Raw genomic sequence first — 55148 nt, forward strand, 5'->3', positions numbered from 1 at the left:
ACTCGGAGCCCTCGGCGGCGAAGACGTGGTCCGTCTCGGCGGCGGAGTGGTCGTAGGAGGTGAAGTCCGACTCCTGGTACGTCGCGCCGCTCGCGTCGGTGTACGACACCTGGTGGCCCTGGTCGAACGAGGTCGACTCGGCCGACGCGTGGTCCTGCTCGTAGACGCCGAACTGCGAGTCGTAGTTGTTCTGGCTCGCGTCGACCTGGTGCAGCTGGTCCAGCGACTCGTGGTTCTCGCCCGCCTCGACGTGGCCGTATTCCGCGCCGGTGTCGCCGCCGTCGTACTCGCTCATGGTGGGTCCTCTCGGTATTGCGATGGGGGTGTTTGCGATTCGGTGTTCGGTGTCGCAGATGACGCTAAGGCGCCGTCGGGGGCGTCGAATCCTGGAAACGTGCCAGCCGTTCAACTGCCGTGGAAACGAGCGTATACCGTGCTCAGCGGCCTGGACTATCCTTCAAACGACAGTTGCGGGCCTGCCGGACACCCGACAGGACGCGCCCGCCATACTGCGTGCCGTGCGCAAACACTGCTGCGACGGAATGCGGGCCCAACTGGCGCTGGCCGAGTCCGAGGCCGGCGAGGACGACCCGGATGTGGTCGTCGTCCATGACGCGAGGTTCGACGAGTACGGGCTGCCTGTCCGCGACGGCGGCACGTCGATGGTCGTGATCGGGTACTGCCCGTGGTGCGGCGGGCGGCTGCCGGAATCGCGGCGGGACGCGTGGTTCGACGCGGTCGAGGTGCGCGGCCTCGACCCGTGGGAGGACGAGCTGCCCGAGGAGTTCCGCGACGACTCCTGGTGGACGGGCGGGGAAGCGGCGGGGACCGACCGGGAGTTCGTCGAGCCCGAGAAGGTGATCAGCCCCGCCTAGTACGAGGGGCGGACCAGCTCGACGACCGGGATCCTGCGGTCGACGCCGTTCTGGTGGTCGGTGAAGAACGGATACCGCTCGCAGATCCTGGTCCACAGCACGGGCCGGTCCTCGTCGGCGACGGGGAGGGCGGTGGCGGCGTACTCCTCGCCTTCCGCCTCGACGGTGACGGCCGGCTCGGCGACCAGGTTGCGGAACCAGTCCGGGTCGTTGACGGCGCCCGCGTTGGAGGCGATGACGTACATCTTGTCGTCGATCCGGATGAACATCATCGGGCTGGTGTGCGGCGCGCCGGACCTGCGGCCCGAGGTGGTGAGCAGCAGCAGCGGCCGGTCACCCAGCCGCCGGCCCGAGGCCCGGAACTCGGCGATGAGCTCGCGGTTGTACGCACGCTGGTCGACGGGCAGCTCGGTCATGCGACCAGCCTAAGCGGTGCCCGGCGGCGGCGCCCGCCAACCGCGGCCGGCGCCGCGACGTTGCCGCGCCGTGGCGCCCGGCAACCGCGGCCGCCGTGGCGCCCGCCGACCAAGGCGGGCGCCGGGGTCACGCGGGCTCCAGCAGCTTCGACTTCTGCACGATCGGCACCGACAGCGTCTTGTAGCCGACCTCCTCGAACAGGATCACGACCCGGTCCTGCTCGTAGGCCATCACGGTGCCGGTGCCCCACGCGGTGTGCCGGACCTCGCTGGAGACGGGGAACGGCCGGCCGGAGTCGACGACCGTGACCTCGTCCGCCGCCACCGCCACGGCGGGGCGCCGGAACAGCCGCCGGTACCACGGCACGCGCGGCACCACGGGATCCACGACGACGGTGCCGTTGGCGCAGTTGTCGCAGTGCCCGCAGGCGCGCTCGGCCTGCTCGCCGAAGTACGCGAGCAGCGCGTTGCCGCGGCAGTTGGCGCTCTCCGCATACTGGCGCATCATGTCGATCCGGGACCGCCGCAGCGTCTGGTGGCGTTCGAACTGCGCGAGCGCGAGCCGCGACGCCTCCGCCGGCGTGGGCGCGTAGCGGGGCGTGCCGAGCTTGTTGCCGGGCAGGACCTCGACCGCGCCGACCTGCTCGAGCAGGCTCAGCAGCGACGTCACCTTGCGCGCCGGCAGGCCGCTGCGGGTGGCGAGCGCGGTCCGGCTCACCGACCCTTCCCGCAGGGCGGCGGCGAGCTGGGTGAGCTCGTGGCCGTCGGGCGCGCCGGAGGCGAAGAACCGTTGCAGCGACACGTCCTCGGGCCGGAAGAACAGCACCGTGCGCGACGCCGCGCCGTCCCGGCCGGCGCGGCCGATCTCCTGCAGGTAGCTGTCGGGGGAGTCGGGCAGCGCCACGTGGTGCACCCAGCGGATGTTGGGCTTGTCGACGCCCATCCCGAAGGCGCTGGTCGCGACCATGACCGGGATCTTGTCGGCCATGAAGTCGGTGTACCGGCGGTTGCGTTCGCCGGCGGCGAGCCCGGCGTGGAACGCGACCGCCTCGACGCCGTGCTCGGTGAGCCGGGTCGCGTACTGCTCGGCGATCGCCCGCGTCGGCGCGTACACGATCCCGGGGTGCGGCTCCTTGCGGACCTGCGCGAGGAGCCGCTGCCAGCGCTGCTCGTCGCTGGTGCAGTGCACCGCCGACAGCTCCAGGTTGGCCCGGTCGAGGCCGGCGACGTGCGTGAACGGGTCCTGCAGCCCGAGCGTCTCGGTGATGTCCGCCCGTACGGGTGGCGACGCGGTCGCGGTCAGCGCCACGATCACCGGGCGGTGCCGCCCGTCGCCGAGCTCCCGGATGAGGTGGCCGAGCTGCAGGTAGTCGGGGCGGAAGTCGTAGCCCCACGCGGAGACGCAGTGCGCCTCGTCGACGGCGACCAGGCTCGGCCCCAGCGCCTTGACCTCCGCCAGGCGCGCCGGGTTGCCGAGCTGCTCCGGCGTGATGAACAGGAACCTGGCCGTCCCGGCCCGCAGCGCCTCGAGCGCGGCCTGCTGCTGGTTGGGCGTCTCGGCCGAGCTGATCCTGACCGCCTGCCCGGCGACCCGGCGGTTCAGTCCGGCGATCTGGTCCTGCTGCAACGCGAGGAGTGGTGAGATGACGACAGTGGGCCCGGGCAGCAGCATCGCCGGAACCTGGTAGATGGCTGATTTTCCGCCGCCAGTGGGTAACACCACGAGCGCGTCCCGCCGCTTGAGCAGGGCGCGCATCGGCGGAAGCTGTCCTGCGCGCAACTGGTCCCAGCCGAAGTGCTGGCGGGCGGCGCGGCGTAGGCGGGGTGCGAGCGGCACAAGATTCATCGCGGGCGACTGTACCGGTGTTCGAATGCATCGGCGCGCTGAGCGAGTTGTCGCGACACGCCGAATCTGAGCACTCTCACCGTCTCGCAACCAAAAGGCACCCGAAAGTGACGGTGCCAGCACCTTTCGTAGTCGAAAGTTCTTCGTGTCAGCAGGTGGACCGCCTGCACGGGGTTCACCACAGACACGAGGGGGAACCGATGACAGCGACCCTTGAGGGTGCCACGCTCAAGGTCCAGTTGGAAGGCCGCGAGCTCGAGGACCTGATCCGCGAGCACCTGCCACTCGTCGGGCATCTGGTGCGCCAGACGCTCGGACGCCTACCCGCCCACGTCAGCCGCGAGGACCTCGTCTCCGCGGGCATGGCGGCCCTGGCCGGCGCCGCGAAGGCGTTCGACCCGAGCAGGGGCATCCCGTTCGGCAGCTTCGCCACGACCCGAATCCGCGGCGCGATCCTCGACGAGCTGCGCGGACTGGACTGGGCGAGCCGATCCGTGCGGGCCAGGGCCAGGCAGGCGGACGCGATGCAACAGGAGCTGACCGCGGCGCTCGGACGCACCCCGACCAACCACGAGCTGGCGGAGGCGCTCGGCGTCAGCGTCGACGAGCTCCAGGCGATCGACGACGACGTGCAGCGGGCGGCGGTGCTGTCGCTGCAGGGCTTCGCGGCCGGCAGCGCCGAGGACATGGTGCCGGAGCGGGCCGCCGGCCCGGAGGACCTGATCCTGCACCGCGAGCGGATCGGCTACCTGCACAACGCCGTCGAGGCGCTGCCGGAGCGGCTCGGGAAGGTCGTGAAGGGGTACTTCTTCCAGGAGCGGCCCATGATGGAGATCGCCCACGACCTGGGCGTCACCGAGTCGCGGGTGTCGCAGCTGCGCGCCGAGGCGCTCATGCTGCTGCGCGACGGCCTCAACACGCACCTCGACCCGGATCTGGTCTCGATCAGCGACAAACCGACGGGCTGCGTCGCCCGCCGCCGCGAGGCGTACCACGACAAGATCGCCAATGCCGGCAACCTCAACAGCCGGCTGGCCCAGACCAACCACCACGGCATGCCGTTCGTCCAGTCGGGCCGGCACGCGTAAGGACGGCTGTACCCTCGGGCGGTGCTGATCCTGCTGCCACCGTCCGAGGGCAAGGCCGCCGCCCCGCGCCGCGGCGCGGCCCTGGATCTCGACCGGCTGTCGCTGCCCGCGCTGTCCGACGCCCGCACCACCGTGGTCGACGACCTGGTGAAGCTCAGCGGCGACCCGGCGCTCGCCCTCACCACGCTCGGGCTGACCCCGGGCCTGGCCGACGAGGCCGCCCGCAACGAGGCGCTGCGCACCGCGCCGACCCTCCCGGCCGCCGCGCTGTACACCGGCGTCCTCTACGACGCGCTCGGCCTCACGTCGCTCACCGGGCCCGCGCTGGCCCGGGCCCGCAAGCAGCTGCTCATCTTCTCCGGGCTGTGGGGCGCGGTCCGCCCGGCCGACCGGATCCCGTCGTACCGCTGCTCGATCGGCGTCCGCCTGCCGACCGCCGGGCCCCTCGCCGCCCACTGGCGCACGGCGCTGCCCCCGGTCCTCGACGAGCTCGCCGGCGACGCCCTCGTGCTGGACCTGCGCTCCTCCGCGTACGCCTCGACGTGGACCCCGCACAACGGCGTCACGGTCCGCGTCCTGCACGGCGGCAAGGTCGTCAGCCACTTCAACAAGGCCACCAAGGGCCGGATCGTCCGCGCGCTGGTGCTGGCGGGCGCCCGGCCGCGCACCCCGGCCGCCCTCGCGACGGCGCTGCGGGAGCTCGGGTACACCGTCGACGCCCGCACCCCGCGCGAGCTGGACGTCACGGTCGAAGCGCTGTGAGGTCGGGCTCGCCGTACCGGGCGACCATCGCGTCGAAGCACACCACCTTGTCCACGCCGAACCGCGCGACGTCACGCCGGTAGCCGTCGGCGGTCACGAACCTCGGCGGGCTGCTCTTCGTGTGGAACTTGTCCGCGTACATGACGAGCCGCTCCTCCTCGCTCACCGCGACGTAGTCGCCGGGCGGGATCGGCAGCGCCTGCCGGGCCACGTCGGCGCGGGTGATCCCGACCCCCGTGTGGCACGAGCAGAACCGGCACAGGGCCTCCGGCAGCCCTTCCTCGCGCAGCAGCTCGTGCCCGAGGACGCCGTGCCTGATGTACGGGTCGCCGCGCAGCCGGTAGACGCCGATGTCGTGCGCCAGACAACCGGCCTTGACCAGGGCGGGGTCCACGCCGGCCGCCCTCGGCAGCAGCTGCTCGGCGATGCGCCACACGGTCACGCAGTGCGCCCACACCAGGTCGAACGTGTCCCGGTCCGGCGCGTGCCGCTCGTGCAGCGCGCGGATCTCATCCTCGGAAGGCACCCACATACCGCCCGATGCCGCCATCCCGGTCACCCTCCGTTGTTGTCCGACCGCAGTACGGTCGATGACATGTACCCGTCGCCGTCGTTCCGGGCGTCCGACGCCGACCGTGAGGCCGTCGTGGCGCACCTGGGCACCTGCCTGTCCGAGGGCCGGCTCAGCCTGTCCGAGTTCGACGCGCTCACGCGCCACACGTACGCCGCCCGCACCTGGGGCGAGCTGCTGCGGATCGTCCGCGACCTGCCCCCGCTGCCGGCGCCCGCCCAGCCGAAGGCCGACCCGCAGCCGGTGGCGCCGGTGCTCGCCCTCGTCTTCGGCATCTTCTCGCTTCCCGCGGCCGCCTGCGGCCCGGTCGGTGTGATCGCCGGGATCGTCGCCGTCGTGCTCGGCGTCGTCGCCCTGCTCGGTGCCGGCGGCGCGGGCAACCGGCGCGGCCTCGCCATCGCCGGCGTCCTCTGCGGCACCTTCGGCATCCTGTTCTCCATCGCCATGGTCATCCTGTACGCCACGGTCGACTGACGGCGCCGGCTACGGGTCGGGGGTCGTCCAGCGTACGACGGCCTCGGTGCGGCTGCGGACGTGCAGCTTGGCGAAGACGTGGTTCAGGTGGTTCTTCACGGTCTTCTCGGTGAGCAGCAGCTGCCGGGCGATCGCCGCGTTGGACAGGCCCCGGCACAGCAGGCCCATCACGTCCTCCTCGCGGTCGGTGAGCCCGAACCGGGACCGGCCGTCGCGGCGCCGGTGCTGGTCGCGGCCCACCGAGGCGACCACGGACGCGGCCACCGACGCCGCCACCGGGGACAGCCAGCCGCGCCCCCGGGCGACCTCGTGCACGGCGCGCAGCAGCTCCGCGGGGCTGAACTCGCCGTGCACGAGGTAGCCGCGGGCGCCCTGGTGCAGCATCCCGCGGATCAGGTCGGGGTGGTCGTCGCTGGTCAGCACCAGCACGGCGGAGTGCTGGGCGAGGACGCCGATCACCGACAGCCCGTCGGCGACCGGCATCCGGTGGTCGAGCAGGGTGACGGCGGGGCGCAGCCGGCGGGCCGCGGCCAGCGCCTCGCGGCCGTTGGCGGCCTCACCGAGGACGCGCAGGCCGTCGTCGCCGTCGAGGATGCCGCGGACGGCGGCGCGCACGATCGGGTTGTCGTCGACGACCAGAATCCCGACCGGGACCCCGACGGGAAATGTCATGCGGCACCCAGCGGTACATGGACGGCGACGACGCTGCCGCGGCCCGGGGCGGAGTCGAGGTGCAGGCGGCCGCCCGCCATCCGGGCCCGCTCCGCCATGCCGACGATGCCGAAGTGGCTCGCGGACTGCAGCCGGGACAGGTCGTCGGGGACGGTGAACCCGACCCCGTCGTCGCTGATCTCCAGCAGCGCGCCCCGCCGGACCGGCGCCAGGCGGACGACGACGTGCCGCGCGGACGCGTGCCGGGCCACGTTGGCGAGGGCCTCCCGCAGGATCCGGATCAGCTCGTACGCCACCATGATCGGCGGCTGGACGGAGCCGAGCTCGGTCCGCACCGGGATGCCGGACGTGGCGCTCCACGCGGCGCACACCTCCGCCACGCTCGTGGTGAGATCCTGGTCGGGCACGTCGAAGCGCATCTCCCGCAGCAGCTCGCGGGCCTGCCGGGCGGCCGCGGTCGCGCCCGCGGCGACGGTGGTGGCGAGGTGCTCGGCGAGCGCCGGCTGCCGGCGCAGCGACGACGGCAGCGCCAGCGCCGCCAGGGACACCCCGCGCAGCGTCTTGGCCACCGAGTCGTGCAGCTCGCGGGCGAGCCGGGCCCGCTCCGACGCGGCCGCCGAGCGTTGCGCGGCCACCAGGAGGCTGGTCGACAGCTCCAGGTGGCGGGCCAGGGCGTTGGTCGCGACGACCGCGCCGAGCCCGGCGAGGGCGCCGGCCATCGGGAACGCGACGACGAACGCGGCGATCTCCGCCGGCGGGTCGCTGCGGCGCAGCACCTCGGCGGTGACCGCGAAGCTGAGCGCGGCGTGGCCGACCCACACCGGCAGCGCCCGCATGCCGAGCACCACCCCGGCGAGCCCGCCGGCGCCGGCGGCGTAACAGAAGTACGCGATGCCGCCGCGGCTCACCGCCAGGACCGTGAACACCAGGGCGAGGTCGGCGGCGACGACCACGACCGGCCGGGCGACCAGCCCCGGCCACCGGGCCAGGACGCCGAGCTGGGCGGCGGTGGCGACGGCGACGAGCGTGAGGACCGCGATCACCGGGCCCGGGTCGTCGACGAGCAGCAGCCCGGCGGCGGCCGCGCTCATCGTCGCCGCGGCCCGCGCGATGAGCACCGCCCGGGTCAACGCCGCAGCGGCGATCTCCCGGCCCGCCGATTGCATCACTGGACACCCGCCTGTGCTGGAAGCGATCGCGACAGCGAACGCTACCCGCCGTGCCGCGGCCGCCGAACCCCCGGCAAGGCGCCTAAGCCGGATTTCAGCCCATGTTGATCAGCCGATAAGTCAGGTGATCGTCACGACGTCGATGTCCGGCGCGGGCGTGTCGTCGTTGAAGAGCGTCAGCCGCAGCTCCCCGGCCGGCAGGTCGGCGGTGAACTGGAACGACCGCGGGACCGTCCACGCCGGGCCGGTCACCTGGAACGTGCGCGGCGCCGCCCCGTTCACCCGGACCTTCACCGCGCGCGGGCCGTCCACCTCGTACCCGACCGTGATCGTCCGCGACCCCGCCGCGGGCAGGACGGCACGGACCTCCAGCACGCAGGTGAAGCACAGGTAACGGACCCGGGCGCCACCGTGGCAGGTGCCGCACGCGGTGACGGCGGCGCCGCCGGTCAGCCGGTTGCCCGGGTCCTCGGCCTCCACGACGATCGGGGCGAAGCTCGCCGGTGCACTGCCGGGCACGGCCGCCGAACCCCGTACAGGAGGCGCTGAAACGACAGGCTTCCCGCCGTCGGTGTCCCGGTCCGGGGCGATCAGCGGCGGCACGAGCACCGTCGCCGCGGCCATCCCGGCCGCGACCACCGTCACACCCAGCCACTGCCGCCGGCTCAACTGCACTCCTTCACCCGTCCCGGACGGACCCTACGGCACATGTCTGGACAGACGGCGGCGCCGCCGTCCTCTGTCGTGGACGGCGGCGCCGGGTGCCCTGTGGGGGGTCAGGGCAGCAGGTAGTTCTCGTTCAGCACGTACGGGGCCGGCTGCTGGTCGTCGCGGCCGTCGTGGCCCCGCGGGTCGCACTGCCGGGCCGCCACGATGCACCCGTCGACCATCGCGGCCAGGGTCCGCTCGTCCCACGCGTTCATGAAGTCGTAGTGGAACGTGGGGCCGGCGCCGCTGGCGAAGCGCACCTTCGACATGTCACCGTTGACCGGCCAGGCCATCTTGAACTCCAGCTTCGGCACCGCGACCGGGTGGCTGTCGGGACAGACCCAGCCCGACGCGGTGTGACTGTCCACCGGGTACACGATGTGGCTCTGGTGGTCCGGCGAGTCCAGGTGCCGCCCGTCCCAGCAGCTCGGTGCCTGGTACCGGATGTTGAGCTTCACGTCCCGCGCCGACGAGCAGGTCAGCGGGATGTTCTTGTTCTTGTAGCTGTTGCCGCACTCGAAGCCTTCCTCGGTCGCGGCGAGGAACTTGTCGGCGTCGGTGTTCTTCGCGTTGCCGACCACGAACCGCAGCCCCTTCGGGAACGGCCGGACGCTGCGGTAGTCGGTCACGCCGGCCTTGTAGTAGATGACCTGCAGGCCTTCGGGGTTGACCGGGGTGTCGCCGTTGAACAGCGTCGGCATCCAGTACGCGGACAGGTCGCCCTTGGCCTTGCAGGTCGTCTGGCCCTTCGCCAGCGACTCGATGGTCGTGCCGGCGTTCGTGGTGGTGTTGCCCATAAACGTGTGCAGGTGCGAGGCTCCGGGCAGGCCCGGGAACACGATCGGGTCGTCGCCGAGGTTGGTCCGGCTGACCGAGCAGTTCGCCTGGAACTCGTGGAACCCGCCCTTGTTCGGCGGCACCTCGTGCGACGCCGTCACGTTCGTCACCGGGTTGGGCGCGTCGATCCAGCCGGTGCCACCAGTGCCCCCGTTGCCCCCGTTGCCCCCGGGGCTCACCGGGGGGCTGGTCGGGGGTGCCGTCGTCGGCGGGTTCACGGTCGCGGTGGCCGGGGCCGAGCCCGACCCGTACACCTGGAACTCCCACAGCGAGAAGCCGTATCCGCTGGACCGTTTGGTCCCGAACATCCGCACGTAGCGCGCGAGGCCGCTCACCGCGAGGCTCTGCACACCTCCGGTGCCGGTCGTCGTGGTGTACGCCGTGCGCCAGCTCGCCCCGTCGACGGACACCTGCACCTCGAACGCCGTCGCGTAGGCCCGCTCCCAGGTGAGCACCACCTTGCCGATGGCCACCGGAGCGCCGAGATCGACCTGGATCCACTGCGGGTCGCTGAACGCGCTGGACCACCGGGTCTTCGGATCACCGTCGAACGCGGCCTTCGCCGGATACCCCTGCCCCTCCAGCGACGAGGCCGTCGCCGGCTTCCCCTGCGACAGCGGCGTGTCGCCCGCGCTCGCCAGGTGCAGCGGCCCGGTCGCGAACCAGCCGAGGAACCCGGCCAGCGCGACCGCGATACCAGCCAGGACGAACAGCCGCGACCGCGGCGCGCGTCGAAGGGATGTCATGCACGTCTCCTGCGTCGGCCCGGGGCACCGCCGCCCGGCACCCACCGGCCAGGACGCTAACGGCGCCCCCGCCCCCGCGCCTGAGCCCAAAGACCCAGACGGGACCCAGCCCCCTGGGCCGCCCCGCCCGCTTCACCAGGAAGCCGGAGCGTCAGACCTGGTGCCACTCCACCCCGAAGGTCGGGTCCGGCCCCTCGGTGGGCACAGTGGCATCGGCGCCTTCCCGGAGTCGGCCTGCATGAACGTCACGTCGACGCCGCTCGTGTACTGCACCCGCTCGGCCAGGAAGTGCTTCGTGTGCGGCTGCTGCTCGTGCGCGTCGAAGGCGGCCCGGTCGGCGTACAGCTCGTAGAACACGCGGATCAGCGGCTCGTCGGGCACGGAGTGCACCACGTACGCCAGCGTGCCCGGTTCGAGCCGCTCGATCTCCGGCGTCGTCCGCGCGACCAGCTCATCGAACCCCTTCGCCGCCGCGTCGTCGTGGAGCTGGAACCGGACGACCAGCGCGAAACCCCTGCTCATTGCCTCCCCTTCCGTCTGGCTTCATGGTCGCGATCAGCTTGCCAGGGGTTGTGTCGTGATCACCTGGTGCTGCACCTCGGCGCGCCCGGGAAGCTCAAGAAATGGACGGAGGAACGAAGCGTCGGAGGTATGGGACGTCAAGCGCGACGATGAGCGCGATCACTGGGTTCTCGATCCGCTGGTCAGCGTGGGACCGCTGCGGCCAGAGGATTTGCTGGTGGAGGCGCCTCGCGACAACCGGCCAACGGGCGTGGTGACGGTCGGCACCGTCCGGTTGCCGGGGCGGCCTGGAAGCGGAATGCGGCAGGTGGTTGAACCCGCAACCGTTTGGTGGTGTACACCTCTCAAGGACCCGCGCGGACGAGGGGAGACCCGGGTTGACCAGGGACGAGGAGCTGATGACCGCGCTGTACACCGAGCATTACGGTGTGCTGCTCGGCTTCGTGTCACGGTACGAGCGCGACCGCCACCGTGCCGAGGACCTCGTCCAGGAGACGCTGCTGCGGGCGTGGAAGCACATCGGGAGGATCGACGTCAGCCGGGACACCACGCGGGCGTACCTGCTGACGATCGCCCGCAACGTGGTCAGCAACGCGTGGCGGGCCGACCAGCGGCGGCCCCGGCTCGTCGACGACCCCGACGCGATCGCCGCGGTCGCCGATGCCGACAACGTCGACGAGCTCGTCGAGGGCTGGCTCGTCCGTGCCGCCCTGGACCGGCTGTCCGTGGAGCACCGGCAGGTGGTGGAGTCGGTCTACTACGACGGGCGGACTGTCGCCGACACCGCCCGCCACCTGTCTGTGCCCGAGGGGACCGTCAAGTCGCGTGCCTACTATGCGGTCCGGGCGCTGCGCGCGGTGTTCGAGGAGATGGGGGTGCTGCGATGAGTGGGGACCATGACGCGGTGCGTCCGTTGCTCGGCGGGTACGTCCTCGGCGGCCTCGACGACGCCGACCAGGCTCTCGTCGACGCGCACCTGAGCGGCTGCGCCGGGTGCCGCGCGGAGGTCGACCGGCTCGCCCCCGTGCCCGAGCTGCTGCAACGGCTGCCGGTCGGACCGTCGCCGGTGCCGCTGGAGGCTCCGACCCGCGACGGCCTCGACGCGTTCCTGCGCCGGGCCGCGCTGCCGGAGCGCCGCCGGAGGGCGCGGCTGGTCGCGGGGGTCGCCACGGCCGCCGTCGTGCTGGCAGCCGTCGCCTTCGCCGTTTGGCCGGAGTCGTCGCCGGTACCGACGGCGACACCACGGACGGTCCCGCAGTCGGTGACGCAGCTGTCGACGCAGCCGTCCCCGTCATCGTCGCCCGCCGCCGGGACGGTGGTCCAGTTCGTCGCGGCCGCGGGCAGCGCCATGTCGGGCCGGGCGACGCTGACGCCGCGGCAGTGGGGCGTGTCGGTGGCTCTGGAGCTGACCGACCTGCCGGGCGAGGGGCCGTTCGTGCTGCGGGTCGTGGGCCGCGGCGGCCAGGAGGAGCAGGCCGCGTGCTGGGGCCGCACCACGTCGGCCTCGGCCCGCGTGACGGGCGCCAGCTCGATCCAGCTGCCCAACGTCGACAAGGTCACCGTCTCCGACCACGACGGCCATCTGCTGGGCACCGCCGCCAAGGACTGAGCCGTCTCCGACCACGACGGCCATCTGCTGGGCACCGCCGCCGAGGACTGAGCCGGGTTCAGGGCCGTCGCAGGACGCAGTCGCCGCAGGTGCCGCCGCCGGGGATGCGGTAGTACAGGCAGCAGTTGCGGCGGCGCAGCGCGCGGCCGTGCAGGTCGGCGGTGCCGGCGAGCGGGTCGGCGGTCAGCAGGTCGGCGACCAACGCCCAGACGGCGGGGTCGTCGAGCTGGCCGGCGGCACCGGCGAGGGCCGAGCTGACGTTGCCCCACAGGACCTTCGGCGACAGCCGGAACTCGGCCCGGAACACCTCGAGCAACGGCGCGACCAGCCCCAGCAGGATCCGCTCGCGGAAGGCGTCGCGCGCCAGAGGGCCGCCGCCGGCCGGGGCGGTGCACGCGATCGGCCAGGGCCCGGCGGGCACGGGCTTCCAGAACAGCTGCCCCGGATCCGGATAGCGGGGGTCGAGCAGCGGCGGGGCGAGCAACCGCGACGCGACACCGAGGAACGTCACCGACGCGACGACCCGCACCGGCACCACCGCGGGGTCGAGCCCGAACATCGTCAGGAGCGTCTCGCGCGCCACCCCGACCCGCTCCGCCGCGACTGCCGGGGTGAGCAGGTCGGTGAACGGCCGCCAGCCGTCCGCCGCCGTGTGGTCCTCCCAGACGAAGTACGGGTTCACGAGGCGCAGCGTAATCCAGCGACACGGGCCGATGGCGCGTTCACCGCACGATGACCGGATCGCGCCGTGGCGCAGGCGATACCATGGGCTGATGTCCGTGACCGCAGACACCGGCGAGCGTTCGCGGATCATCGAGGCCGCGCACCGCTGCCTGGTCGACACCGGCGGCGAAGGCCTGTCCGTCACCGGGGTCCTCACCGCCGCAGGCCTGTCCACCAGGGCGTTCTACCGGCACTTCGGATCCAAGGACGCGCTGCTGCTGGCGATGTTCCGCCGCGACAGCGACCGGGTCCACGCGGAGCTGACCGCGGTCGCCGACTCCGCCGCCACGCCGCCGGACGCGTTGCGGGCGTGGATCTCCGGGTTCCTGTCGCTGACCGCCGACAGCCGGCGCCGGCGGGGCGTCCTCGTCATGTCGTGCGGCGAGCTGATGGGCACCGCCGGCTATGCGGCGGAGCGGGCGCGCCAGCTCGGCGCGCACCGTTGTGCGATCGCCGCGATCCTGGAGCGGGGGCGCGTGGACGGGTCGCTGCCGTGGGCCGACCCCGAGGCGGACGCGCGGACGATCACGGCGGCGCTGTCCGCGGCGTTCCAGGAGCGGATGGCCGCCAGCCCGTCGCCCGAGGCCGCCGAGGCCGCCGCCGGGCAGGTCACCGACTTCGCGCTGCGCGCCCTCGGTGCAGCCGCGAACTGACGCTTCCCCCACCTGTGGCCTAGTGGCTACAGTCAGCGCATGCCGCCACGGTACGAGCTGGTCGCCGACGCCCTCCGGGCCCAGATCATGGCCGGGACGCTGCGCCCGGGGTCGCTGATCCCCAGTGCCGGTGCGCTCGCCCACGAGCACGGCGTCGGCCGGGACACGGCGCTGAAGGGCATCGCCGTCCTCCGGCGGGAGGGGCTGCTGTTCCTGGCCCCGGACAAGTCGATCCGGGTCGGTCCGGTCGCGGGCCGGGCCACGCGCGGGCCGCTGAGCATCCCCGACGACGTGCTCGACGTGCCGCCGGGCGGGGTCGTGTCGGCCCGGATGCCGACGCGGCGCGAGCGGGAGCGCTTCGACCTGCCGGAAGGGGTGCCGGTGCTGGTCGTGCGCACCGGCGCCGCGGAGGAGGAGGTCCATCCCGCCGACCGGTACGGACTGCGGCTGCCGTAAGCCCCCGCGGTCAGTCGGACCAGGCGGCGACGCCGTCCAGGCGGGCGGCGATGGCGTGCCAGGTGGCGCGGACCGTGTCGGCGTCGACGGTCGCGAGGCGGCGGCGGGTGGATCGGGCGGTGAAGGGCTGGTCGGCGGTGCGGAGCAGGTCGTCGACGGTGTCGAGGAGCGTGCCGGGGGCGAGGAGGGCGCCGACGTCGTGCAGGTCGAACGCGTCGGCCAGCTCGACGGCGACGTCCCGGGCGCCGATCAGCAGGTCGGGCAGCCACTGCTGCGGCGGGTGGCCGAGGTTGTACTGCACCAGGTCCAGGTCGATCACATCCTCGTCGCCGGGGTGGCCGACGAGCGTCACGAACCGGTCGCGGGCGGCGTCCCAGCCCGGGACGGCGGCGAGCTCGTGGGTGTCGTCGTCCAGCAGGTACTCCGTGAGCCCTTCGACGCTGCGGAACAGCAGCGGGCCGCCGGCCCGGGCGAGGAACACGGTCCGCTCGGGTTCGGTGAGGCGGGCGCGGATCGTCCAGCCGCTGCCGGAGGGCAGGCCGAGGTGCAGCGGGTGGACCGGCGCGTCCCGCCACACGTCGCCGGGCACCACCGCCCAGGGGTCCGGCAGCCAGCTCCACAGGTGCGCGCCGTCGCGGCCCGGCCGTCTCGGCGCCGGCTGCGCGGGTGCGGGGGCGGCCGCCTGCCGGGGGAACCCGCTCAGGACCGCCAGGCTGCCCTCGGCGGCGGCGAGCTTCGGGTGCTCGGCGGCGACCGGCTCGATGCCGGTGACGCGGTGGAGCAGGGTCGCGACGAGCGGCAGCAGGGTGGCGCCGCCGGCCAGGTACACGCCTTCGACCGACGTCTCGTCGACGCCGGCGGCCCGCATGGTGCGCAGGGTCAGCTCGGCGGTGGGGCGCAGCAGGGGCGTCGCGATCCGCTCCAGGTCGGCCGGGGTCAGGGTCACGTCGACGCCGGCGGCGACGCGGACGGTGACGGGCACCCCTGTGGCGAGGAGCTCCTTCGCGCGCCGTGCCTGGTCCAGAAGCCTGCGCCAGGCGCCGGAGTCGCCGCCCGGGGCCGCCGCGCGCAGGTGGGCGGCGATCGCCGCGTCGAGGTCCAGGCCGCCGGCGCCCGCCAGGCCCGCGGAGGCGACGATCCGTGGGACGTCGGCGGAGGGTTGGACGACGGCGGTCTCGAAGGTGGCGGCGCCCAGCTCGTACGTGATGAAACTCCGCCCTGACGTGACCGGCACCCGCGCGGCGAGGGCGCCGGCGAGCGCGACCGGCGCCGGCACGAGCCTGGCGGCCGGCAACCCCGCCATGGACGCGGCGGTCAGCAGCGCGCCGCGGGCGTGGGCGTCCCAGGACGCGGGGTGGGTGAGGGCGACCTCCTGCAGCGCGGCCCCGCCGGTGACCCGCAGCGCCTCGGCGTGCACGGCCCACAGGATCGCCGCGAACAGGTGCACGACCGGGACGTCCACCCCGCCGAGCCGCACGCTCTCCGCGGCGGCGTGCGACTTCGGATGCGGCTCGAACCGCTCGGGATCCCCGACCCCGCCCCGGAGCGCGGCGGCGCCGACCGCCAGGACCCCCTCGGCCACGTCGAGGTGCACCGCCGACGGCAGCAGCGGCGACCCGTCGAACAGCAGCGGCGCCACCCGCCCGTCGGTGTCCTTGAGGACCGCGACCGTGCTGCCGGTGCCGACATCGATGCCGAGATGCATCGCCCGATGGTGCCAGCCCGCCCGCCGCGGCGGGCGGTCAGGGGCGCGTGGGGATGCCGAGCGGGTCGGTGTCCAGGCCGAGATAGGTGATGAGGCCCGGGTCGGTGTCCTCGTCCTCGGGGGCGGCGTGCGCGCCACGGGTGCGCGGCCCGGCGTCCGGACCGGTCGCGAGGTGGTCCACGACGACGACGGTGACGTTGTCGCGGCCGCCGGCGAGGACGGCCCGGTGCACGAGGAGGTCGGCGGCGGCCTGGGCGACCGGTTCGGCCCGCAGGGCGGCGGCGATCTCGTCGTCGGTCAGCTCCAGGGGCAGCCCGTCGGAGCAGACGACGAAGCGCTCTCCCGGCACCGGCGACAGGACCCACAGGTCGGCGGGGGGTGCGGGTCTGGTGCCGAGTGCCCGCGTGATCACGCCGCGGCGGCGGGTGACGCTCTGGGGTGCGGTGTGGTCGACGGTGAGCTGGGTGAGGACCTCGCCGTCGTAGCGGTACACGCGGGAGTCGCCGACGTTGAACACCGCCCAGCGCTCGGCGTCGCCGTCGAGCACGAGGCTGAGACCGGTGACCGTGGTGCCCATGCCGGTGCGGACGGGGTGTTCGACGGCGGAGGCGAGGATGTCGGCGTTGGCGCGGGCGATCTCGTCGTGCACATCCTGCGGGGTGCGGTCCGGCAGGTCCGCGAGCCGCCGCAGCGCCGCGACGGCGAGCTCGCTGGCGACGTCACCGGCGGCGTGCCCGCCCATGCCGTCGGCGACGGCATACACCCCGTCGACGACCAGCGCGCTGTCCTCGTTGCGCTGGCGCACCCGGCCGACGTCACTGGCGGCGCCGGCCCGGACCGTCGTCACGAGGCACCGGCCCGCACCGTGGTGCCGCCGAACCGCGACACCAGCGCGGCGACGACATCGTCCCGCCCGACCGGCGACAGCGGCCCCGAGCCGTCGTCCGCCGACAGCATCCAGGTCCCGTCGGCGTCGCGGGCGATCGCGACCCCCGCGCCGTCCGACGCGATCGCCACGGCCGCCTCGCCCTCGCCGGCCGTGCACCGGTCGACGAACCTGGCCAGCGGCGACGCGAGGGGCTCGGCCGGGTCGAGGACCTCGATCCCGAACAGCCCGAACGGCCCCGGATAGGTCGCGACACGGCCGGCGGTGCCGCTGAACACGTGCATCGCGATGGTCTTGTCGCCGGTCGACCCGGCCGCCTCCGTCGTCGTGTGCAGCGTCGCCAGGGCCGCGACCGCGCCCAGGACCAGCGGGCCCGGCACGACATCGCCGCCCTCGTCGGTGCACAGGCCGCGGGCCAGCAGCGACGCGACCCCGGCAGCGGTGACGATGTCGGTGGCCGCCTCGGGCTGCAGGGCGAGACGGCGCCGGACGCCATCCATCGCGGCCGTGCGCTCACCGTGCGGGCCGGCGGCGGAGCGGAGGAGAAACTCCAGCTCCGCGAACGTGCACAAGGTCGTGTCCGCCATGCTCCTCCTTCACGTATGCGCCGCGAGAAGCCAGGAAAGCCGAAGGAAGAACGGCCCGATGAGACTATCAGGAGCCGAACCGTCGCCGTTCGCCGCGGCCCGGTCGACCGTCCCGCCCTCAAATCGTACAAATGACGCATAACACGGATGTTTCGCTGTTCACCTGCGGGTGAGGGCGGCGGCGGGGCAACGTCAACGGAGTGGATCACGCAGCGGGGCTGAGCCGGCGCGCGGTGCTGCTCGCGGCCGCCTGCGCGGGCGCGGGAGTCGCCACTGACGCCTCGGCGGCACCCTCGGCCGGCGCGCTGCTGCCGGTCAGCATGGCTACGCACATTCACGGGCCGTTCAGCGAGGGGCTCGCCAGCTACGCCGCGCACCTGGAGCAGGCCCGCAAGCACAAGGTCGACGTGGTCTGGTGGACCGACCACGACTTCCGGATCGCGGCGGCCGGGCACCGCCAGGCCGTGCACTTCGACGGCGCCTCCGAGCCCGAGCACGGCCTCGGCTGGACGTGGAGACAGCACCTCGCCGGCAAGCCCCGCGGTCACGCCGCCGACTTCGTCGCCTCGCCGCACTCCCCGCGCGACGGCACCGGCAAGGCGCTGCGCCTGAGCGCAACCGGCGGCGGCACGCTGCGCATGGAGGGCATCGCCTGGAACGCGATGGCGAACGCCTGCGTCGCCGACACCACCCTCACCCTGGACGTGCTGCCCGAGCAGCTCGCCGGGGGGTCGCTGACGCTGGAGATCCAGCTGTCCGACCAGCCGGGCAAGGGGGTGCTGCGGCTGCGGTACGACATCGGCGGCGCGACCTTGGTCACGCACAAGGCCGACAAGGCGGTCGGCACGGTGACGCGCCCCGTGAAGGCGGGCGTGTGGCAGTCGCTGACGTTCGACCTGTGCGACGACATCGCGGCGCTGTGGCCCGACATCACCGCCGGCGACAACGCCCTCACGGGGCTGGCGCTGGAGGTCCGGCAGGCCCGGTTCGTGGTCGACCGGCTCACCTTCGACCGCGCCCGCCGCGCCGGGCAGGCCGGCGAGCAGCTGCGCGCCGAGGTCATCGCCGCGGTCGCGAAACGCTACCCGGACGTCACCCAGTTCCGGGCCCTCGAGGTCTCGATGGTCAGGCACCTGAACTGGTTCGGCGGCGACCTGACCCTCCCGCCGTTCCCGAGCCCGCCGCTGCGCGACAACGACCCCGACCTGACCGGGTCCATGGTCCGCCGCCTGCACGCCCACGGCGGCCTCGTCTGCTGGAACCATCCGATGGACGTGGCGAAGCGCGACGAGCTGGCGAAGCTGATCGTGACGCGGAGTGCCCTGGGCGCCGACCTCGTCGAGATCGGCCGTGACCCGGTCGAGGATCTGCTCTGGGTGTACGACGTCGCCGCCCGCAACTGCGTCTTCTTCACCGCGCTGGGCAGCAGCGATGACCATGACGCCACCGACTGGGCCGCCAACGAGGACCACTTCGTCAGCCACGTCTGGTCCCCGTCGAAGAGCCGCGCCGACCTGCTGCGCGCCCTGTCGGCCGGGGCGGCCTGGTTCACCGACCTCGTCTCGTTCCGCGGCGCCCTCGACCTCCGCGTCGGCGGTGTCTCCTACATGGGCGCGGTCCTGGTGGGCGCGGCGCCCGTGAAGGTCGACGTGACGGCGACGAAGCTGCCGAAGGGCGCGAAGCTGGAGGTCGTCACCGGCAAGCTCGGCAGCGGCCTCTCACCGTCCACGAAGATCACGGCCGACACGTCGGTGCTGCTGCAGCCCGGCACCTACGTGCGCTCGCAGGTCCGGCTCAAGAACGGCACGCTCGCGGGCGTCTCGAACCCACTGTGGCTGCTGGCGAAGGCGCCTTCCACACCGATTCCGGTGGCCCGGCGGAGGGCGTTACCCTACTGAAAAACCGCCTTCGTTGGACCGTGGTCCATCGAAGGCGGTTCTTGAATCCTGTTTCTTGGAGCGGACGACGAGATTCGAACTCGCGACCCTCACCTTGGCAAGGTGATGCGCTACCAGCTGCGCTACGTCCGCGTTGCTGGTGAAGACTCTAGCGCATCGTCGCGCGGCGTTCACCGAGGGGGGCGGTCACCCGATAGCGTGACTCCGTGAGACGCATGATGTTCGCGGCGCCGTTGCTGCTCATCGCCGGTTGCACGGCCACCGCGGCGCCCTCCGCCCCGGCGCCGTCGTCCGCCCCGGCGACCGCCGCGCCGGCTTCGGCCTCCCCGTCGCCCACCCCGGTCGACCTGACGCTCGCCTTCGCCGGCGACGTGCACTTCATGGACCGGACCGCCAAGCTGCTCGCGGACCCGGCGACCGCCTTCGGCCCGATCGCGTCGCAGCTGTCCTCGGCCGACCTCACGATCGTCAACCTGGAGACGGCGATCACGTCCCGCGGGACCGAGGAGCCGAAGACGTACCACTTCCGCACCACACCCGTCGCGATCGAGGCCCTCAAGGCGGCCGGGATCGACGCGGTCAGCATCGCCAACAACCACACCCTCGACTACGGCCGGGTCGGGCTGCTCGACACCCTGGACGCCGTCCACAAGGCCGGCTACCCGGCGTTCGGGGCCGGCGCCACCATCGACGAGGCGTACCGGCCCTGGCTGACCACCGTCCGCGGCGTGAAGATCGCCGTGCTCGGCTTCAACCAGGTCAGCGAGCTCGCCTCCACCTGGGCCGCCGGCCCCGACAAGCCTGGCATCGCCATGGCGTTCGACACCGCCCGCGCCACCGCCGCGGTCGCCGCCGCCCGCGCCCAGGCCGACCTCGTCATCGTCTTCAACCACTGGGGTGACGAAGGCAACAGCTGCGCCAACAGCGCCCAGAAGACCTTCGCGGCCAAGCTCTCCACCGCCGGCGCCGACCTGATCATCGGCTCCCACGCCCACACCCTGCAGGGATCGGGCTGGCTGGGCTCCACGTTCGTCGCCTACGGGATGGCCAACTTCCTCTGGTACGGCACCTCCAAGAGCACCGACACCGGCGTCCTGCGCCTGACCGTCCGGGACCGCAAGGTCACCAAACGGGAGTTCCTGCCCGCCGTCGTCTCCGACACCGGCCAGCCCAAGCTGCTCACCGGCGCCGCTGCCACCAAGCTCAGCCAGCGGTACGACAGCCTCCAGACCTGCGCCGGCCTCACCGCACAACCCGGCTGACCCCACCCCGACGCGCCGGATCCGGATACCGGTTTGGCATGACGGTTGGCGGTCGGCTAGAGTTTGCATCCGTCGCCGGGTGCAAGACAGGCCAGGCGGTGCGGACGTAGCGCAGCTGGTAGCGCATCACCTTGCCAAGGTGAGGGTCGCGAGTTCGAATCTCGTCGTCCGCTCGGGAACAAGTGACCACGGTGGGGTGGCCGAGAGGCGAGGCAACGGCCTGCAAAGCCGTGTACACGGGTTCAAATCCCGTTCCCACCTCGGAAAGGCCACACCACGGTGAGGCACCCCAAGCTAGGGCGATTGGCGCAGTGGGAGCGCGCTTCCTTGACACGGAAGAGGTCACTGGTTCAAACCCAGTATCGCCCACCAGCAAAAAGGCCCGTTCTCGGAGATCGAGAACGGGCCTTTTGGTATGCAGGGGGTCTAACAGGGGGTCTACGGCGCGGCAGCGGCCCGGAGGCGCCGCGACGCCATCACCGTCATCGGTCTTTCAATCGACGAGCGATGCGTTGAACGATCTTGCCCACGGCGAGGGCGACCAATGCGGCTGCCGGAGCTTTCTGCCAGTCGGGGTATCCAGGCAGCCAGAGGGGTGACGTCACGTCCAGCGCGAGATAGACGCCGAATCCGGCGACGAACCCGGCGTTACGGGAAGGCGGCGAGCTGTCAGCCTTCATCATTTGGTTCTAGTATCTCGCCACCGCTGTGGTTGTCCAGGGGCTTACGTGCTGCGGCCGTCCCACCAGGCAAGCCGAACATTTGGTTCATGACCTCGGCGCCATTCAGCAGCACCGGGCGGAGCTGGTGGCGGTAGACCGCCTCCGTGACCCTCGTCCCCGCGTGCCCGACGAGGTCGGCGATCTGCTCCAGGGTCATCCCGTGTGCGGACGCGATCGACACAAAGCTGTGCCGTAGCTCGCGCGGTGTCCAGTCGTCGGCCGCCAGCCCGGCCGCCTTCACCACCCGGCGGAAGGATCGCCGGACGTTCGCGGCGTCGAGCGCCGTACCGACGGCCGACACGAACACCAGGCCGGTCTCGTGCCATGAGTCGCCAGCTCGCCGCCGCGCCTTGTCCTGCTCCTGGCCGTGCAGCTCAAGCGCGTAGACGCAGAGTGCCGGCAGGGCGAGCGTGCGCCGTGACTTCGGGGTCTTGGTGTCCCCGCCCACCCGGTCGGACCGCCAGACCGACACCGACGGCGGCACCGGCGGCGTGTCGTCCGGCCGTCCCTTGAGGTCGAGCAGCTCCCAGCGCAGCGCCCGCACCTCTTCGGTACGCAACCCGGTGAGCAGGGACAGCACCACGTAGGCATACAGCGGCGTGTCCCTGGCGGCCTCCAGCAACGCGGTGCCCTGCTCCATCGTCAGCGACTTCGAGGGCCTGCCCGGCTGCCCCTTCGGCAGGTCGCACAGCGCGGTGACGTTGCGGCTCACATGCCCGCGGGCCATCGCTCGCCGCAGCGCCCGCTTGAGGCACGAGAACAGGCTGCCCAGAGTTGCCGTGCTGAGGACCTTCGCCCGGTCGGCGAGCCACCGGTCAACGTCCGTGGCGGTCAGGTCCTTGAGCTTCCGGGCACCGAGGTACGGCACCAGATGATGGCGGCAGCGCTGCACCGAGCGTGATCCGGACGCGGAGGCGATCGACGGCGTGCGTTCCGGCGGCGCGGCTCAGATGAGAGGCAGGGATGGGCTACCGTCTACACGAATTTCGAGAGGTGTGTCGACCTCCAAGGGGGCATGGTGTCCACACATCATCGCGTTGTTGCATGCACAATCGTCGCAGTCGGCCTGGCGGCGGCGTGGTATTTGCAGGACACGGCCACCACAAGCGGCCCGGGGGACGTCGCAGCGCGTCCCTCCGCTGCCGCCATCGTCCAAGTTCCGCCGGCGAGCCGTCAGGCCGCGCCGGCGCTGACCGGGCAACTCCTCGACACCAGCGCCTTCCGCCTTGCCGAATGGCGTGGTTCCGTCGTGGTCGTCAACTTCTGGGCGTCCTGGTGTGCGCCCTGTGGTGACGAAGCACCGGACCTGCAGGCCGTCGCCGATGCCACGGCTGGCCTCAGCGTGCGCATGCTCGGCGTGAACATCAACGATGACCGCGACGAGGCCAGGAAGTTTGTCGACGCCTACCATTTGACCTACCCGAGCCTGTTCGATCCGGCCGGTGAGATTCCGCTGATCTTTCCCGCGATCTCGCCCCGCACGCTCCCGAACACCGTCGTCCTTGACCGGGCCGGCAACGTGGCAGCCGTCGCTCGCCGCAAAGTCACCCGCACCGAACTCGAGGCCGCTGTTCGAGCCCTCGCTGCGGAGTCGGTGGCAACTGGGTGACTGGCAGCAACCGCTCCGCGCTCAGGGCACTGGCTCCCACTGTGACCCAGGGCCACCTGTGAGCCGGTGGCTGCGGTGATCAAAAAGCGGATCCGGTCGTGGTGGTGACCGGATCCGCTGTTCGATCAAGCGGGGGTGCTGTCCTCAGGACGTCCGGGAGCGGCGGAGGGCCAGGACGGCGACGACCAGGCCGGCCAGGCCGGCGACGAGGCCTGCGATGCCCAGGCCGATGGCCGTACCGTCGCCGCTGCCGCCGTCATCGTTCTTCGCGGCGACCGAAGTGGCAGGTGCCGCGGAGGCCCCGGATGCCGCAGCGTCGGACTTCTTGGTGAGCTTGAGGACGGGGGCGGGGTGCTCGGCCTCGGCGCCGGCGGCGGGCTCGTCGATCCAGCGGACGATCTCGCCGGTGGAGTAGGTCTGGAGGGCCTTGAAGACGATCTGGTCGGTGGTCGGCAGGGGGCCGAGGGAGACGTCGAACTCCTGGAACTGGTGGGGCTTGATCTCCGCGCCGGCTGACGCGGTCCAGGTGATTTTGGAGACGGCGTCGGTGAGCTCGCCGTCGTCGGTCTTGATCGGTGTGGCGAGCTTGCTGGTCTCGGCGACGGCGGTCCAGCCCTGGAGCGGTTTGAGCGACACCGACGCGATCGGCTTGTCGGTGGGCAGCGCGATCTCGAGCTTGGTGGTGGAGGCGTCGTCGCGCTCGTTGGGCACCCGGAACGTCACCTTGGTGTAGCCGCCCTGCGTGGCGGTGTTGGGGTTGACGGTGACGTGAGCGGAGGCGGCGGCGGGGAAGGCGAGTGCAGCGGCGGCGGCCGCGGCGACGGCGACACCCGCGCGGACCACGTGGGTCAGGCGCATGATGCGGGCTGTCCTCTCGGGCAGGAACGACAAGGTCAACCGGGTAGTCGCCCCGGACCGCCGGAAAGTTCCCCGCGGTTCTACGCTAAATCCGCCGGGTCGGCATACGCCGTGCCGAGCGCCGTGACGGCGAACAGGCCGATCGCCAGGACGTGCACCGCCGTGCACCACAGGCAGATCGCGTCGAGGGTGAAGAGCTCCGCGTAGACGAGCCAGACGACGAACAGCACGCCGACGCCGGTACAGGCGAGGCGGGCGAGCCGCACGTCCCGTCGGGGTGTCCGCCACAGCGCCGACAGGGCGAGCATGGCGACGAAGTACAGCAGACCCAGCACCGCCACGGGGATGCCGAACACCGCGGACTGCTCGCTGGTGGTGACCTTCAGGCAGTTGAGCGCTCCCGTGTCCGGGCAGGCGAGGGTCGTCGACGACGTGAAGTGCTCATACGTCAGGTACGCGGACACGCCCAGGCCGAGCACGGACAGCACCAGCGAAACGGGCGGCACCCACCGCTGCACCAGCTGGTCGGTGGTGGTCTCGGTCATGCTCAGACCTTTCCCTGGAAGGCGGTCACGGCCTGGGAGGTGCAGACGTTCGCCGGTTTGCCGCCGGTCACCTTGCACAGCACGGCGGTGATCGCGTTGGCGTTGCCGTTGACCGCCTTCGCGATCTCGCTGCCGGGGTCGGACAGCGCCTTGGTCACCTGCTCGGCGGTCATGCCGGCGAGCAGCTCCGGGCTGAACGTCGCGCCGGAGGTGATCGCCTGGTTGGCGTAGTCGACGAATGGGATCGATCCGGCGGACTTCGCGTCCACGTAGGGCGGGGCGTTGAACTTCTGCACCAGCTGCGCCTGCTGGGGGGTCAGCTGGTCCAGCGGCGTGTACGAGCCGCCCTTGCGGGTCCTGCCGCTGGTCTCGACGCCCTGGAAGGTGAGCACGTCGCTGGTGTACGTGCTGCCGTGGAACGACACCGTCGGCGTGTCGGGGTACACGTCGTCGGACGCCGAAGCGGTGATCGTCAGGCCGCTGAACGTCCCGAACCGGGACAGCGCGACGACCACCGGCCAGCGCTGCGCGGCGCAGAACGGGCAGTACTCGGCGCCGACATACAGCACCAGGGGCTTGCCGCCCTCGGTGAGCACCGGCTGGCCGGTGACCGCCTTCGGCAGGATCTCGGCGGATCCGACGCCGACCTGGTCGAGGACCGCGGGCGGCACGGACGTCAACTGCGCGACGATCGCGGCGGCCGCCTCGCCGGTGGGGAAGGCCGGTGTGGGCTTGGTCTCGGGCCCCCCGGCGCCGCCGAGCTTGGTCACGATCATGACCGCGAACACGACCAGGACGGCGGCGATCGCGGCCGTCGCCTTGCGCATCCTGCCCCGCCTGGCGGTCGCCCGCTCCTGGATCAGTCGCATCCGTCGCGCGTATTCGCGCGAGTCCCGCTGGCGCTTCGACACGCGCAACCCCCACTCGTCTGTCTATTAGTCGTATCGGACCCGCCCGTTGGTTCCCTCCGTGGCTGAATTTAGGCAGACGCGCGTCCGTCGCACTGGGTCGAAGGTCTCGCCACGCCGGGTACAGCGGCAGATCTTGCGCGGGCCGGTGCGGCGGTGCAATGTGGCTTGTCGGCACCTGGACACGGACGCGAGGGGCTAAACGACCATGCAGCGACGACATCTTCTGACAGCGGCGGCGAGCGGTGCGGTCGCCGGCGCCGCGGGCCTGGCCGGCACCGCGGCGGCCGGCGAGAGCGGGGGCCCAGCGTTGAAGCCCGGCAAGACCCGGCTGATCAGCCTGTCGCACGTCAACGACCCGGCGACGACCAACATCTACCCCGGCGACCCGGCGTTCGAGCTGGAGACCATCGCCACCATCGAGAACGAGGGCTACTACCTGCAGTACGTCCGCGAGGGCGAGGCGACGGGCACGCACTGGGGCGCGCCCGGGCACTTCAACGCCGGCGAGCCCCTGGCGGACGACCTCGACCCCAACGACCTGTTCCTGCCCGCGGTCAAGATCGACGTGCGGAACAAGTGCGCCCGCAACGCCGACTACGCGCTGACGGTCGACGACGTGAAGCAGTGGGAGCGCCGGCACGGCCGCATCCCCGACGAGTCGATGATCATCATGTGGACCGGCTGGGAGTACAAGTGGGGGACCGACGCGTTCCCGAACCTCGACGCCGACGGGGTCCTGCACCAGCCGGGCTTCGCACCCGAGACGGTCCAGTGGTTCATCGACACCGGCCGGATCGGGCGCAACGGCGGCACCGGCATCGACACGTTCGGCCCCGACCTGGGCACCGACCCCGACTTCAGGGCGTCGCTGCTGGTGTACCGGCGGCACCGCATCAGCCTGGAGATCCTGGCCAACCTGGCCAAGTTCCCGGCGACCGGCGGGTCGATCCTGTGCGGCGGCTTCATCAACGCGAAGGGCTCCGGGTCGACCGCGCTCATCTACGGCGTCCTTCCTCACTAAAGTCGCGCCTCCGGGTGCCGATGCGGTGCGTGTGGAAGGCATCACCGGCATCGCCACCCGGATGGCAGAGATCCGCTCGCAGCTCGCCGCCCTGACCCCGCCTCCTGCTGTACAGGCCGCGCCGGAGTCGTCCTTCGCCTCCGCGTTGTCGGCGGCGACGTCGTTGCAGGACCGCTACGACAACGGCCGCATCCCCGTCACGGCGCTCGCCGAGGTCGGCTCGACCGGGCACCGCCTCGCCGCCCCGGCCGCGGCCGCGCTCGAGAGCCTCCTGCGCGCGGCGCAGCGCGACGGCGTGAAGATCGGGATCACGGACTCGTACCGCAGCTATGACGAGCAGGTCGACCTCGCCCGCCGCAAGGGCCTCTACTCCCAGGGCGGCCTGGCCGCGAAGCCCGGCACCAGCGACCACGGCTGGGGCCTCGCCGTCGACCTGGACCTCGACGCCAAGGCGCAGGCCTGGATGCGGGCCAACGGCGGCCGTTTCGGCTTCACCGAGAACACGCCCCGCGAGCCGTGGCACTGGAAGTTCACCGCCTGAAGTTGTCGTACCCGGCGGTTACGCTGCCGGGCATGGTGTTGTCGTTGCTGCTCACCGCGCATCTCGGCCTGGCCGCCATGTGGTGCGGCTCGATGGGCTACAGCCTGCTGGTCGTCCAGCCGAAGCTGGCCCGCGCCGGGCTCGGCGACGACCAGCTGGAGGAGCTGCTGACGCTGCTCGCCCAGGGCAACCGCTGGAAGGTCGTCCCGATCGTCGCCGCCCTGCTGGCCACGGCCGCCGTCATCCTCACACTGACGGGCAGTGCTGTCTTCATCGCGGTGTTGCTCTTGTACTGCGCTGCCGCCGCCGTGTTCGCCGACGTGTCCTGGCGGCACTGGCCGACCCGGGTGTTCGCGCTGCCCGCCGAGCGTCCCGGCCTGCGCCGCGCCCTCCGCTTACGCGCCTGGACGATGCTGGTCCTGGTCGGCGCGGCCTTCACCACCGCGCTGTGGACGTCGGCGTGGGCCTGGGCGGGTGCGTCCTGACCCCGGTCGGCTGTGTGTTCCCGATCGTCGTTCTGGTGGGCGGTGCTGTGGGCAACGGCCTGGGCCGCCCGCTGTTAGTGTTCGCGGGGCGACCAGCGTCGATGCATTGGCCGCCCGGCCTGACAGGAGGACCTGATGTATCCGGCACCCGCCGCCCGCCCGAGTTTCGGCTGGAAGCTCCTGCAGAGCTGGTGGGTCCTCATCTCGATCCTGGGGTTCGGCTGCTTCAGCGGCGCGGGCCTGGTCCTCGTCGGCCTGCGCGCCCGGAAGCCGGCGTGGTGGGGCTGCGGCGTCGGGTACCTCCTCATCGGCACCGCCATGGTCGTGCTGTCCGAGAAGGCCACGGTGCCGGACGATCCTTCCAGCGGCGGCGGCTTCGCGGCGCTGTGGCTCGTGCTGTGGGTGGTGTGCGTCGTGCACTCGTTCGTGCTCAACGTGTACTGGCTCCGCTGGCTGGAGCAGCGCCGCGCCGTGGCGGCGTTCGGCTCTCCCGCTGCCTTCGGCTCCCCAGCCGCCTTCGGGTCACCCGCGGCGTTCGGGTCTCCGGCCGCCTTCGGTTCGCCTGCGGCGTTCGGTTCGCCGGTGGGTCCGGCGTCCGCGGTGCCGTATTCCGTGCCGCCGGCCGGTTTCCCTGCCCAGGCGACCCCGCCCGCCGGGTTCAATCCGTACGCGACGCCGGCGGCCGGTTTCCCCGCGCAGTCGCCGCCCGCCGGCTTCGGTCCGCAGGCCACGCCGTCGGCCGGCTTTCCGGCCCAGTCCGGCGGGTTCACGTCGCAGCAGTTCACGGTCGACCCGATCCCGTCGACCTCCACCACCCCGTGGCCCGCCCCGACACCCTGGACGCCGACCGCCGCGTCTGTCGACGTCAACACCGCCGACGCCACGCTGCTCGCCACCCTCGACGACTTCGACGCCGCCCGCGTCGCGTACGTCCTCTCCGAACGCCACCGCCGCGGCGGCTTCACCAGCCTCTCCGAGTTCGCCACGACCGCCCAGCTGGCCCCGCACCAGTTCGACCGCATCCAGCACCGCCTGACCCTCACACCCCCTCGCCGGTACTGATCCGGCGTGTGCCGGCTCCCTCGCACAGCGTGACGCGACTGGATTCGGCGTTGCGCGGGAGGGAGAATGGTGGGGCAGCGCCAATCGGGGGAGGCGGCGCATGTTCGCTCTGCCATTGTCTGAGACGTGTCGATCTGATCTGGTGGCCGGCCAGCACGCCCGTCGCCGCGAGGAACGCCGGCGGGCCAGGGCCGAGTTCGCTGAGGCGCGCACGCACGGACTCACCGCCCGCCACGCCTTGAAGCTGGCCCGCCTCCGCCCGCCACCGTCCAACAGGCCACACACCGCAGCTCGGTTCGCAGCCCAGCCCGCTGACCGGCCTGCTGCCGTGGCTCCGCCCACTGCCCGGCCCACTGCTGCGGTTTCGCGCGCTGCCCGGCCTGCTGACTGGTCCACTGCCCGGCCGGCTGTTGTGGTTCCGCACGTTGCGTGTCTTCACCGTCGATCGCGATCAGCTGCCCGCATGCGGGTCGCGGCGGTCCAGCTGGCACTCTTCCCGATCGATCTCGTGCTCGACGCACTCCCACCGAGGGCCGCCCCGGTCGACGCAGTTTGTGGAGGAGCTTCGGTCGGGTCGGGCGGAGCTTCGCCGGCGCTGGGGGCTGCTTCAGCTGGGTCGGGGGTGGTTCTGGGCGCGGCGGGGGTGCTAGTGGACGAGGAGGACGACCAGGGTGCGGGGGCCGTGGACGCCTTCGACGCGGTTGAGCTCGATGTCGCTGGTGGCGGAGGGGCCGCTGATGAGGGTCAGGGGGCGGGTCGGGGTGAGGCGGGCGAGCAGGTCGGGGACGGTGCGGACGACCTGGTCGGCGCGGACCACGCAGAAGTGGCGGTCGGGGACGAGGGTGATCGCGCGGCGGCCCTGGTCGGGGCTGCCGTCGAGGGCGATCGTCCCGGTCTCGGCGCACGCGGCGGCGCAGGCGGTGGCGACGCCGGCGAAGGTGTCCAGGTCGGCGGGGGTGAGGGTGCCGTCGTCGACGTGGGCGCCGGGGAGCTCGAACGGCAGGGCCGGCGGCACGATCAGCCGGCCGCCGGGAGGCATGGTGGCGGCGAGGGCGGCGCGCAGGTCGGTCTCGAGCGTGGCGGGGGTGGTGGGGACGACCGTGGCCTTGTAGTCGGTCAGGCGGTCGGCGAGCAGGGACAGCAGCTCGGGGGAGCCGGTCGGCACCGCCCCCACGCGCCGGTAGTCCCGTGGCACGGCGGGCACGGCCGGGTCGGGCCCGAGCGCGGCCCGGATACGAGCCAGCACGTCGGCGCGGGCGTCAGTCATCGGCCCTCCTGCGCATCGAGATGGGGGAGGTCACGCCGCTGATCAGAAGACTCGCCAGGACGGCCATCAGCGGGCGACCCCGGGCGGGGATCAGCCGGCGAACCGGGGCGGAGGTCAGAAGCGGGGCTGGGACCAGGATCAGATGACGGCTCGGGAAGCGGTTCAGAAGGCGGCACGGGGCGGAGGTCAGCAGACAGGCCGGGACCGGGTTTGGCGGGTGAGTTGGGGTGGGTGTCAGAAGGTGGTGCGGGGCGGGTGCGCCACCAGTCGCGGAAGGACTGGGCCGGGGGGCGGGGGAGGTCGCGGGAGGTGGTCCATGCGGAGAGGGGTGGGGGCAGGGTCGTGATGTGGTTGGTGCGGCGGCCAAGGAGGCGGCCGAGGCGTAGGAGGCGTTCGGCGCTGCGGAAGCGGGCTGGGCGGGACATCACCCAGGACATGGCGGCCATGGTGATGGCCTCGGGGGAGGGGAGCGGGGAAGCGGCGCGCGCTTCCACGTGGCGGTTTCGCAGGTGTACCAGCATCGAGGGGATGTCGATGCGGACGGGGCAGGCGTCGAAGCAGGCGCCGCAGAGGCTGGAGGCGTAGGGGAGGGAAGCGTTGTCCTCGACGCCGGTGAGCTGGGGGCTGAGGACGGCGCCGATCGGGCCGGGGTAGACGGAGCCGTAGGCGTGGCCGCCGGTGCGTTCGTAGACGGGGCAGACGTTGAGGCAGGCGCTGCACCGGATGCAGTGCAGGGCGGCCCGGCCCGAAGGGTCCGACAGGACGGCGGTGCGGCCGTTGTCGACCAGGACGAGATGGAAGTCCTGCGGGCCGTCGCCGGGGGTGACGCCGGTCCAGAGGGACGTGTAGGGGTTCATCCGCTCGCCGGTCGACGAGCGGGGCAGCAGCTGCAGGAACACCTCCAGGTCGGTCCACGTGGGGACGACCTTCTCGATGCCCATGACCGTGATCAGGGTCTGCGGGAGGGTCAGGCACATGCGGCCGTTGCCCTCGGACTCGACGACGGCGAGGGTGCCGGTCGAGGCGACCGCGAAGTTGGCCCCCGACACCGCGACCCGAGCGGTCAGGAACTTCTCGCGCAGGTACGCGCGGGCGGCCATCGCCAGCTCGCGCGGATCGTCGGAGAGCGAGGCGGCGGCAGGCATCGTGCGGCGGAAGATGTCGCGGATCTCGGTGCGGTTGCGGTGGATGGCGGGGACCAGGATGTGCGACGGCTTGTCGTCGCCGAGCTGCACGATGAGCTCCGCCAGGTCGGTCTCCCACGCGGTGACACCGCCCTCGGCGAGCGCCTCGTTGAGCCCGATCTCCTGCGTCGCCATCGACTTGACCTTGACGACCTCGGTGGCGCCGGTCGCGCGGACCAGGTCGAGGACGATCGCGTTGGCCTCGACCGCGTCGCGGGCCCAGTGCACGGTGCCGCCGCGGGCGGTCACCTGCTCCTCCAGCTGGACGAGGAGGGTGTCGAGGTTGGCCATGACGTAGCCCTTGATCGCCTCACCGGCGAGGCGCAGCTCCTCCCAGTCGGGCACCTCGGCCACGACGGCGGCGCGCTTGCCGCGGATGGTGCTCGTGGCATGGCCCAGGTTGCGCCGCAGCTGGTCGTCGGCGAGCGCCGTCCGGGCCGCGACCGGGAAGGACGTTGAGCCACGCAACGCGCCGACACCTCGCGGCGCGTACACCGGCATCCCAAGGAACACGGAGGTCATGTCGCCGCCAGAATCTCTGCGAGGTGCACGGGGCGGGCAGCGGTGGACAGGCGGGACAGGCCGCCGCCGATGTGCATGAGGCAGGACGAGTCGCCGGCCGAGACGACCGAGGCGCCGGTGGACAGGACGCTGCGGAGCTTGTCGCTGAGCATGGCCGCGGACGTGTCGGCGTTCTTCAGCGCGAACGTGCCGCCGAAGCCGCAGCACTGGTCGGCGCCGGGCAGCTCGACGAGGTCGATGTCGCGGACCGCGCGCAGCAGCCGCAGCGGCCGGTCGCCGACCCGCAGCATGCGCAGCGAGTGGCAGGTCGGGTGGTAGGTGACGCGGTGCGGGAAGCGGGCGCCGACGTCGGTGACGCCGAGGACGTCGACGAGGAACTCCGACAGCTCATAGGTGCGCTCGCCGAGCTCCTCCGCCCGGTGCGACAGCGCGACCCGGCCGGCCCGGCGGGCGACGGCCGCGTGCTGGTGGCGGATCGAGCCGACGCATGAGCCCGACGGCGCGACGATCGCCTCGTAGCCGGCGAACGTGTCGACCTGGTGCTCGACCAGGCGGACGGCCTCGCGCTGGTAGCCCGTGTTGATGTGCATCTGGCCGCAGCAGGTCTGCGCCTCGGGGAAGACGACCTCGTGGCCGAGCCGCTCCAGCAGCTCGACCGTGGCCCGGCCGACCTGCGGAAACATCGCGTCGGCGAGACAGGTCACGAACAGTGCCACACGCATCGATCACCGCCCTTTCAGAGGATCCCGCTGAGATGACCGGCGGGTGCGGGGCCGGCCACTCGACTCGCGGACGATCAGCTCCGGCTGGAACACCACGTGGCGGTGCTCATGGCGGCCGTCGTCCTCGATCTCCTCGAGCAGCAGGGCCGTGGCGGTGCGACCGAGCTGTTCCCGAGGCTGTCGCACGGAGGATAGCGGCACCGCGGCCGCCGCGGCGAACTCGATGTCGTCATATCCCACGATCGCCACGTCCTGCGGCACGCGGATGCCCCGCTGGGTGAGGCCCTGCAGCACGCCGAGCGCGACGAGGTCGTTGGCGCAGAAGACCGCCGTGGAGCCGGCCGCGGCGTCGATCTCGGCGGCGGCCGCCCGGCCCGCGGCGACGGTGAGGTTGGGCGTGGGGACCACCGAGAGCTCGGCCTTCCCGGCCACGGCCGCGGAGATCCCGGCGTGCCGCTCCCGGACCTGGGTGATGGAGGCCGGCCCGCCGACGAACGTGATCCGCCGGTGGCCCTGCTCCACGAGGTGCTCGCCGGCGAGCCGGCCGCCGAGCACGTCGTCGACCGCGACCGAGCAGCGGCTGTGCCGGCCGGTGCCGCGGTCGACCAGCACGACCGGGGTGCCGCGCTGGATGAGCAGCTCCAGGCGCGAGTTCGGCGACTCGTCGACGGGCGTGATCAGTACACCGCGGACCCGCTGCTCCTCGAGGAGGTCGAGATGGCGGTGCTCGCGGCCGGCGTCCTCGCCGCTGTTGCAGACCACGACCATGACGCCGTGCTCCTCGGCGGCCGCCTCCGCGCCGCGGACCACGTCGGTGAAGAACGGGTTGGTCACGTCGAGCACGACGAGCGCGATCTGCCGGCTGTGCCCGGCCCGCAGCTGCCGCGCCGAGTCGTTGCGCACGTAGCCCAGCTCGGCGATGGCGTCGAGGACCCGCTGCCGGGTCGACGAGGCGACCAGCTCGGGACGGTTGAGCACGTTGCTGACGGTGCCGATGGAGACGCCCGCGCGGCGGGCCACCTCCTTGATGCCGGTCGTGGTGGACATCGATCTCCCGTACCTCTGAAACGTGTCAACTCGAAAAGGGTGTATCAAACCGGTAACGCCATTGAAACTCTTGACGCCATCGACGGTCTGCTTCTACCGTCACTGTAGTCATCGCATGAAACGTTTCACAAGGGAGGACGGCGAGGTGCTGGTTCTCGAGGGCGTGAGCAAGTCGTTCGGCGCCGTTGCCGCGCTGCGCGACGTGCGCCTGGAGCTGCGCGGCGGCGAGGCGCACGCCCTCGTCGGGGAGAACGGCGCGGGCAAGTCGACGCTGGTGAAGATCCTGGCCGGCGCGCACGCCCCCGACACCGGCACGATCACGCTCGACGGGCAGCCGCTGCGGCTCGGCGGCCCCGCCGACGCCCGCGACGCCGGCATCGCCGTCATTTACCAGGAGCCGACGCTGTTCCCGGACCTGACCGTCGCGGAGAACATCTTCATCGGCCGGCAGCCGCTGCGCTCGCTGCGCCGCGTCGACACCGCCGCGATGCGGGCCCGGTCCGCCGAGCTGTTCGCCAGGCTCGGCGTGCACCTCGACCCGGACCGGCCGGCCCGCGGGCTGTCGATCGCCGACCAGCAGCTGGTCGAGATCGCCAAGGCGCTGTCGTTCGACGCCCGGATCCTGGTCATGGACGAGCCGACCGCCGCGCTGTCCGGGGTCGAGGTCGAGCGGCTCTTCGCCGTCGCCCGGTCGCTGCGCGACGCCGGGGCCGCGGTGCTGTTCATCTCGCACCGCTTCGACGAGGTCTTCTCGCTCTGCCAGCGGATCACCGTCATGCGCGACGGCCAGTGGGTCTCCACCGACCCCGCTGACGCGCTCACCGTCGACCAGGTCGTGCGGCGGATGGTCGGCCGCGAGGTCTCCACCATGTACCCGCAGCGCACCGCCGAGGTCCGCGAGGCCCGGCTGGAGGTCGACGGGCTCACCCGTGCCGGCGTCTTCCAGGACGTGTCGTTCACCGTCCACAGCGGCGAGATCGTCGCCCTCGCCGGGCTCGTCGGCGCCGGCCGCTCCGAGGTGATCCGCGCCGTCTTCGGCATCGACCGGCACGACGCCGGCGAGGTCCGCGTCGACGGCAGGCCGCTGCAGAAGGGCAGCGCGTCCGCGGCGATCGCCGCCGGCCTCGCGCTCGTGCCCGAGGACCGCCGGCAGCAGGGCCTGGTGATGGAGCTGTCGGTGGAGCGCAACGCGACCCTGCCGCGGCGCTGGTCGCTGAGCCGGATCGGGCTGCTCCTCGGCCCGTCGGAGCGCCGCGACGCCCGCACCTGGACGGAGCGGCTGCAGGTGAAGGCGGCCAGGCTGAGCGACCCGGTCGCCACCCTCTCCGGCGGCAACCAGCAGAAGGTCGTCCTGGCGAAGTGGCTGTCGACGGCGCCGCGGGTGCTCATCGTCGACGAGCCGACCCGCGGCATCGACGTCGGCACCAAGGCCGAGGTGCACCGGCTGCTCAGCGAGCTTGCGGACCAGGGCGTCGCCGTGCTCATGGTCTCCAGCGAGCTGCCCGAGGTCCTCGGCATGGCGGACCGGGTCCTCGTCATGCACGAAGGGCGGCTCGCCGCCGACATCCCCCGTACCCGAGCCGACGAGGAGTCCGTGATGCTGGCGGCGACAGGACAGGCGACATGACCGCCCAGCGAAGCGGCTCGGGCCGGTCATCATGTGGCAGGTTCGGGGCAGGCCGACGCCGGAGCGCAGCGGAGGTGGCGGCATGACCGCCGTGCTCGACAGAGCAGAGGTGAAGACCTCGAAGCTCACCCACCGGGTGTTCCTGGTCCGCGAGCTCGGCATCCTCGTGGCACTGGTGCTGCTCATCGGCGGCACCGCGATCAGCAACCCGCGGTTCCTGCACGCGCAGAGCGTCAAGGACCTGCTGCTCGGCTCGACGATCCTGGCGATCCTCGCGACCGGCCAGGCGATCGTGGTCGTCACCCGCAACGTCGACCTGTCCGTCGGCTCGGTGCTCGGGCTGTCGGCGTTCGCGACCGGCACCCTGTTCCTCGACCATCCCGGGCTGCCGATCCCGGTGGTGCTCCTGGCCGGCACGGCGCTCGGGGCGGTGTGCGGCGCGGTCAACGGTGCTCTCATCGCCGCCGCCCGGGTGCCGGCGCTGGTGGTCACGCTCGGCACGCTGTACGTCTTCCGCGGCATCGACTACCGGTGGGCGACCGGCAAACAGATCAACGCCGCCGACATCCCGCACGGGTTCCTGCGCATGGGCACCGCCACCGTCCTCGGCGTGCCGGTGCTGACCCTGTTCGCGGTCGTCGTCGTCCTCTGCGCCGGGTTCTACCTGCGCTCCTATCGCAGCGGGCGGGAGTTGTACGCGATCGGCTCCGACCCCGCCGCGGCGCGGCTCTCGGGCATCCGGGTGGGCCGGCGGGTGTTCGCCGCGTTCACCGCCAGCGGCGCGCTCGCCGGGCTCGCCGGGGTGCTGTACGTCGCCCGGTTCGGCACCCTCGACGCCAACGCCGGCCTCGGCCTGGAGCTCAACGTCGTCGCCGCGGTCGTCGTCGGCGGGGTCGCCATCTTCGGCGGCAGCGGCTCGGTCTACGGCGCGGCGCTCGGTGCCGTGCTGCTCACCACGATCGCCAGCGCCCTGCCGGTGCTCGGCATCAACCCGTTCTGGCAGCGGGCCGCGATCGGCGCGCTCATCCTCGCGGCGATCGGCCTGGACCGGGTCCTGTCGCTCCGCGTCGCACGCAGCCTGCAGGGAGGCCCGGGCAAATGACCGAGCTCAGCACCACGGCCAAGGCCGCGCCGGCCGCGCCCGGGAGAAGAAGCCTGGTGGTCTCCTGGGACGTCGTGGTCCTCGTGGCCCTCGTCCTGGTCGCCGTCGTCGGCGCCGCGACCATCGACGGCGTCGCCAGCCCGCGGTTCTGGCGGTTCGTGACTCTGGAGGTCGTGCCGATCGCGATCATCGCGCTGCCGATGACCCTGGTCGTCATCACCGGCGAGATCGACCTGTCCGTCGCCAGCACGCTCGGCCTCACCTGCGCCGTCATGGGTGACCTGTGGGCGCACGGGGTCACGTCGCTGCCGCTGCTGATCGCGCTGTGCCTGCTGCTCGGCGCGGTCCTCGGCGCCGTCAACGGCCTGTTCGTCACCGTGTTCGGGCTGCCGTCGCTGGCGGTCACGATCGGCACCCTCGCGCTGTACCGGGGGCTCGCGTACGTCGTCCTCGGCGACAAGGCCGTCGCCGACTACCCGGTCGCCTGGACCGACGCCGCGATCGACCCCATCCCCGGCCTCACGATCCCGTGGGTGATCATCGTCGTCGCGGTCCTCGCGGTGCTGTTCGGGGTGCTGCTGCACGCCACCCCGGTCGGCCGCGGCCTGTACGCGATGGGCAACAACACGGAGGCGGCCCGCTTCGCCGGGATCGCGGTCGCCCGCACCAAGTTCTGGCTCTTCGTCGCCACCGGCACGATGGCGTCGCTCGCCGGGGTCTTCTGGACGTTCCGGTTCGCCAGCGCCCGCGCCGACAACGGCAACGGCCTGGAGCTCGCGGTCGTCGCGGCGGTCCTGCTCGGCGGCGTCTCCATCTTCGGCGGCCGCGGCGGCATGATCGGCGTCATCGGCGCCGTCCTGCTGCTCAGCACCCTGCGCAACGCCCTGCAACTGGCGAACGTGCCGGCGAACACCCTCACCATCATCACCGGCTCGCTGCTCATCGCCTCGGTCGTCGGGCCGAACGTCATCGGCATGGCGCGCGAGCGCCTGCGCCGGCGGCGCACCACGTAACGACACCCCCCACCCCCGTTTCCGCGCGACCCCCGCTGAAAGGATTCAATCCCATGAGAGCTGGCAAGCTCATCGCGGTCGCGGTAGCCGCCGCGCTCGCGTTCAGCACCACCGCCTGCGCCGAGGACTCCGACACCGGCAGCACCGGCGACACCGGCACCGCCACCTCCGACACCATCAAGAGCGGCCTGAAGGTCGCGTTCCTGCCGAAGCAGGTCAACAACCCGTACTTCGACACCTCCGACAACAAGGGCGGCAAGGTCGCCGTCGAGGAGTTCAAGGGCTCCTACACCGAGACCGGCCCGTCCGAGGCCAGCCCGTCGGCGCAGGTCAGCTACATCAACACGCTGTCGCAGCAGGGCACGAACGTGATCGCGGTGTCCGCCAACGACAAGGACGCCATCTGCGGCGCCCTCAACGAGGCCCGCAAGGCCGGCGCGAAGGTCGTCACGTACGACTCCGACACCAAGCCCGAGTGCCGCGACCTCTTCATCAACCAGGCGACCTCCGAGGGCATCGCGAAGGTCCAGATCAAGCTCATCTCCGAGGCGATCGGCGCCGACGGCGGCGAGATCGCGATCCTGTCGGCGACGGCCAACGCCACGAACCAGAACGCCTGGATCGAGATGATGAAGACCGAGCTGGCGAAGCCGGAGTACAGCAAGCTCAAGCTGGTCGACACCGTCTACGGCGACGACGACGACCAGAAGTCCTTCCAGGAGGCGCAGGGCCTGCTCGCCAAGCACCCCAACCTGAAGGGCATCATCTCGCCGACCACCGTCGGCATCGCCGCCGCCGGCCGGTACCTGTCCGGCTCCACGTACAAGGGCAAGGTCCAGCTCACCGGTCTCGGCACCCCGAACCAGATGAAGGCCTACGTCAAGGACGGCACCGTCAAGGCGTTCGCGCTGTGGAACCCGGCCGACCTCGGCTACCTGGCCGCCTACGCGGGCGCGTCGCTCGCCTCCGGCGTCATCAAGGGCAAGGAGGGCGACAAGTTCAAGGCCGGCAAGCTCGGCGAGTTCACCGTCGGCAAGGACGGCACCATCCTCCTCGGTGACCCGTTCACGTTCAACGCCTCCAACGTGGACCAGTTCAACTTCTAAGGGGGTTCGGCGTGCGTCGGGTCTGCTTCACCCTCCAGGTCAAACCCGATCGGCTGGATGAGTACCGGCGCCGCCACGCCCACGTCTGGCCCGAGATGCTCGCCGCGCTGCGGGACGCGGGCTGGCACGACTACTCGCTCTTCCTCCGCGACGACGGCCTGCTCGTCGGCTATCTCCTCACCGAGGACTTCGCCGCCGCGCAGGCCGCCATGGACGCCACCGACGTCGACCGGCGCTGGCAGGCGGAGATGGCGGAGTTCTTCATCAACGGTCGGCACTTCGTCGTCCTCGACGAGGTGTTCAACCTCGACCACCAGCTTGGAGCGTTGCAATGACAGAGCTCGCCCCGGAGACGCGCACGCGTGTCGCGGCCCAGCTGCGCGGCCAGCGGATCGAGACGGCGTCCTGGGCATACGGCAACTCGGGCACCCGGTTCAAGGTGTTCCCGCAGGAGGGCGTGCCCCGGGACCCGTATGAGAAGCTCGCCGACGCGGCGACCGTGCACCGGTTCACCGGCGTGGCGCCGACCGTGGCGCTGCACATCCCGTGGGACCTCGTCGACGACTACACCGACCTCGCCCGCCACGCCCGGGACCTCGGCGTCGCGCTCGGCACCATCAACACCAACGTGTTCCAGGACAACGACTACAAGCTCGGCAGCGTCACCAACCCGGACCCCGGCATCCGCCGCAAGGCGATCGGGCACCTGCTGGAGTGCGTCGACGTGATGGACCGCACCGGCTCGCGGGACCTGAAGCTGTGGTTCTCCGACGGCACCAACTACCCCGGCCAGGACGACGTGCGGACCCGGCAGGACCGCCTCGCCGAGGCGCTGCGCGAGACGTACGACCGGCTCGGGCCCGACCAGCGGATGCTGCTGGAGTACAAGCTGTTCGAGCCGGCCTTCTACATGACCGACGTGCCCGACTGGGGCACCGCCTACGCGCACTGCCTCACGCTGGGGGAGCGGGCGCAGGTCGTCATCGACACCGGGCACCACGCGCCCGGCACCAACATCGAGTTCATCGTCGCGGTCCTGCTGCGGGCCGGGAAGCTCGGCGGCTTCGACTTCAACTCCCGCTTCTACGCCGACGACGACCTGATGGTCGGCGCCGCCGACCCGTTCCAGCTGTTCCGGATCATGCACGAGATCGTGCTCGACGACGCGCTGACGGGGAAGGGGATCGCGTTCATGCTCGACCAGTGCCACAACCTGGAGCCGAAGATCCAGGCGGTGATCCGGTCCGTGCTCAACGTGCAGGAGGCGACCGCGAAGGCGCTGCTCGTCGACCATGCCGCCCTGCGCGCGGCGCAGCTGGAGGGCGACGTGCTGGGCGCCAACGAGGTCCTCATGGACGCGTACGACACCGACGTGCGGCCGTTGCTGCGCTCGGTTCGGGAGGACATGGGCCTCGACCCGGACCCGATCGGCGCGTACAAGCGGTCCGGGTACCTGGAGAAGGTCCGCGCCGAGCGGGTCGGCGGCACGCAGGCCGGGTGGGGCGCGTGAAGGACCTCATCGCCCGCTCCCGCCGCCTGGGCGCCGACCCCCGCAACACCAACTACGCCGGCGGCAACACCTCGGCCGTCGGCCTCGCCGCGGACCCCGTCACCGGCGGCGACGTGGAGGTGCTGTGGGTCAAGGGATCCGGCGGCGACCTCGGCACGCTCACCGAGGCGGGCCTCGCCGTGCTGCGCCTGGACCGCCTGCGCGCGCTCACCGGCGTGTACCCGGGGGTGGAGCGCGAGGACGAGATGGTCGCCGCGTTCGACTACTGCCTGCACGGCCGTGGCGGGGCCGCACCGTCGATCGACACCGCCATGCACGGCCTGGTGGAGGCCGCGCACGTCGACCACCTGCACCCGGACGCGGGCATCGCCCTCGCCACCGCCGCCGACGGGCCGGCGCTGACGAAGGAGTGCTTCGGCGACCGGGTGCTGTGGGTGCCGTGGCGGCGGCCCGGCTTCCAGCTCGGCCTCGACATCGCGGCCGTCCACCGGGCCAACCCGCAGGCGATCGGCGTCATCCTCGGCGGGCACGGGATCACGGCGTGGGGCGCCACGTCGGACGAGTGCGAGGCGAACTCCCTGGAGATCATCCGGACCGCGACCGAGTTCCTCGCCGCCCGTGGCCGACCGGAGCCGTTCGGGCCGGTCGTACACCCGCCGCTGCCGCTGGAAGAGCGCCGCTCGCGGGCGGCGGAGCTGATGCCGGTGCTGCGCGGGCTGGCGTCCAGCGACCGGCCGCAGGTCGGGCACTTCACCGACACCGACGTCGTGCTGGACTTCGTGTCGCGGGCCGCCCTGGAGGACCTCGCAGCGCGGGGGACCTCGTGCCCGGACCACTTCCTGCGGACCAAGGTGCGGCCGCTCGTGCTCACATCCTCCTCCGTGGAAGAACAGTTCGCCGCGTACCGCGCCGAGTACGCGGCCTACTACGAGCGGCACGCCACCCCGGACTCGCCGGCGATGCGCGGCGCGGACCCGGCGATCGTGCTGGTGCCCGGCGTCGGGATGTTCTCGTTCGGCGCCGACAAGCAGACCGCGCGGGTCGCGGGGGAGTTCTACGTCAACGCGATCAACGTGATGCGCGGCGCCGAGTCGGTGTCGACCTACGCGCCGATCCCCGAGTCGGAGAAGTTCCGGATCGAGTACTGGGCCCTGGAGGAGGCGAAGCTCGCCCGCCGCCCCGCGCCCCGGCCGCTCGCGTCGCGGGTCGCGTTCGTGACCGGCGGCGGCTCCGGGATCGGGCGGGCCATCGCGCTGCGGCTGGCGTCGGAAGGTGCCTGCGTGGTCGTCGCCGACCGGGCCACCGATGCGGCCGCCGCGGTCGCCGCCGAGATCGGTACCTCCGACAAGGCGGTGGCCGTCACCGTCGACGTGACGTCCGAGGCGGCGATCAAGGCGGCGTTCGCCGAGGCGGTCCTCGCGTTCGGGGGCGTCGACCTCGTCGTCAACAACGCCGGCCTGTCCATCTCCAAGCCGCTGCTGGAAACCACCGTGGACGACTGGGACCTGCAGCACGACGTGATGGCCCGCGGGTCGTTCCTCGTCGCCCGCGAGGCCGCCCGCGTCATGATCGACCAGGGCACGGGCGGCGACATCGTCTACATCGCCTCGAAGAACGCCGTCTTCGCCGGGCCCAACAACGTCGCGTACGGCGCGACCAAGGCCGACCAGGCGCACCAGGTGCGGCTCCTCGCCGCCGAGCTCGGCGAGCACGGGATCCGGGTCAACGGCGTCAACCCCGACGGCGTCGTCCGCGGCTCCGGCATCTTCGCCTCCGGCTGGGGCGCGCAGCGCGCCGCCGTCTACGGCGTCCCGGAGTCCGAGCTCGGCGCGTTCTACGCCCAGCGCACGATCCTGAAGCGGGAGGTACTGCCGTCGCACGTGGCGAACGCCGTGTTCGCCCTGGTCGGCGGCGAGCTGTCGCACACCACCGGCCTGCACGTCCCGGTCGACGCGGGCGTGGCCGCGGCGTTCCTGCGATGAACCGCCTCGCGGCCGTCGACCTCGGCGCCTCGTCCGGCCGGGTGATCGTGGGCTCGGTCGGGTCGGGCACCGTCCACCTCACCGAGGTCGCCCGCTTCGCCAACACCCCGGTGCAGGTCCAGGGCACCCTGCACTGGGACATCCTCGGCCTGTACCAGGGGATCCTCGACGGACTGGACGCGGCCGGCCCGGTCCAGTCCGTCGGCGTCGACTCGTGGGCCGTCGACTACGGGCTGCTCGACGGCGACGGCCGGCTCCTCGGCAACCCCGTCCACTACCGCGACGCCCGCACCGACACGGTCGTCTCGCCGGTCCCGGCCGCTGCGCACTACGCGGCGACCGGGATCGCGAACCAGCCGTTCAACACCGTGTTCCAGCTCCTCGCGGCCGGCGGCACCGCACAGCTCGACACCGCGCGCACGCTGCTGCTGATCCCGGATCTCATCACGTACTGGCTCAGCGGCACGATCGGCGCGGAACGCACCAACGCGTCCACCACCGGCCTGCTCACCGCCGGCGGCGGGGCCTGGGACCTGCCGCTGGTGGCGCGGCTCGGCATCCGGGCGTCGCTGCTGCCGCCGCTGCGCGACCCCGGCACCGTCGCGGGGCCGATGCTGCACGCCCCCGAGACCCTGGTGACGACGGTCGCCTCGCACGACACCGCCTCCGCCGTCGTGGGCGTCCCCGCGCGCACGGACCGGTTCGCGTACATCTCCTGCGGCACCTGGTCCCTCGTCGGTGTCGAGCTGCCGTCGCCGGTACTGACCACCGGCAGCTTCGAGGCCGGCTTCACCAACGAGACCGGCGTCGACGGCACCGTGCGGTACCTGCGCAACGTCATGGGCCTGTGGCTCCTGCAGGAGTGCATGCGCGCCTGGGGACCCGCTGTCACGCTGTCCGACCTTTTGTCGGGCGCGGCCGCGGCGCCCGCCCGGCGCAGCGTCGTGGACGCCACCGACCCGCGGTTCCTGGCCCCGGGCGACATGCCGGCCCGCATCGCCGCCGCGCTGAAGGAGACCGATCAGCCGGTGCCCGCGGACCCGTACGCGATGACCCGCTGCATCCTGGACAGCCTCGCCCTCGCATACCGCCGCGCGATCGACGACGCCCGGCGCCTCACCGGCCGCCCCGTCGACGTCGTCCACCTCGTCGGCGGCGGCGCGCAGAACGCCCTGCTGTGCCAGCTCACCGCCGACGCCTGCGAGCTGCCCGTCGAGGCCGGCCCGGTCGAGGCCGGCGCCCTCGGCAACATCCTCGTCCAGGCCCGTGCCCTGGGCCTGATCCCCGCCGACCTGCCGTCGATGCGCGCCCTGCTGCGGTCCTCTCGCCGGTACGAGCCCCGCGCCGCTCAGGCCGTGGGGTAGGCGTTCTGGAAGGCCAGGCGTTCGTCGGCCGTGTCGGCGATCCGGGTCAGCTCGTCGTCGAGCGCCATGAACGCCTCCCACGGCTCGCCCGGGAGGAGGCCGGCGACGCGGCGTTCGAGGTCGTCGACCCGCTTGCCCTTCCACACCTTGTCGGCGAGCGTGACCAGCAGCTCCTCCGGGGTCGCGTCGGGCCGGTCCCACCGCGCGTGGTTGGCCGCGAACCTGGCGAGGTCGCCGAACTCCTCCAGCATCCGCGCGCCGGCGGCCTCGTGCGCGCTGCCGGGGCCCGCCAGCTCCTCCGGGTGCAGGGTCTTGCCGATGTCGTGGGTGGCCGCCCCGAACAGCACCGCCGCCCGGTCCACGACCAGCCCGGGCGCGTGTGCCGCCAGCCAGTCGAGGAGCTGCGCCGCGACGTCGTGCACCAGCCGCAGGTGCGCGGCGAGCCGCGGCGGCGCGCCGACCCGCCGCAGGAGCGCCGCCACCTCCGCCGGCAGCGGGCGCAGGTCGTCCATCATCGCGTGATGTAGCCGGCGGTGCGGATCAGGTCGGGCTCCACCGCGAACCGGCCCCGGAACACCGCCGGCGCCCCCGGCTCCTGGTCGAGCTTCTCCGGCAGGATCGCCGCCTCGAACGTCCCGTTCACCGGGTCGATGCTCAGCCTCGCGTCGTGGAAGTCGAGCCACGTCCCCATGATCGGCGACCACATCTTGTACACCGTCTCCTTGGCGCTGAAGTGCACCGCCGGCCACCACGGCTCATCCGCCCGCTCCGCGCACCAGGCGATCTCCTCCGGCAGGCAGATCGACGCGACGATGTTCGCCGGCAGCACCGTCCTGCGCTCCGCGTCGATCCCGACCGCGCGCAGCTCGGGCGCCCGCCCGACGGCGACCGCGCAGTAACCCTTGGTGTGCGTGATGCTCCCGGTCGTCCCCGCCGGCCACACCGGCGCCCGGCTCGGCGCCGACAGCACCGGCGCCCCGTGCACCCCGACCCGGCTCAGCGCCCGCCGTGCACACACCCGCCCCGCGGTGTACTCCCGCCGCCGCCCGTCAACCGCCCGCGGCGACAACCCGGCCGCCTCGTCGGGCAGCAGCACCCCCGTCCAGTCGTCCTCCCCGGCCACCTCAACGACGACGATCTCTGGCAACAGGTCCCGCACGACCCGGAACTCTACCCCGCCGCCACCCCTCCCCGCCGCGCTCGTCCTGCCCGCCAGCCACAACCTTGTCGCGCCGCCCCTGACCCCGACGCCGGGCACCGAGGGTGCGCATCAATCCCGTTCCAGGGCGGGCGGATCCAGGCGGGCATGCCCTTCGCGGAGGACGCGGAGCCGATCCCGCGGGCCGGCCGTGGTTGAGGGTATGGAGAAGGTCGCCGCTCGATCCTTCGAACTGACCAAAACGCGAAGGCGAGATCAAGCGATGACCGTTCCCAAGAGTGCGGACGTCGGCCGGTTCCCAGGCCGGGCGGCCGGACAGTCCACAGCCGAGGAGCATCGGCGGCGGGCTCAGGCGGCGGGCCGGGTCGATGGGGCCAACAGGCCGCCGAGTGCGGCGCCGGCCAGGGCGGTCAGGACGACGACGCCCGACCACAGCTCCTCCGTCCAGGCCACTCCCAGCGAGAGCTGGACGCCGATCAGGTGCGTGGACCAGATCAGCGGTGGGACCAGGGCGCCGAGCGTGACCGGCACCAGGTCGGGGCGCTGGGCGGCGACCCACTGGACGGCGAGGTCGGCGAGGACGGCGCCGAGCAGTGGCCAGAGCTGGGCGGCGAGGTGCGCGAAGTCGTTGAACACGCCGTCGGGGATCGAGGCCGCCGCCACCACGACCGTGACCAGGCCGGCGGGGACGCGGCCGAGACGGGTCCAGGCGAACAGGCAGGCGGTGACGACGAGCACCGTGAAGGCGAGGTACTGCGCGAGCCCGAACGCCTGCCCGTTGCGGAAGCCGTTGAAGGCGGCCGGCGCGTCGGTGAACGGCGACAGGTAGTTGAGGAAGAAGGCCGCGACGCCGACCGCGCTCAGCAGGCTCAGGAGGACGGGCAGGTCGCCGGCGAGGGAAGGCGCGGCGCGGCGGGCGGCGGCGGCGCGGACCGGCGTGGTGATCATGAGCGTGCCGGCGGTGAGGAGGAGCAGGTGCGGCGGGCTGAGGAGGGCCTCCAGGCTGACCTCGACGCCGAACAGGGTGTGCCAGGTCATGTCGACCACGCCGCCGACGGCGAAGAGGACGGCGCCGAGCAGGCCGAGGCCGTAGCCCGCGGGGACCCAGTCGCGGACCGGGCCGGCCGGGCGGCCGCGCCACAGCACGGACGGCACGATGGCGATGGCGAGCGCCGCATAGCCGCTGTAGAGCACGCCGTGCCACGGGGTGAAGAACGTCTCCAGCTCCGGCACGTGCGAGTGCGCCCAGCCGTCCAGGTACAGGCCACTGGTGAGCCACAGCGTGGCGAGCGCCGCGGCGAGGTCGCGGCGCGTGGTGGACTGCGGCCGGTGCGAGACAGCCAGAACCATGGATCGATCCTGACGCATCGTGCGGATCGGAGCGACCCCGTTCCCTCGAAATGGACGCAGCGTGATGCCGTCGGTACGGTCAGCTCAGCGAGGCGCCTTGCGCTCGCAGTACACGCTGAACCTGCGTGACAGGGATCTCCCTCGGCGGCTTGCCGGCCCGCGCCGCCAGGGCCGCGCACACGCCCGCCGCCTGGCCGGTCGCCATCGAGATCGGCATGATGCGGTAGGAGCTGTGCGCCACGTGGTCGCCGGAGATGCAGCGGCCCGCGACGAGCAGGCGGTCCACGTCACGGGGCAGCAGCGTGCGCAGCGGGATGTCGTAGGAGGTGCCCTGCGGGAGGCGCCGCAGGATGGTGCCGGGGCCGTTCGGGTTGTGGATGTCCACCGGGTACGCGCCGCGCGCCACCACGTCGGAGAACTTCCGCGCGTCGAGGACGTCCTGGCCGGTGAGCTGGTAGTCGCCCAGCACGCGGCGGGTCTCCCGCACGCCGACCTGCACGCCGCTCTGGATGACGTAGGAGGACTCGAAGCCGGGCACCCTCGTGCGCAGGAACCGCGAGATGCTGTCGAGCTGCTGGTGCATGGCCAGCTCGGCCCGGGTGAGGTCCCACACGCTGATGCCGAGGCCGCCGAAGCGGGTCGAGTTCACCGACACCTCACCGGAGTGCGGCGTGGCGAAGAAGAGGATGTCCTCGCGCGGCAGGTCCAGCTCGCCGGCGTCCCGCGCGGCCCGGATCAGGTCCCACAGGCCGTGCACGCCCTTCCATTGATCCGGATGCTCCTGTACGTACGAGGCGAACCCGTCGCGCTGCATCTCGCCGATCCGGAACATCAGCGTCATCGGCTGGGTCAGACCGTCCTCGGGGCGGCCGACCTCGAACGGCGCGCCCGCCGACGCGGCCAGGTCGCCGTCGCCCGTGCAGTCGACGACCACGTCGGCGTCGATGACGACCGGGCCGGACTTCGTCTCGAACACCACCCGCGACGAGTCCGGCAGCGTGATCAGGTCGGAGGCGAACGCGTGCAGCAGCAGCTTCACGCCCGAGCCGCCAAGCATGTCGTACGTGACGAGCTTGAACACCTCGGGATCGAACGGCACCGTGTAGCCGGTGTCCGGGGCCGGCCTGATCGCCCCACCGGCTCTGACCAGGCGGTCCAGCAGCATCCACAGCACACCGGCGACGACCGGCTCGCCCTCGCCGTGGTCGGTCGGCAGCAGACGGTTGTCCTCGCCGCCGACGGCCTGCTTCATCTCGTTGTGGAAGCTCATGAGCGGCATGACGAGCGCCGCGGTGGCGTTGCCGCCGAGGAACCCGTAGCGCTCGACCAGCACGACGTCGGCGCCCGCGGCGGCCGCGCCCATCGCCGCGCCGAACCCGGCCGGGCCACCGCCGACGACGAGCACCTCGGTGTGCCCGCCGTACTCCGCTGTCCTCGGCGGCAGGTGTACGCGGTGCGAGTCCGCCGGCTTCGCCAACGCGGTCAGGTTGTTGTCCTCGTTGCGTTCCGGCTCGCTCATGCCGCCACCTTCGTCCGTTCGAGCTGGGCGTCGAGACGGCGGCCGGTCTCCGTGGCGCGCTGCTTGAGGGCCGCGACCCGCGACGCGGTCTCGTCCAGGCGCTGCGGCCGCTCGTCCCACAGCCGGTCGACCTGGGCGAGCAGCGGGCCGGCGGCCTCCCGGACCACCCCGCGGGGCACCGGCGCGCCGATGCGCTGCGCGAAGTCGAAGACCTTCCCCGCGTACGGCAGCGCCAGCAGCGGCACGCCCGCCAGCGCGGCGAACATCAGGAAGTGCAGCCGCATGCCGACCGCCAGCTCCAGGTGCTTCATGAGGCCGAGGATCTGGCCCGGCCGGAAGTCGCCGTGCAGCACCCGGCACTGCTCCGCCGCCGTCATCCGGGCCAGCACCGCGTGGGCGTGCTGGATGTCGGAGCGCTCCATCGGCACGAACAGCAGCGACGCGTCGAGCCGGTGCACGATGAAGTCGCCGACGTGGGCGAGCAGCTGGTGGTACCCGTCGGCGTCGAGGTGCTGCGCGGCGCGGCCCGGCTCGCGGACGCTCATGCCGACGACCCGCCGCCCGTGCGGCAGCGAGTCGCTCAGCAGCCCGGCGTCGAACTCCTCCGGCGTCAGCAGCAGCGCCGGGTCGGCGGTCACGGAGACGCGGCAGGTCACCCCCGCCTCCTCGAGCGCGACCTTCGACTCCTCGTCCCGGACGGTCACCTCGACCGCCTGCGCGAGCACGTCGCGGGCCATGGCGCAGTCGATCTCCTCGGTCAGCGGGCCGGCGCCCAGCGCGTACGTGAAGACCGGCACCCGCTGCTCCTGCGCCGTGCGCACCACCCTGAGGTAGCGGCGGGCCTCCGTGTCGTACAGGATGCCGCCGCCACCGAGGATCAGCAGGTCGAGCCGCCGGAGCTCGGCCGCGGTCCGGTCCCGGCTCACGCCCTCCCAGGGGGCGACCTCGACGTCCGGGTGCGCCGCCGCCGTGTGCCCGGGCTCCCGCGAGAACACCAGGACGTCGACGTCCGGACGGCGGGCCCGCAGGTCGGCGAGGACGCTCGTGAGGATGGCCTCGTCGCCGAGGTTGCAGCCACCGTACGAGCCGAGCACGCCCACTCTCGTCATTGCGCCTCGCTACCCAGGCATGGTTCTGTCATACCTGGCCCGTATGGTGGGTTTCGACCATTCGGGCAATCCGTGGAGCGAAGCACGTGATCCAGTTTCCGGCTGTGCGGCGGGGGCCACTGCGGGCGATCAGCGCCCGGCTCGGCTTCGCGGTCCTGCTCGTCTCCGCGATCGTGCTGGTCATTTTCGTCGACCGCGACGGCTACCGGGATGTCAACGAGGACGGTCTCACGCTCCTCGACTGCTTCTACTATGCGGTCGTCACCCTCTCCACCACCGGTTACGGCGACATCACCCCGGTGTCGGAGACGGCCCGCCTCGCCAACATCCTGATCATCACTCCGGCCCGCGTGCTCTTCCTGATCATCCTGGTCGGCACCACCCTCGAAGTCCTGACCGAGCAGTACCGCACCAACCTCAGGTTGCAGCGGTGGAGGAAGCGCGTGAAGAACCACGTCATCGTCTGCGGCTATGGCACGAAGGGCCGAGCGGCCGTCGGCACCCTGGTGGAGAACGGGCTGGACCGGGCGCAGGTGGTCGTCGTCGAGACCAACCCGGCCGCCGTCCGGCAGGCCCAGGCCGACGGCCTCGTGGTCGTCGAGGGCTCCGCGACCCGCTCCACGGTGCTCAAGGAGGCCCGCGTCGAGGATGCCAAGGCGATCATCATCGCCACCGACAGCGACGACGCGTCGGTCCTCGTCACGCTCACCGTCCGCCAGCTGACCGCCGGCAAGGTCTCCATCATCGCCGCCGCCCGCGAGGCGGAGAACGCGCCACTGCTCCGCCAGTCCGGCGCCCACCACGTCATCGTCTCCTCCGCCACCGCCGGCCGGCTGCTCGGCCTGTCGACGACCGCCCCGCCGCTCATCGAGGTCGTCGAGGACCTGCTCACCCCCGGCCAGGGCATGGCCCTCGCGATGCGCTCCGCCCGCCGCGACGAGGTCGGCTCCTCGCCGCGCGAGCTGACCGAGCTGGTCATCGCCCTGTTCCGCCGCGGCAAGGTCCTCTCCCTCGCCGACCCCGAAGGCACCACCATCCAGACCGGCGACATGGTCGTCTACGTCCGCGACGACCGCCCCCAGGCCGTCCCCGCAATGCCGTGACCCTGCCGGTCGGGATCTGATGAGGGTGCTCGCGATGGGGATGGGGCGGGGGCGTTCGGTGGGGCGGAGGCTGCTGGCGGGGGTGGTGCTGGCGGCGGTGCTGGTGTTCGGGTGGGCTTCGCCGGCTGGGGCGCATGGTGGGGCGTCCGTCACCATTCACTCGGATGGGCGGGGGTCGGTGTGGATCACCGCTCAGTGGCAGGACGGGCATCCGATCAACGAGCCGATGGTGGTCACGCTGTCCGCTGGGCCTGCGGGGGCGTCGGCCGGAGCTCCGGGGAGCGGGCCGGCGTCGGCGATCGTGGGGGAGCGGCTGACGCAGACGGGGGACGAGCGGGGGACGCAGACGTGGAGTGGGGTGCTGCCCGCCGGGACGTGGCGTGTCGCGATCGACCTCGGGGCGCCCGTTGAGGGGCATTGCCAGGCGCTTGTTCCGTCGGCCGGCAGTACCGGTGCCAGTGTGCAGGCAGTTGAGGTGGCCTGCCTGATTCCGGCGACCGGTGGCACGGCGGACGGCCAGGGTGGCGACGCGGGGTCATCGGCGGGGAGTCTTGCGCCGCTGTGGGTCACCCTGTCCGTGCTGGGCATCGCGGGGCTGATCGGGGCCGAGGTGGTGCGCCGGCGCCGAGGTAGGACGAAGACGTAGACGATGGTCACTGGGTGGGACGGTGGGCGAGGCGGTGGGGGCGTTGGCGGGAAAGGGCGTTACGCTTCCTCGCGTGACTGGTGAGGCCGGCGTGGACGCAGCTGACCCGGCGTCGGACCCGGCGACGGCGGCGCTGCTGGCGGCCCGTGGCGGTGACCGGGGCGGGGCCGGGGCGTTCGTCCGGTTGACGCAGCCGGAGGTGTGGCGGTTCGTCGCCGCGCTGGTCGGGGTGGGGCATGCCGATGACGTGACGCAGGACACCTACCTGCGGGCGTTCCGGGCGTTGCCGGAGTTCGCCGGAAGGTCGAGCGCGCGCACGTGGGTGCTCGCGATCGCGCGGCGGGCGTGTGCCGACCATGTGCGGGCCGCGGTGCGGGGGCGGCGGCTCGAGGCGCGGGTCGCGGCGGAGCCGGAGGAGCTGGCCGGGGGCGACCACGCGGGACTGCACGCGGCCGCCGACCTGGTGGCGGGGTTGCCGGCGGAGCGGCGGGTGGCGTTCGTGCTGACGCAGGTGCTCGGGCTGTCGTATGCCGAAGCGGCCGAGATCGAAGACGTCCCCGTGGGCACGATCCGGTCCAGGGTCGCCCGTGCCCGCGCCGACCTGGTCGCCGCGATCGCCGCCGCCCGAGCCGGATGACACGCAGCACCAGTAAGGCCATGACACACAGCAACGGCAGGCAGAAGACGCGAACGGCGGCACGAGCGGCGGTGGCCGTGGTGCTGGGGGTCCTCGCCGCGCTCGGGTACGTCGCACCGGCCGGCGCGCACGGTGCCGACGCCCCTGCCGCCGTCGACTACGTGGTGCGCGTCGACTCGGTGTCCGAGCCGGGGGTCACCGTCCGGGCCGTCGAGGGCGGGGCCCGCCTGGAGCTGCGCAGCGCCTCGGACCGCACGGTCGTCGTGCTCGGCATGCAGGGCGAGCCGTTCCTCAGGATCTCCGGGAACGGGGTGGCCGAGAACCGGGGCTCCCCGACCTGGGCCGCCAGCCGCTCCCTGACCGGCACCGTCAAAGGCGCCGCGACCGCGGCGCCGCAGTGGCACCAGGTGTCCCGGCAGCGCACGGTGCGCTGGCACGACGAGCGGGCGCGGGAGCTGCCGGCCAGGGCGTGGAGCGTCCCCCTCGAGATCGACGGGACCACGCCCGGCATCATCCGCGGCGTCATCGCCAAGGCGGAGCCGCCGGCGACCGGCTGGTGGTGGTCCGGCGCGCTGCTCGCGGCGGTGGCGATCGGGTTGGCGACGCCCAGGTCACGGATCGCCCTGGCGGTCGTCGCCGGGGTGGCGGGCGCGGTCGTGGTGGCCTGGATCGTGGTGAGCGCGCAGCTGGCCACGTCGCCGGCCGAGAACCTCGGCACCCAGCTCCTGGCCAGGCTGTGGCCGCTGCTCACCGGCGTCGGGGTGCTCGCGGCGGCCGGGCTGCTGGCGCTGAGGAGGAGCGCCGCGAACCTCGTGGCCGCCATCGGCGGGGCGTGCCTCGCGGTGATGACCGGGTTCGCCGACGCGGGCGTGTTCAGCAACGGCGGCCTCGCCGGCCCCGGCTGGTCGAGGTGGGCGGTCGCCACCGCGCTCGCCGGCGGTCTCGGGCTGATGGCCGGCGGCGCGACGAGCTGGTACAGGACGCCGGTAAAAGACCGCACAAGCGAAGACGATAAGTAAACAAAATCAAACGGGTTCTTTCATAAAGGCGCGTTACTGCGCATAATCGGGCATCGATGTTCCCCGCCAGGAGCAAAGGAGTCCGGTCCATGGACCGCAGAACGTTCGTCGCGAGCGGTGTCGCCCTCACCGGCGGCGCGATCGCCCTGTCCACCGCAGTTGCCAGCCCCGCCGGCGCGGCGGTGCGCACGGCGAAAACCGTCACGCCCGGAGCCCGGGGCGGTCACTACTGGCCGAACCTCGCCCCGCTGAAGGCGACCGCGTTCCTGAAACTGCCACCGGGCGCGGTCCAGCCCCGCGGCTGGCTCCGCACACAGCTCAACATCGAGGCCGACGGTCTCTGCGGCCGGATGACCGAGGTGTCGGACTACCTGCAGTACTCCGGCAACGGCTGGGTCGACAAGACCAAGGGCGCCTGGGAGGAGCTGCCCTACTGGCTGCGCGGCTTCGGCGACCTCGGCTACGTCACCGGCAACACCCGGATCCTGACCCTGGCCCGCCAGTGGATCGACGGGATCATCGCCAACCAGGCCGCCGACGGCTTCTTCGGGCCGAACGCGCTACGGACGAGCCTGGAGGGTGGCCCGGACTTCTGGCCGCACATGCCGCTGCTGGACGCGATCCGCTCGCACGCCGAGTACAACGAGCGCAACGGCACGCCCGACAACCGGGTCAACACGTTCATGCGCAAGTACTTCCAGTTCCAGAACGCGCAGCCCGCCGCCGTGTTCAACCGCAGCTGGGCCGCCCTGCGCTGGGGCGACAACATCGACAGCGTGTACTGGCTGTTCAACCGTACCGGCGAGACCTGGCTGCTCGACCTGGTGCGGAAGATCCACGCCGGCTCCGCGGACTACACCAACGGCATCCCCAACTGGCACAACGTGAACCTGGCGCAGGGCTTCCGCGAGCCGGCGCAGTTCGGCCTGCTCGACCCGGACCCGAAGTTCCCCGCCGCCACGTACCGCGACTACGACACGGTCATGGGGCTGTACGGCAACTTCCCCGGTGGCGGGTTCGCCGGCGACGAGAACTGCCGCCCCGGGTACACCGACCCGCGCCAGGGCTTCGAGACCTGCGGGATCGTCGAGTTCATGCACAGCCACCAGATGCTCGCGCGGATGACGGGCGACTCGATCTGGCTGGACCGGTGCGAGGACCTCGCGTTCAACCTGCTGCCCGCCTCGCTCGACCCGGCGCAGCAGGGCATCCACTACATCACGTGCGCCAACAGCATCGGCCTGACGAACGCGACCCTGACCCAGGGCCAGTTCCAGAACGGCTTCCCGATGCTCGCCTACATGCTGGGCATCCACAACTACCGCTGCTGCCCGCACAACTACGGCATGGGCTGGCCGTACTACGCGCAGGAGCTGTGGTTCGCGACCTGGGACAAGGGCCTGTGCGCGGCGATGTACGGCAACTCGCAGGTGACCGCGAAGGTCGGCGCCAACGCCACCACGGTCACCGTCACCGAGGACACCGACTACCCGTTCAGCGACACGATCACGCTGACCATGGGCACCCCGGGTGCGGTGGCGTTCCCGCTGTACCTGCGGATCCCGAAGTGGAGCACCGGCGCGGTCGTGCGGGTGAACGGCACCGTGGTCACCGGCACGGTCGAGGCGGGCTCGTTCGTCATCGTCGACCAGACCTGGAACAACGGCGACAAGGTCACCGTCACGCTGCCGATGCGCACCACCGTGCGGACCTGGGCGAAGAACGGCAACGCGGTCAGCGTCGACAACGGCCCGCTGACGTTCTCGCTGTCGATCGCGGAGCGCTGGCAGCGCATCGGCGGCACCGACGCGTGGCCGACCAACGAGGTGTACGCGAACTCGCCGTGGAACTACGGCCTGCTCATCGACCCGGCGAACCCGCAGGTGACGGTGACCCGCAAGACGGGCCCGCTGGCGGCGAACCCGTTCACCCGCGACGGCGCGCCCATCTCGCTGAGCGTCACCGCCCGGAAGATCCCCAACTGGCAGGCGGACGCCGAGGGCGTGGTCCGCACGCTGCAGCAGAGCCCGGCCCGCTCCACCCAGCCGAACGAGACCGTGCAGCTGCTGCCGATGGGCGCGCAGCGGGTCAGGATCACCACGTTCCCGCGGGTCAGCGACGGCGCCGACGCGGTCGACTGGGTCATCCCGGCCACGCCGTCCGCGTCGTACTGCAACCCCGGCGACACCGTCGCGGCCCTCAACGACGGCAAGGTCCCGAGCAGCTCCGCCGACGGGAGCATCCCGCGGCTGACGTTCTGGAACCATCTGGGCACCAGCGAGTGGGCGCAGCTCACCTACTCCAGCGCGATCACCACCAACGCCGTGTCGGTGTACTGGTTCGACGACACCGGCACCGGCCAGTGCCGGGTCCCGCAGTCGTGGCAGGTGCAGTACCGCAACGCCGGCGGCGCCTGGGTCGCGGTGTCCGGCGCGTCGGCGGCCGGCACGGCGCTCAACACGTTCAACCGGGTCACCTTCACCAGCGTCACCACCACCGCGATCCGGGTCGTCGTGCAGCTCAAGGCCGGCGTCTCCGGCGGCATCCTGGAGATGCGGGTCGAGGGCAGCACCGCCCCGATCACCTGGAAGCGGATCCAGAACAAGAACAGCCTGAAGGTCCTCGGCGTCGACGGCATGTCGACGGCGAACAGCGCCAACGTCGTGCAGTTCGACGACAACGGCACCGCCGACCACAACTGGCGCCTCGTCGACGCCGGCGGCGGCTGGTTCAAGATCGTGAACCAGAACAGCGGCAAGATGCTCGCCGTGCAGAACATGTCGACGGCCAACTCGGCGCTCGTCCAGCAGTTCGAGGACAACGGCTCCGCCGACCACCTGTGGCGGCTGATCGACAACGGCGACGGCTGGGTGCGCATCCAGGTGCAGCACAGCATGAAGGTGCTCGGCGTCTCGGGCATGTCGACGGCCAACTCGGCGCAGGTCGTGCAGTTCGACGACAACGGCACCGCCGACCACCTGTGGCGGCTGCTCTAGCTCGCTCGCGCGCGCGGCCGGGGCAGCAGCCGGGTGGTGGGCAACGCGGGCGCCGGCAGCGGCTCCTGACCACCCGGCACGACCCCGAACCGTGACGATCCCGCCTGCCACTCGTCGCGCGCTTCCACGATCTCCTCGTGGGAGCGCGCGACGAAGTTCCACCACATGACCAGGTCCTCGTCGAGGGGCACGCCACCGACGAGGAACAGCCGCGCGCCGCCCTCCGACGCGAGGCGCAGCGACGAGCGGCCCTCGGGCAGGTGCAGCAGCGAGCCGGGCGGCACGTCGACCCCCTCGACCCGCGCGCCGCCGTCGGTGACGACCACCCCGTGCTCATAGGTCTGATCGACCGCGATTTCCGCCGGTGTACCGGCATCGAGGCGCACCTCGGCGCCGACCAGCTCGCTGTGCACCGCCGCCGGCGACGTGACCCCGCCCAGCGAACCGACCGCGACGGTCATCCGTACACCTGCCGCCTCCGCGACCGGGAGATCCTCCAGGTGCTCGAACCGGGGCTCCTGCCACCGCGCGCCGTCGGGCAGCGCCACCCACAGCTGCACCCCGTGCAGCAGCGGCGGCTTCTCGGTGGGGGAGTCCTCCGAGTGCGCGATGCCGCGCCCCGACGTCATGATGTTCAGCTCGCCGGGGCGGATCAGCACGTCGGAGCCGAGGCTGTCGCGGTGCCGGATCTCCCCGTCGAAGAGCCAGGTCACCGTCTGCAGCCCGATGTGCGGGTGCGGCGGGACCCGCATCCCCGGCTTCCCGGTGACCTCCTCGGGCCCGAAGTGGTCGAGGAAGCACCACGCGCCGACGGTCCGCCGGACCTTGTTGGGCAGCGTCCGCCGCACCACCGAGTAGCGGCCCAGCGGCACGTCCCGGCCTTCGAGGAGTTCCATGGTCCGATTCTCCCTCCGGCGCCCGGCGGCAACCACGGACGGGTAATTT

General features: G+C 72.3%; 54 protein-coding genes, 4 tRNA genes and 2 pseudogenes. 31 read left to right on the forward strand and 29 right to left on the reverse strand.

Going from position 1 to position 55148, the window contains the following annotated elements; genetic code table 11:
• A partial coding sequence (locus ABD332_RS18720; RefSeq protein ID WP_344503257.1) for a hypothetical protein occupies positions 1 to 295 on the reverse strand: 295 nt, incomplete at its 3' end.
• A 223-nt stretch (positions 296 to 518) separates the two neighbouring features.
• On the opposite strand from ABD332_RS18720, the gene ABD332_RS18725 reads away from it, so the two are divergent.
• The gene (locus ABD332_RS18725; RefSeq protein ID WP_344503258.1) at positions 519 to 875 is read left to right on the forward strand and encodes a DUF6980 family protein; all 357 of its coding nucleotides are present in this window, start codon (positions 519 to 521) and stop codon (positions 873 to 875) included.
• Here ABD332_RS18725 and ABD332_RS18730 read toward each other — a convergent pair.
• On the reverse strand, positions 872 to 1291 hold the full coding sequence (locus tag ABD332_RS18730; protein ID WP_344503259.1) for a nitroreductase/quinone reductase family protein: 420 nt from the start codon (positions 1289 to 1291) through the stop codon (positions 872 to 874). The genes ABD332_RS18725 and ABD332_RS18730 overlap by 4 nt on opposite strands.
• Positions 1292 to 1418: 127 nt before the next feature.
• Positions 1419 to 3137 carry a RecQ family ATP-dependent DNA helicase gene (locus tag ABD332_RS18735; protein WP_344503260.1) on the reverse strand — a complete coding sequence of 573 codons (1719 nt, stop codon included), beginning with the start codon at positions 3135 to 3137 and terminating at the stop codon, positions 1419 to 1421.
• Positions 3138 to 3337: 200 nt separating this feature from the next.
• On the opposite strand from ABD332_RS18735, the gene ABD332_RS18740 reads away from it, so the two are divergent.
• Both ABD332_RS18740 and ABD332_RS18745 read left to right on the forward strand, forming a co-directional pair.
• Positions 3338 to 4225, forward strand: a complete 888-nt coding sequence (locus tag ABD332_RS18740; RefSeq protein ID WP_344503261.1) for a sigma-70 family RNA polymerase sigma factor — start codon at positions 3338 to 3340, stop codon at positions 4223 to 4225.
• Between the two features lie 21 nt (positions 4226 to 4246).
• Positions 4247 to 4987, forward strand: a complete 741-nt coding sequence (locus ABD332_RS18745; protein WP_344503262.1) for a YaaA family protein — start codon at positions 4247 to 4249, stop codon at positions 4985 to 4987.
• On the opposite strand, the gene ABD332_RS18750 is transcribed toward ABD332_RS18745, so the two are convergent.
• The gene (locus ABD332_RS18750) at positions 4968 to 5519 is read right to left on the reverse strand and encodes an HD domain-containing protein (protein ID WP_344503641.1); all 552 of its coding nucleotides are present in this window, start codon (positions 5517 to 5519) and stop codon (positions 4968 to 4970) included. The genes ABD332_RS18745 and ABD332_RS18750 overlap by 20 nt on opposite strands.
• 36 nt (positions 5520 to 5555) lie before the next feature.
• On the opposite strand from ABD332_RS18750, the gene ABD332_RS18755 reads away from it, so the two are divergent.
• Positions 5556 to 6032 (forward strand): DUF1707 SHOCT-like domain-containing protein, encoded by a 477-nt coding sequence (locus ABD332_RS18755; protein WP_344503263.1) that lies wholly within the window; start codon positions 5556 to 5558, stop codon positions 6030 to 6032.
• Between the two features lie 9 nt (positions 6033 to 6041).
• Here ABD332_RS18755 and ABD332_RS18760 read toward each other — a convergent pair whose 3' ends face one another.
• The 5 genes from ABD332_RS18760 to ABD332_RS18780 form a co-directional block, all read right to left on the reverse strand.
• On the reverse strand, positions 6042 to 6704 hold the full coding sequence (locus ABD332_RS18760; protein WP_344503264.1) for a LuxR C-terminal-related transcriptional regulator: 663 nt from the start codon (positions 6702 to 6704) through the stop codon (positions 6042 to 6044).
• The gene (locus ABD332_RS18765; RefSeq protein WP_344503265.1) at positions 6701 to 7870 is read right to left on the reverse strand and encodes a sensor histidine kinase; all 1170 of its coding nucleotides are present in this window, start codon (positions 7868 to 7870) and stop codon (positions 6701 to 6703) included. The genes ABD332_RS18760 and ABD332_RS18765 overlap by 4 nt, the downstream gene beginning before the upstream one ends.
• 123 nt (positions 7871 to 7993) lie before the next feature.
• Positions 7994 to 8542, reverse strand: coding sequence for a carbohydrate-binding protein (locus ABD332_RS18770; protein ID WP_344503266.1), 549 nt, complete (start codon positions 8540 to 8542; stop codon positions 7994 to 7996).
• A 107-nt stretch (positions 8543 to 8649) separates the two neighbouring features.
• Positions 8650 to 10164 carry a DUF1996 domain-containing protein gene (locus ABD332_RS18775; protein WP_344503268.1) on the reverse strand — a complete coding sequence of 505 codons (1515 nt, stop codon included), beginning with the start codon at positions 10162 to 10164 and terminating at the stop codon, positions 8650 to 8652.
• A 132-nt stretch (positions 10165 to 10296) separates the two neighbouring features.
• Positions 10297 to 10686: a putative quinol monooxygenase gene (locus ABD332_RS18780; protein ID WP_344503269.1), complete on the reverse strand. Its 390-nt coding sequence runs from the start codon at positions 10684 to 10686 to the stop codon at positions 10297 to 10299.
• A 377-nt stretch (positions 10687 to 11063) separates the two neighbouring features.
• Here ABD332_RS18780 and ABD332_RS18785 point away from each other — a divergent pair, with 377 nt between their 5' ends.
• Both ABD332_RS18785 and ABD332_RS18790 read left to right on the forward strand, forming a co-directional pair.
• The gene (locus tag ABD332_RS18785; RefSeq protein ID WP_344503270.1) at positions 11064 to 11573 is read left to right on the forward strand and encodes a sigma-70 family RNA polymerase sigma factor; all 510 of its coding nucleotides are present in this window, start codon (positions 11064 to 11066) and stop codon (positions 11571 to 11573) included.
• Positions 11570 to 12295 carry an anti-sigma factor family protein gene (locus ABD332_RS18790; RefSeq protein WP_344503271.1) on the forward strand — a complete coding sequence of 242 codons (726 nt, stop codon included), beginning with the start codon at positions 11570 to 11572 and terminating at the stop codon, positions 12293 to 12295. Before ABD332_RS18785 ends, ABD332_RS18790 begins: the two co-directional genes overlap by 4 nt.
• Positions 12296 to 12353: 58 nt before the next feature.
• Here the strand turns inward: ABD332_RS18790 and ABD332_RS18795 are convergent, their stop codons facing one another.
• A complete protein-coding gene (locus ABD332_RS18795; protein ID WP_344503272.1) occupies positions 12354 to 12977 on the reverse strand; it encodes a (2Fe-2S)-binding protein in 624 nt (207 codons plus the stop codon).
• Positions 12978 to 13068: 91 nt separating this feature from the next.
• Here ABD332_RS18795 and ABD332_RS18800 point away from each other — a divergent pair, with 91 nt between their 5' ends.
• Both ABD332_RS18800 and ABD332_RS18805 read left to right on the forward strand, forming a co-directional pair.
• The gene (locus ABD332_RS18800; protein WP_344503273.1) at positions 13069 to 13671 is read left to right on the forward strand and encodes a TetR/AcrR family transcriptional regulator; all 603 of its coding nucleotides are present in this window, start codon (positions 13069 to 13071) and stop codon (positions 13669 to 13671) included.
• A gap of 39 nt (positions 13672 to 13710) precedes the next feature.
• Positions 13711 to 14127, forward strand: a complete 417-nt coding sequence (locus ABD332_RS18805) for a GntR family transcriptional regulator (protein ID WP_344503274.1) — start codon at positions 13711 to 13713, stop codon at positions 14125 to 14127.
• A gap of 10 nt (positions 14128 to 14137) precedes the next feature.
• Here the strand turns inward: ABD332_RS18805 and ABD332_RS18810 are convergent, their stop codons facing one another.
• From ABD332_RS18810 to ABD332_RS18820, 3 genes are read right to left on the reverse strand one after another with little or no spacing between them, the layout of a single operon-like run.
• Positions 14138 to 15832 (reverse strand): Hsp70 family protein, encoded by a 1695-nt coding sequence (locus tag ABD332_RS18810; protein WP_344503275.1) that lies wholly within the window; start codon positions 15830 to 15832, stop codon positions 14138 to 14140.
• A 37-nt stretch (positions 15833 to 15869) separates the two neighbouring features.
• Complete coding sequence (locus tag ABD332_RS18815) at positions 15870 to 16679, reverse strand: PP2C family protein-serine/threonine phosphatase (RefSeq protein WP_344503277.1); 810 nt, start codon at positions 16677 to 16679, stop codon at positions 15870 to 15872.
• A complete protein-coding gene (locus ABD332_RS18820; protein WP_344503278.1) occupies positions 16676 to 17305 on the reverse strand; it encodes a hypothetical protein in 630 nt (209 codons plus the stop codon). Before ABD332_RS18820 ends, ABD332_RS18815 begins: the two co-directional genes overlap by 4 nt.
• A gap of 200 nt (positions 17306 to 17505) precedes the next feature.
• On the opposite strand from ABD332_RS18820, the gene ABD332_RS18825 reads away from it, so the two are divergent.
• Positions 17506 to 19203 carry a CehA/McbA family metallohydrolase domain-containing protein gene (locus ABD332_RS18825; protein WP_344503279.1) on the forward strand — a complete coding sequence of 566 codons (1698 nt, stop codon included), beginning with the start codon at positions 17506 to 17508 and terminating at the stop codon, positions 19201 to 19203.
• A gap of 56 nt (positions 19204 to 19259) precedes the next feature.
• Here the strand turns inward: ABD332_RS18825 and ABD332_RS18830 are convergent.
• Positions 19260 to 19335, reverse strand: a tRNA-Gly gene (locus ABD332_RS18830).
• An 83-nt stretch (positions 19336 to 19418) separates the two neighbouring features.
• Between ABD332_RS18830 and ABD332_RS18835 the strand changes: the two genes are divergently transcribed.
• The 4 genes from ABD332_RS18835 to ABD332_RS18850 all read left to right on the forward strand — a co-directional run bounded on the left by ABD332_RS18835 (position 19419) and on the right by ABD332_RS18850 (position 20837).
• A complete protein-coding gene (locus tag ABD332_RS18835) occupies positions 19419 to 20465 on the forward strand; it encodes a CapA family protein (RefSeq protein WP_344503642.1) in 1047 nt (348 codons plus the stop codon).
• A gap of 100 nt (positions 20466 to 20565) precedes the next feature.
• Positions 20566 to 20638 (forward strand) — tRNA-Gly (locus ABD332_RS18840).
• A 17-nt stretch (positions 20639 to 20655) separates the two neighbouring features.
• Positions 20656 to 20726, forward strand: a tRNA-Cys gene (locus ABD332_RS18845).
• Between the two features lie 36 nt (positions 20727 to 20762).
• A tRNA-Val gene (locus ABD332_RS18850) sits at positions 20763 to 20837 on the forward strand.
• Between the two features lie 110 nt (positions 20838 to 20947).
• On the opposite strand, the gene ABD332_RS18855 is transcribed toward ABD332_RS18850, so the two are convergent.
• Both ABD332_RS18855 and ABD332_RS18860 read right to left on the reverse strand, forming a co-directional pair.
• Positions 20948 to 21148: a hypothetical protein gene (locus ABD332_RS18855; protein ID WP_344503280.1), complete on the reverse strand. Its 201-nt coding sequence runs from the start codon at positions 21146 to 21148 to the stop codon at positions 20948 to 20950.
• A 70-nt stretch (positions 21149 to 21218) separates the two neighbouring features.
• Positions 21219 to 22106 (reverse strand): annotated as a pseudogene (locus tag ABD332_RS18860) (site-specific integrase); the annotation flags it as partial.
• A gap of 99 nt (positions 22107 to 22205) precedes the next feature.
• Here ABD332_RS18860 and ABD332_RS18865 point away from each other — a divergent pair.
• Positions 22206 to 22796 carry a TlpA family protein disulfide reductase gene (locus tag ABD332_RS18865; RefSeq protein WP_344503281.1) on the forward strand — a complete coding sequence of 197 codons (591 nt, stop codon included), beginning with the start codon at positions 22206 to 22208 and terminating at the stop codon, positions 22794 to 22796.
• Between the two features lie 144 nt (positions 22797 to 22940).
• Here the strand turns inward: ABD332_RS18865 and ABD332_RS18870 are convergent, their stop codons facing one another.
• The 3 genes from ABD332_RS18870 to ABD332_RS18880 all read right to left on the reverse strand — a co-directional run bounded on the left by ABD332_RS18870 (position 22941) and on the right by ABD332_RS18880 (position 25068).
• Entirely contained in the window at positions 22941 to 23657 is a 717-nt protein-coding gene (locus ABD332_RS18870) for a DUF1775 domain-containing protein (RefSeq protein ID WP_425552252.1), read from the reverse strand.
• Positions 23658 to 23734: 77 nt separating this feature from the next.
• On the reverse strand, positions 23735 to 24199 hold the full coding sequence (locus ABD332_RS18875) for a vitamin K epoxide reductase family protein (RefSeq protein ID WP_344503283.1): 465 nt from the start codon (positions 24197 to 24199) through the stop codon (positions 23735 to 23737).
• A 2-nt stretch (positions 24200 to 24201) separates the two neighbouring features.
• The gene (locus ABD332_RS18880) at positions 24202 to 25068 is read right to left on the reverse strand and encodes a DUF929 family protein (protein WP_344503284.1); all 867 of its coding nucleotides are present in this window, start codon (positions 25066 to 25068) and stop codon (positions 24202 to 24204) included.
• Between the two features lie 247 nt (positions 25069 to 25315).
• Between ABD332_RS18880 and ABD332_RS18885 the strand changes: the two genes are divergently transcribed.
• From ABD332_RS18885 to ABD332_RS18900, 4 genes are all read left to right on the forward strand, one after another.
• A complete protein-coding gene (locus ABD332_RS18885; protein WP_344503285.1) occupies positions 25316 to 26131 on the forward strand; it encodes a cyclase family protein in 816 nt (271 codons plus the stop codon).
• A 25-nt stretch (positions 26132 to 26156) separates the two neighbouring features.
• Positions 26157 to 26672, forward strand: coding sequence for a M15 family metallopeptidase (locus tag ABD332_RS18890; RefSeq protein ID WP_344503286.1), 516 nt, complete (start codon positions 26157 to 26159; stop codon positions 26670 to 26672).
• A gap of 32 nt (positions 26673 to 26704) precedes the next feature.
• Positions 26705 to 27157, forward strand: coding sequence for a hypothetical protein (locus ABD332_RS18895; protein ID WP_344503287.1), 453 nt, complete (start codon positions 26705 to 26707; stop codon positions 27155 to 27157).
• 135 nt (positions 27158 to 27292) lie between these two features.
• Positions 27293 to 28219 (forward strand): type II secretion system protein GspK, encoded by a 927-nt coding sequence (locus ABD332_RS18900; RefSeq protein WP_344503289.1) that lies wholly within the window; start codon positions 27293 to 27295, stop codon positions 28217 to 28219.
• A gap of 646 nt (positions 28220 to 28865) precedes the next feature.
• Here the strand turns inward: ABD332_RS18900 and ABD332_RS18905 are convergent.
• From ABD332_RS18905 to ABD332_RS18920, 4 genes and pseudogenes are all read right to left on the reverse strand, one after another.
• Positions 28866 to 29486, reverse strand: a complete 621-nt coding sequence (locus ABD332_RS18905) for a LutC/YkgG family protein (RefSeq protein WP_344503290.1) — start codon at positions 29484 to 29486, stop codon at positions 28866 to 28868.
• 251 nt (positions 29487 to 29737) lie between these two features.
• Positions 29738 to 31192, reverse strand: a pseudogene (locus tag ABD332_RS18910) (LutB/LldF family L-lactate oxidation iron-sulfur protein); the annotation flags it as partial.
• Positions 31189 to 31914, reverse strand: coding sequence for a (Fe-S)-binding protein (locus tag ABD332_RS18915; protein WP_344503291.1), 726 nt, complete (start codon positions 31912 to 31914; stop codon positions 31189 to 31191). The gene ABD332_RS18915 and the pseudogene ABD332_RS18910, both read right to left, overlap by 4 nt.
• A 3-nt stretch (positions 31915 to 31917) precedes the next feature.
• Entirely contained in the window at positions 31918 to 32961 is a 1044-nt protein-coding gene (locus ABD332_RS18920; RefSeq protein WP_344503292.1) for a LacI family DNA-binding transcriptional regulator, read from the reverse strand.
• A gap of 115 nt (positions 32962 to 33076) precedes the next feature.
• On the opposite strand from ABD332_RS18920, the gene ABD332_RS18925 reads away from it, so the two are divergent.
• The 8 genes from ABD332_RS18925 (at position 33077) to ABD332_RS18960 (ending at position 42665) form a co-directional block, all read left to right on the forward strand.
• On the forward strand, positions 33077 to 34588 hold the full coding sequence (locus tag ABD332_RS18925) for a sugar ABC transporter ATP-binding protein (protein ID WP_344503293.1): 1512 nt from the start codon (positions 33077 to 33079) through the stop codon (positions 34586 to 34588).
• Between the two features lie 82 nt (positions 34589 to 34670).
• Positions 34671 to 35690 (forward strand): ABC transporter permease, encoded by a 1020-nt coding sequence (locus ABD332_RS18930; protein ID WP_344503294.1) that lies wholly within the window; start codon positions 34671 to 34673, stop codon positions 35688 to 35690.
• Complete coding sequence (locus tag ABD332_RS18935; protein WP_344503295.1) at positions 35687 to 36703, forward strand: ABC transporter permease; 1017 nt, start codon at positions 35687 to 35689, stop codon at positions 36701 to 36703. Before ABD332_RS18930 ends, ABD332_RS18935 begins: the two co-directional genes overlap by 4 nt.
• Before the next feature lie 53 nt (positions 36704 to 36756).
• A complete protein-coding gene (rhaS, locus tag ABD332_RS18940; protein ID WP_344503296.1) occupies positions 36757 to 37809 on the forward strand; it encodes a rhamnose ABC transporter substrate-binding protein in 1053 nt (350 codons plus the stop codon).
• An 11-nt stretch (positions 37810 to 37820) separates the two neighbouring features.
• Entirely contained in the window at positions 37821 to 38144 is a 324-nt protein-coding gene (locus tag ABD332_RS18945) for an L-rhamnose mutarotase (RefSeq protein ID WP_344503297.1), read from the forward strand.
• Complete coding sequence (rhaI, locus tag ABD332_RS18950) at positions 38141 to 39319, forward strand: L-rhamnose isomerase (protein WP_344503298.1); 1179 nt, start codon at positions 38141 to 38143, stop codon at positions 39317 to 39319. Before ABD332_RS18945 ends, rhaI begins: the two co-directional genes overlap by 4 nt.
• Positions 39316 to 41301, forward strand: coding sequence for a bifunctional aldolase/short-chain dehydrogenase (locus ABD332_RS18955; protein WP_344503299.1), 1986 nt, complete (start codon positions 39316 to 39318; stop codon positions 41299 to 41301). The genes rhaI and ABD332_RS18955 overlap by 4 nt, the downstream gene beginning before the upstream one ends.
• Positions 41298 to 42665: a rhamnulokinase gene (locus ABD332_RS18960; RefSeq protein WP_344503300.1), complete on the forward strand. Its 1368-nt coding sequence runs from the start codon at positions 41298 to 41300 to the stop codon at positions 42663 to 42665. The genes ABD332_RS18955 and ABD332_RS18960 overlap by 4 nt, the downstream gene beginning before the upstream one ends.
• Here ABD332_RS18960 and ABD332_RS18965 read toward each other — a convergent pair.
• The 5 genes from ABD332_RS18965 to ABD332_RS18985 form a co-directional block, all read right to left on the reverse strand.
• Positions 42650 to 43177, reverse strand: coding sequence for an HD domain-containing protein (locus tag ABD332_RS18965; protein WP_344503301.1), 528 nt, complete (start codon positions 43175 to 43177; stop codon positions 42650 to 42652). The genes ABD332_RS18960 and ABD332_RS18965 overlap by 16 nt on opposite strands.
• A complete protein-coding gene (locus ABD332_RS18970) occupies positions 43177 to 43824 on the reverse strand; it encodes a 4'-phosphopantetheinyl transferase family protein (protein WP_344503302.1) in 648 nt (215 codons plus the stop codon). The genes ABD332_RS18965 and ABD332_RS18970 overlap by 1 nt, the downstream gene beginning before the upstream one ends.
• A 348-nt stretch (positions 43825 to 44172) precedes the next feature.
• Entirely contained in the window at positions 44173 to 45174 is a 1002-nt protein-coding gene (locus tag ABD332_RS18975) for a hypothetical protein (protein ID WP_344503303.1), read from the reverse strand.
• 79 nt (positions 45175 to 45253) lie between these two features.
• Positions 45254 to 46693, reverse strand: a complete 1440-nt coding sequence (locus ABD332_RS18980; protein WP_344503304.1) for an FAD-dependent oxidoreductase — start codon at positions 46691 to 46693, stop codon at positions 45254 to 45256.
• A complete protein-coding gene (locus ABD332_RS18985; protein ID WP_344503305.1) occupies positions 46690 to 47802 on the reverse strand; it encodes a polysaccharide pyruvyl transferase family protein in 1113 nt (370 codons plus the stop codon). The genes ABD332_RS18980 and ABD332_RS18985 overlap by 4 nt, the downstream gene beginning before the upstream one ends.
• Before the next feature lie 86 nt (positions 47803 to 47888).
• Between ABD332_RS18985 and ABD332_RS18990 the strand changes: the two genes are divergently transcribed.
• From ABD332_RS18990 to ABD332_RS19010, 5 genes are all read left to right on the forward strand, one after another.
• On the forward strand, positions 47889 to 48905 hold the full coding sequence (locus ABD332_RS18990) for a potassium channel family protein (RefSeq protein ID WP_344503306.1): 1017 nt from the start codon (positions 47889 to 47891) through the stop codon (positions 48903 to 48905).
• Positions 48906 to 48924: 19 nt separating this feature from the next.
• On the forward strand, positions 48925 to 49551 hold the full coding sequence (locus ABD332_RS18995; RefSeq protein ID WP_344503307.1) for a hypothetical protein: 627 nt from the start codon (positions 48925 to 48927) through the stop codon (positions 49549 to 49551).
• A gap of 73 nt (positions 49552 to 49624) precedes the next feature.
• The gene (locus ABD332_RS19000; protein WP_425552239.1) at positions 49625 to 50188 is read left to right on the forward strand and encodes a sigma-70 family RNA polymerase sigma factor; all 564 of its coding nucleotides are present in this window, start codon (positions 49625 to 49627) and stop codon (positions 50186 to 50188) included.
• Positions 50189 to 50259: 71 nt separating this feature from the next.
• The gene (locus tag ABD332_RS19005) at positions 50260 to 51207 is read left to right on the forward strand and encodes a hypothetical protein (protein ID WP_344503308.1); all 948 of its coding nucleotides are present in this window, start codon (positions 50260 to 50262) and stop codon (positions 51205 to 51207) included.
• A gap of 89 nt (positions 51208 to 51296) precedes the next feature.
• Entirely contained in the window at positions 51297 to 54203 is a 2907-nt protein-coding gene (locus tag ABD332_RS19010) for an RICIN domain-containing protein (RefSeq protein ID WP_344503309.1), read from the forward strand.
• Here the strand turns inward: ABD332_RS19010 and ABD332_RS19015 are convergent.
• Entirely contained in the window at positions 54200 to 55099 is a 900-nt protein-coding gene (locus ABD332_RS19015) for a pirin family protein (RefSeq protein ID WP_344503310.1), read from the reverse strand. The genes ABD332_RS19010 and ABD332_RS19015 overlap by 4 nt on opposite strands.
• Between the last annotated feature and the right edge of the window lie 49 nt (positions 55100 to 55148).

The sequence above is a fragment of the Dactylosporangium maewongense genome, assembly GCF_039531485.1.
In the GTDB taxonomy this organism is placed as follows: Bacteria; Actinomycetota; Actinomycetes; order Mycobacteriales; family Micromonosporaceae; genus Dactylosporangium; species Dactylosporangium maewongense.

Bases quoted from the DNA above. Each gene is read 5' to 3' on its own strand.
- ABD332_RS18730 (WP_344503259.1), bottom strand. From the start codon at position 1,291: ATGACCGAGCTGCCCGTCGACCAGCGTGCGTACAACCGCGAGCTCATC.
- ABD332_RS18735 (WP_344503260.1), bottom strand. From the start codon at position 3,137: ATGAATCTTGTGCCGCTCGCACCCCGCCTACGCCGCGCCGCCCGCCAG.
- ABD332_RS18740 (WP_344503261.1), top strand. From the start codon at position 3,338: ATGACAGCGACCCTTGAGGGTGCCACGCTCAAGGTCCAGTTGGAAGGC.
- ABD332_RS18750 (WP_344503641.1), bottom strand. From the start codon at position 5,519: ATGTGGGTGCCTTCCGAGGATGAGATCCGCGCGCTGCACGAGCGGCAC.
- ABD332_RS18760 (WP_344503264.1), bottom strand. From the start codon at position 6,704: ATGACATTTCCCGTCGGGGTCCCGGTCGGGATTCTGGTCGTCGACGAC.
- ABD332_RS18765 (WP_344503265.1), bottom strand. From the start codon at position 7,870: ATGCAATCGGCGGGCCGGGAGATCGCCGCTGCGGCGTTGACCCGGGCG.
- ABD332_RS18775 (WP_344503268.1), bottom strand. From the start codon at position 10,164: ATGACATCCCTTCGACGCGCGCCGCGGTCGCGGCTGTTCGTCCTGGCT.
- ABD332_RS18780 (WP_344503269.1), bottom strand. From the start codon at position 10,686: ATGAGCAGGGGTTTCGCGCTGGTCGTCCGGTTCCAGCTCCACGACGAC.
- ABD332_RS18790 (WP_344503271.1), top strand. From the start codon at position 11,570: ATGAGTGGGGACCATGACGCGGTGCGTCCGTTGCTCGGCGGGTACGTC.
- ABD332_RS18800 (WP_344503273.1), top strand. From the start codon at position 13,069: ATGTCCGTGACCGCAGACACCGGCGAGCGTTCGCGGATCATCGAGGCC.
- ABD332_RS18805 (WP_344503274.1), top strand. From the start codon at position 13,711: ATGCCGCCACGGTACGAGCTGGTCGCCGACGCCCTCCGGGCCCAGATC.
- ABD332_RS18810 (WP_344503275.1), bottom strand. From the start codon at position 15,832: ATGCATCTCGGCATCGATGTCGGCACCGGCAGCACGGTCGCGGTCCTC.
- ABD332_RS18820 (WP_344503278.1), bottom strand. From the start codon at position 17,305: ATGGCGGACACGACCTTGTGCACGTTCGCGGAGCTGGAGTTTCTCCTC.
- ABD332_RS18835 (WP_344503642.1), top strand. From the start codon at position 19,419: ATGATGTTCGCGGCGCCGTTGCTGCTCATCGCCGGTTGCACGGCCACC.
- ABD332_RS18855 (WP_344503280.1), bottom strand. From the start codon at position 21,148: ATGATGAAGGCTGACAGCTCGCCGCCTTCCCGTAACGCCGGGTTCGTC.
- ABD332_RS18875 (WP_344503283.1), bottom strand. From the start codon at position 24,199: ATGACCGAGACCACCACCGACCAGCTGGTGCAGCGGTGGGTGCCGCCC.
- ABD332_RS18880 (WP_344503284.1), bottom strand. From the start codon at position 25,068: ATGCGACTGATCCAGGAGCGGGCGACCGCCAGGCGGGGCAGGATGCGC.
- ABD332_RS18885 (WP_344503285.1), top strand. From the start codon at position 25,316: ATGCAGCGACGACATCTTCTGACAGCGGCGGCGAGCGGTGCGGTCGCC.
- ABD332_RS18895 (WP_344503287.1), top strand. From the start codon at position 26,705: ATGGTGTTGTCGTTGCTGCTCACCGCGCATCTCGGCCTGGCCGCCATG.
- ABD332_RS18900 (WP_344503289.1), top strand. From the start codon at position 27,293: ATGTATCCGGCACCCGCCGCCCGCCCGAGTTTCGGCTGGAAGCTCCTG.
- ABD332_RS18905 (WP_344503290.1), bottom strand. From the start codon at position 29,486: ATGACTGACGCCCGCGCCGACGTGCTGGCTCGTATCCGGGCCGCGCTC.
- ABD332_RS18915 (WP_344503291.1), bottom strand. From the start codon at position 31,914: ATGCGTGTGGCACTGTTCGTGACCTGTCTCGCCGACGCGATGTTTCCG.
- ABD332_RS18920 (WP_344503292.1), bottom strand. From the start codon at position 32,961: ATGTCCACCACGACCGGCATCAAGGAGGTGGCCCGCCGCGCGGGCGTC.
- ABD332_RS18925 (WP_344503293.1), top strand. From the start codon at position 33,077: ATGAAACGTTTCACAAGGGAGGACGGCGAGGTGCTGGTTCTCGAGGGC.
- ABD332_RS18930 (WP_344503294.1), top strand. From the start codon at position 34,671: ATGACCGCCGTGCTCGACAGAGCAGAGGTGAAGACCTCGAAGCTCACC.
- ABD332_RS18935 (WP_344503295.1), top strand. From the start codon at position 35,687: ATGACCGAGCTCAGCACCACGGCCAAGGCCGCGCCGGCCGCGCCCGGG.
- rhaS (WP_344503296.1), top strand. From the start codon at position 36,757: ATGAGAGCTGGCAAGCTCATCGCGGTCGCGGTAGCCGCCGCGCTCGCG.
- rhaI (WP_344503298.1), top strand. From the start codon at position 38,141: ATGACAGAGCTCGCCCCGGAGACGCGCACGCGTGTCGCGGCCCAGCTG.
- ABD332_RS18960 (WP_344503300.1), top strand. From the start codon at position 41,298: ATGAACCGCCTCGCGGCCGTCGACCTCGGCGCCTCGTCCGGCCGGGTG.
- ABD332_RS18965 (WP_344503301.1), bottom strand. From the start codon at position 43,177: ATGGACGACCTGCGCCCGCTGCCGGCGGAGGTGGCGGCGCTCCTGCGG.
- ABD332_RS18975 (WP_344503303.1), bottom strand. From the start codon at position 45,174: ATGGTTCTGGCTGTCTCGCACCGGCCGCAGTCCACCACGCGCCGCGAC.
- ABD332_RS18980 (WP_344503304.1), bottom strand. From the start codon at position 46,693: ATGAGCGAGCCGGAACGCAACGAGGACAACAACCTGACCGCGTTGGCG.
- ABD332_RS18985 (WP_344503305.1), bottom strand. From the start codon at position 47,802: ATGACGAGAGTGGGCGTGCTCGGCTCGTACGGTGGCTGCAACCTCGGC.
- ABD332_RS18995 (WP_344503307.1), top strand. From the start codon at position 48,925: ATGAGGGTGCTCGCGATGGGGATGGGGCGGGGGCGTTCGGTGGGGCGG.
- ABD332_RS19010 (WP_344503309.1), top strand. From the start codon at position 51,297: ATGGACCGCAGAACGTTCGTCGCGAGCGGTGTCGCCCTCACCGGCGGC.
- ABD332_RS19015 (WP_344503310.1), bottom strand. From the start codon at position 55,099: ATGGAACTCCTCGAAGGCCGGGACGTGCCGCTGGGCCGCTACTCGGTG.